Annotated in this window: 61 protein-coding genes, 4 tRNA genes, 1 other RNA gene and 1 riboswitch (2 of these 67 running past the window's edge); of the genes, 37 read left to right on the top strand and 29 right to left on the bottom strand. The window is 44.2% G+C overall.

The window, feature by feature from the left end:
- From rnpB to coaD, 3 genes are all read right to left on the bottom strand, one after another.
- An RNA gene (gene rnpB / locus FTU72_RS00590) (RNase P RNA component class A) lies at positions 1-306 on the bottom strand; it reaches 72 nt to the left of the window's first position.
- A 26-nt stretch (positions 307-332) separates the two neighbouring features.
- On the bottom strand, positions 333-596 hold the full coding sequence (locus FTU72_RS00585; protein WP_180052298.1) for a YfhL family 4Fe-4S dicluster ferredoxin: 264 nt from the start codon (positions 594-596) through the stop codon (positions 333-335).
- Position 597: 1 nt separating this feature from the next.
- Positions 598-1,089 (bottom strand): pantetheine-phosphate adenylyltransferase, encoded by a 492-nt coding sequence (coaD, locus tag FTU72_RS00580; RefSeq protein ID WP_099338491.1) that lies wholly within the window; start codon positions 1,087-1,089, stop codon positions 598-600.
- 138 nt (positions 1,090-1,227) lie between these two features.
- Between coaD and smpB the strand changes: the two genes are divergently transcribed.
- Positions 1,228-1,707, top strand: coding sequence for an SsrA-binding protein SmpB (smpB, locus tag FTU72_RS00575; RefSeq protein ID WP_180052299.1), 480 nt, complete (start codon positions 1,228-1,230; stop codon positions 1,705-1,707).
- A gap of 52 nt (positions 1,708-1,759) precedes the next feature.
- Here the strand turns inward: smpB and FTU72_RS00570 are convergent, their stop codons facing one another.
- The 3 genes from FTU72_RS00570 to rluD are packed head-to-tail and all read right to left on the bottom strand — an operon-like array spanning position 1,760 to position 4,195.
- A complete protein-coding gene (locus tag FTU72_RS00570) occupies positions 1,760-2,320 on the bottom strand; it encodes a flavodoxin family protein (RefSeq protein WP_180052300.1) in 561 nt (186 codons plus the stop codon).
- A 40-nt stretch (positions 2,321-2,360) separates the two neighbouring features.
- Positions 2,361-3,101 carry a peptidoglycan editing factor PgeF gene (gene pgeF / locus FTU72_RS00565; RefSeq protein ID WP_180052301.1) on the bottom strand — a complete coding sequence of 247 codons (741 nt, stop codon included), beginning with the start codon at positions 3,099-3,101 and terminating at the stop codon, positions 2,361-2,363.
- A 41-nt stretch (positions 3,102-3,142) separates the two neighbouring features.
- Positions 3,143-4,195, bottom strand: coding sequence for a 23S rRNA pseudouridine(1911/1915/1917) synthase RluD (rluD, locus tag FTU72_RS00560; RefSeq protein ID WP_004784827.1), 1,053 nt, complete (start codon positions 4,193-4,195; stop codon positions 3,143-3,145).
- A 71-nt stretch (positions 4,196-4,266) separates the two neighbouring features.
- Here rluD and FTU72_RS00555 point away from each other — a divergent pair, with 71 nt between their 5' ends.
- Positions 4,267-5,259: an outer membrane protein assembly factor BamD gene (locus FTU72_RS00555; protein ID WP_166137837.1), complete on the top strand. Its 993-nt coding sequence runs from the start codon at positions 4,267-4,269 to the stop codon at positions 5,257-5,259.
- Between the two features lie 196 nt (positions 5,260-5,455).
- On the top strand, positions 5,456-7,360 hold the full coding sequence (locus FTU72_RS00550) for a DNA primase (RefSeq protein WP_180010596.1): 1,905 nt from the start codon (positions 5,456-5,458) through the stop codon (positions 7,358-7,360).
- Positions 7,361-7,430: 70 nt separating this feature from the next.
- Here FTU72_RS00550 and hemA read toward each other — a convergent pair whose 3' ends face one another.
- Entirely contained in the window at positions 7,431-8,714 is a 1,284-nt protein-coding gene (gene hemA / locus FTU72_RS00545; RefSeq protein WP_180010594.1) for a glutamyl-tRNA reductase, read from the bottom strand.
- Positions 8,715-8,792: 78 nt separating this feature from the next.
- Between hemA and FTU72_RS00540 the strand changes: the two genes are divergently transcribed.
- The 11 genes from FTU72_RS00540 (at position 8,793) to panD (ending at position 14,890) form a co-directional block, all read left to right on the top strand.
- Positions 8,793-10,496, top strand: coding sequence for a tetratricopeptide repeat protein (locus FTU72_RS00540; protein WP_166137843.1), 1,704 nt, complete (start codon positions 8,793-8,795; stop codon positions 10,494-10,496).
- Positions 10,497-10,512: 16 nt separating this feature from the next.
- Positions 10,513-11,091: a lipoprotein insertase outer membrane protein LolB gene (lolB, locus tag FTU72_RS00535; RefSeq protein ID WP_166137845.1), complete on the top strand. Its 579-nt coding sequence runs from the start codon at positions 10,513-10,515 to the stop codon at positions 11,089-11,091.
- A 21-nt stretch (positions 11,092-11,112) separates the two neighbouring features.
- Positions 11,113-11,943: a 4-(cytidine 5'-diphospho)-2-C-methyl-D-erythritol kinase gene (gene ispE / locus FTU72_RS00530; RefSeq protein WP_180052302.1), complete on the top strand. Its 831-nt coding sequence runs from the start codon at positions 11,113-11,115 to the stop codon at positions 11,941-11,943.
- Positions 11,942-12,016 (top strand) — tRNA-Gln (locus tag FTU72_RS00525). The genes ispE and FTU72_RS00525 overlap by 2 nt, the downstream gene beginning before the upstream one ends.
- A 26-nt stretch (positions 12,017-12,042) precedes the next feature.
- Positions 12,043-12,117 (top strand) — tRNA-Gln (locus FTU72_RS00520).
- Positions 12,118-12,137: 20 nt separating this feature from the next.
- Positions 12,138-12,212 (top strand) — tRNA-Gln (locus FTU72_RS00515).
- 91 nt (positions 12,213-12,303) lie between these two features.
- Positions 12,304-12,378 (top strand) — tRNA-Gln (locus FTU72_RS00510).
- A 36-nt stretch (positions 12,379-12,414) separates the two neighbouring features.
- Positions 12,415-13,368, top strand: coding sequence for a ribose-phosphate pyrophosphokinase (locus FTU72_RS00505; protein WP_004784839.1), 954 nt, complete (start codon positions 12,415-12,417; stop codon positions 13,366-13,368).
- A gap of 100 nt (positions 13,369-13,468) precedes the next feature.
- A complete protein-coding gene (rplY, locus tag FTU72_RS00500) occupies positions 13,469-13,765 on the top strand; it encodes a 50S ribosomal protein L25 (protein WP_004784841.1) in 297 nt (98 codons plus the stop codon).
- 19 nt (positions 13,766-13,784) lie between these two features.
- On the top strand, positions 13,785-14,366 hold the full coding sequence (pth, locus tag FTU72_RS00495) for an aminoacyl-tRNA hydrolase (protein ID WP_180052303.1): 582 nt from the start codon (positions 13,785-13,787) through the stop codon (positions 14,364-14,366).
- A 143-nt stretch (positions 14,367-14,509) separates the two neighbouring features.
- Positions 14,510-14,890, top strand: coding sequence for an aspartate 1-decarboxylase (gene panD / locus FTU72_RS00490; protein WP_004784844.1), 381 nt, complete (start codon positions 14,510-14,512; stop codon positions 14,888-14,890).
- A 67-nt stretch (positions 14,891-14,957) separates the two neighbouring features.
- On the opposite strand, the gene FTU72_RS00485 is transcribed toward panD, so the two are convergent.
- Together FTU72_RS00485 and FTU72_RS00480 are read right to left on the bottom strand one after the other, a co-directional pair.
- Positions 14,958-15,521, bottom strand: a complete 564-nt coding sequence (locus FTU72_RS00485; protein ID WP_159123458.1) for a GDYXXLXY domain-containing protein — start codon at positions 15,519-15,521, stop codon at positions 14,958-14,960.
- A complete protein-coding gene (locus FTU72_RS00480; RefSeq protein ID WP_180052304.1) occupies positions 15,518-17,323 on the bottom strand; it encodes a DUF2157 domain-containing protein in 1,806 nt (601 codons plus the stop codon). The genes FTU72_RS00485 and FTU72_RS00480 overlap by 4 nt, the downstream gene beginning before the upstream one ends.
- 171 nt (positions 17,324-17,494) lie before the next feature.
- A riboswitch (FMN riboswitch) is annotated at positions 17,495-17,651 on the top strand.
- A gap of 106 nt (positions 17,652-17,757) precedes the next feature.
- Between FTU72_RS00480 and ribB the strand changes: the two genes are divergently transcribed.
- Complete coding sequence (gene ribB, locus FTU72_RS00475) at positions 17,758-18,417, top strand: 3,4-dihydroxy-2-butanone-4-phosphate synthase (protein WP_180052305.1); 660 nt, start codon at positions 17,758-17,760, stop codon at positions 18,415-18,417.
- 58 nt (positions 18,418-18,475) lie between these two features.
- Here the strand turns inward: ribB and FTU72_RS00470 are convergent, their stop codons facing one another.
- Genes FTU72_RS00470 through FTU72_RS16305 form a run of 3 tightly spaced genes read right to left on the bottom strand, consistent with a single transcriptional unit; the run spans position 18,476 to position 19,750 of the window.
- Complete coding sequence (locus tag FTU72_RS00470; RefSeq protein ID WP_166137851.1) at positions 18,476-19,087, bottom strand: LysE family translocator; 612 nt, start codon at positions 19,085-19,087, stop codon at positions 18,476-18,478.
- A 45-nt stretch (positions 19,088-19,132) separates the two neighbouring features.
- Positions 19,133-19,618, bottom strand: coding sequence for a DUF1289 domain-containing protein (locus FTU72_RS00465; RefSeq protein WP_179992824.1), 486 nt, complete (start codon positions 19,616-19,618; stop codon positions 19,133-19,135).
- 3 nt (positions 19,619-19,621) lie between these two features.
- Complete coding sequence (locus tag FTU72_RS16305) at positions 19,622-19,750, bottom strand: hypothetical protein (protein ID WP_257218376.1); 129 nt, start codon at positions 19,748-19,750, stop codon at positions 19,622-19,624.
- 56 nt (positions 19,751-19,806) lie between these two features.
- Between FTU72_RS16305 and FTU72_RS00460 the strand changes: the two genes are divergently transcribed.
- The 4 genes from FTU72_RS00460 to FTU72_RS00445 all read left to right on the top strand — a co-directional run bounded on the left by FTU72_RS00460 (position 19,807) and on the right by FTU72_RS00445 (position 22,388).
- Positions 19,807-20,739, top strand: a complete 933-nt coding sequence (locus tag FTU72_RS00460; protein WP_004784858.1) for a rhodanese-related sulfurtransferase — start codon at positions 19,807-19,809, stop codon at positions 20,737-20,739.
- Positions 20,740-20,945: 206 nt separating this feature from the next.
- Positions 20,946-21,224 (top strand): FUSC family protein, encoded by a 279-nt coding sequence (locus tag FTU72_RS00455; RefSeq protein WP_159123452.1) that lies wholly within the window; start codon positions 20,946-20,948, stop codon positions 21,222-21,224.
- A gap of 88 nt (positions 21,225-21,312) precedes the next feature.
- Positions 21,313-21,930, top strand: coding sequence for a DedA family protein (locus tag FTU72_RS00450; protein ID WP_180052306.1), 618 nt, complete (start codon positions 21,313-21,315; stop codon positions 21,928-21,930).
- 29 nt (positions 21,931-21,959) lie between these two features.
- Positions 21,960-22,388 carry an ABZJ_00895 family protein gene (locus FTU72_RS00445; protein WP_159123450.1) on the top strand — a complete coding sequence of 143 codons (429 nt, stop codon included), beginning with the start codon at positions 21,960-21,962 and terminating at the stop codon, positions 22,386-22,388.
- 87 nt (positions 22,389-22,475) lie between these two features.
- Here FTU72_RS00445 and FTU72_RS00440 read toward each other — a convergent pair whose 3' ends face one another.
- Complete coding sequence (locus FTU72_RS00440; RefSeq protein ID WP_004784868.1) at positions 22,476-23,000, bottom strand: YecA family protein; 525 nt, start codon at positions 22,998-23,000, stop codon at positions 22,476-22,478.
- A 71-nt stretch (positions 23,001-23,071) separates the two neighbouring features.
- The gene (locus FTU72_RS00435; RefSeq protein WP_004784869.1) at positions 23,072-23,278 is read right to left on the bottom strand and encodes a PA3496 family putative envelope integrity protein; all 207 of its coding nucleotides are present in this window, start codon (positions 23,276-23,278) and stop codon (positions 23,072-23,074) included.
- Between the two features lie 373 nt (positions 23,279-23,651).
- Here FTU72_RS00435 and rpoD point away from each other — a divergent pair, with 373 nt between their 5' ends.
- The 6 genes from rpoD (at position 23,652) to FTU72_RS00405 (ending at position 30,203) form a co-directional block, all read left to right on the top strand.
- Positions 23,652-25,538, top strand: a complete 1,887-nt coding sequence (rpoD, locus tag FTU72_RS00430) for an RNA polymerase sigma factor RpoD (protein ID WP_180002122.1) — start codon at positions 23,652-23,654, stop codon at positions 25,536-25,538.
- 107 nt (positions 25,539-25,645) lie between these two features.
- Entirely contained in the window at positions 25,646-25,933 is a 288-nt protein-coding gene (locus FTU72_RS00425; RefSeq protein ID WP_004784874.1) for a YbeD family protein, read from the top strand.
- A 163-nt stretch (positions 25,934-26,096) separates the two neighbouring features.
- Entirely contained in the window at positions 26,097-26,756 is a 660-nt protein-coding gene (gene lipB, locus FTU72_RS00420; RefSeq protein ID WP_180052307.1) for a lipoyl(octanoyl) transferase LipB, read from the top strand.
- 74 nt (positions 26,757-26,830) lie between these two features.
- Positions 26,831-27,364: a hypothetical protein gene (locus FTU72_RS00415; protein WP_159123447.1), complete on the top strand. Its 534-nt coding sequence runs from the start codon at positions 26,831-26,833 to the stop codon at positions 27,362-27,364.
- Between the two features lies 1 nt (position 27,365).
- Positions 27,366-28,550, top strand: a complete 1,185-nt coding sequence (locus FTU72_RS00410) for an iron-containing alcohol dehydrogenase (RefSeq protein ID WP_180052308.1) — start codon at positions 27,366-27,368, stop codon at positions 28,548-28,550.
- 264 nt (positions 28,551-28,814) lie between these two features.
- Positions 28,815-30,203, top strand: a complete 1,389-nt coding sequence (locus tag FTU72_RS00405; protein ID WP_004784881.1) for an APC family permease — start codon at positions 28,815-28,817, stop codon at positions 30,201-30,203.
- 69 nt (positions 30,204-30,272) lie between these two features.
- On the opposite strand, the gene FTU72_RS00400 is transcribed toward FTU72_RS00405, so the two are convergent.
- The 8 genes from FTU72_RS00400 to rplU all read right to left on the bottom strand — a co-directional run bounded on the left by FTU72_RS00400 (position 30,273) and on the right by rplU (position 36,626).
- Positions 30,273-30,662 (bottom strand): hypothetical protein, encoded by a 390-nt coding sequence (locus FTU72_RS00400; RefSeq protein ID WP_180052337.1) that lies wholly within the window; start codon positions 30,660-30,662, stop codon positions 30,273-30,275.
- A 183-nt stretch (positions 30,663-30,845) separates the two neighbouring features.
- Complete coding sequence (locus tag FTU72_RS00395) at positions 30,846-31,322, bottom strand: tRNA (cytidine(34)-2'-O)-methyltransferase (protein WP_159123408.1); 477 nt, start codon at positions 31,320-31,322, stop codon at positions 30,846-30,848.
- 34 nt (positions 31,323-31,356) lie between these two features.
- Entirely contained in the window at positions 31,357-32,730 is a 1,374-nt protein-coding gene (cysG, locus tag FTU72_RS00390; RefSeq protein WP_159123407.1) for a siroheme synthase CysG, read from the bottom strand.
- Positions 32,731-32,803: 73 nt separating this feature from the next.
- A complete protein-coding gene (gene serS / locus FTU72_RS00385) occupies positions 32,804-34,075 on the bottom strand; it encodes a serine--tRNA ligase (RefSeq protein WP_180052309.1) in 1,272 nt (423 codons plus the stop codon).
- Positions 34,076-34,175: 100 nt separating this feature from the next.
- Entirely contained in the window at positions 34,176-34,934 is a 759-nt protein-coding gene (locus FTU72_RS00380; RefSeq protein ID WP_159123406.1) for a DUF3298 domain-containing protein, read from the bottom strand.
- 166 nt (positions 34,935-35,100) lie between these two features.
- Complete coding sequence (lolA, locus tag FTU72_RS00375) at positions 35,101-35,793, bottom strand: outer membrane lipoprotein chaperone LolA (protein ID WP_004784895.1); 693 nt, start codon at positions 35,791-35,793, stop codon at positions 35,101-35,103.
- Between the two features lie 247 nt (positions 35,794-36,040).
- Complete coding sequence (gene rpmA / locus FTU72_RS00370) at positions 36,041-36,295, bottom strand: 50S ribosomal protein L27 (RefSeq protein WP_004784896.1); 255 nt, start codon at positions 36,293-36,295, stop codon at positions 36,041-36,043.
- Positions 36,296-36,314: 19 nt separating this feature from the next.
- The gene (gene rplU / locus FTU72_RS00365; RefSeq protein ID WP_004784898.1) at positions 36,315-36,626 is read right to left on the bottom strand and encodes a 50S ribosomal protein L21; all 312 of its coding nucleotides are present in this window, start codon (positions 36,624-36,626) and stop codon (positions 36,315-36,317) included.
- Positions 36,627-37,070: 444 nt separating this feature from the next.
- Between rplU and sdsA the strand changes: the two genes are divergently transcribed.
- The 9 genes from sdsA to FTU72_RS00320 all read left to right on the top strand — a co-directional run bounded on the left by sdsA (position 37,071) and on the right by FTU72_RS00320 (position 48,620).
- The gene (sdsA, locus tag FTU72_RS00360; RefSeq protein ID WP_004784900.1) at positions 37,071-38,048 is read left to right on the top strand and encodes an All-trans-nonaprenyl-diphosphate synthase; all 978 of its coding nucleotides are present in this window, start codon (positions 37,071-37,073) and stop codon (positions 38,046-38,048) included.
- A gap of 15 nt (positions 38,049-38,063) precedes the next feature.
- On the top strand, positions 38,064-40,106 hold the full coding sequence (locus FTU72_RS00355) for a site-specific recombinase (protein ID WP_180052310.1): 2,043 nt from the start codon (positions 38,064-38,066) through the stop codon (positions 40,104-40,106).
- Positions 40,107-40,265: 159 nt separating this feature from the next.
- Positions 40,266-40,868, top strand: a complete 603-nt coding sequence (locus tag FTU72_RS00350) for a phosphatase PAP2 family protein (RefSeq protein ID WP_180052311.1) — start codon at positions 40,266-40,268, stop codon at positions 40,866-40,868.
- Positions 40,869-40,903: 35 nt separating this feature from the next.
- Complete coding sequence (locus FTU72_RS00345) at positions 40,904-42,175, top strand: efflux RND transporter periplasmic adaptor subunit (RefSeq protein WP_166137622.1); 1,272 nt, start codon at positions 40,904-40,906, stop codon at positions 42,173-42,175.
- A 13-nt stretch (positions 42,176-42,188) separates the two neighbouring features.
- Complete coding sequence (locus tag FTU72_RS00340) at positions 42,189-45,359, top strand: efflux RND transporter permease subunit (RefSeq protein ID WP_159123402.1); 3,171 nt, start codon at positions 42,189-42,191, stop codon at positions 45,357-45,359.
- A gap of 5 nt (positions 45,360-45,364) precedes the next feature.
- Positions 45,365-46,819: a multidrug efflux RND transporter AdeIJK outer membrane channel subunit AdeK gene (gene adeK / locus FTU72_RS00335; RefSeq protein ID WP_180052312.1), complete on the top strand. Its 1,455-nt coding sequence runs from the start codon at positions 45,365-45,367 to the stop codon at positions 46,817-46,819.
- 148 nt (positions 46,820-46,967) lie between these two features.
- A complete protein-coding gene (locus tag FTU72_RS00330) occupies positions 46,968-47,765 on the top strand; it encodes an RsiV family protein (RefSeq protein ID WP_159123400.1) in 798 nt (265 codons plus the stop codon).
- Positions 47,766-47,822: 57 nt separating this feature from the next.
- Complete coding sequence (locus tag FTU72_RS00325; RefSeq protein WP_103799673.1) at positions 47,823-48,179, top strand: YbjQ family protein; 357 nt, start codon at positions 47,823-47,825, stop codon at positions 48,177-48,179.
- A gap of 3 nt (positions 48,180-48,182) precedes the next feature.
- Positions 48,183-48,620: a YbjQ family protein gene (locus FTU72_RS00320; RefSeq protein ID WP_180052313.1), complete on the top strand. Its 438-nt coding sequence runs from the start codon at positions 48,183-48,185 to the stop codon at positions 48,618-48,620.
- On the opposite strand, the gene def is transcribed toward FTU72_RS00320, so the two are convergent.
- Complete coding sequence (gene def / locus FTU72_RS00315) at positions 48,621-49,109, bottom strand: peptide deformylase (protein ID WP_180052314.1); 489 nt, start codon at positions 49,107-49,109, stop codon at positions 48,621-48,623.
- A gap of 317 nt (positions 49,110-49,426) precedes the next feature.
- Between def and FTU72_RS00310 the strand changes: the two genes are divergently transcribed.
- Entirely contained in the window at positions 49,427-50,704 is a 1,278-nt protein-coding gene (locus FTU72_RS00310) for an MFS transporter (protein ID WP_179992624.1), read from the top strand.
- 53 nt (positions 50,705-50,757) lie between these two features.
- On the opposite strand, the gene FTU72_RS00305 is transcribed toward FTU72_RS00310, so the two are convergent.
- Both FTU72_RS00305 and FTU72_RS00300 read right to left on the bottom strand, forming a co-directional pair.
- The gene (locus tag FTU72_RS00305; RefSeq protein WP_005236909.1) at positions 50,758-51,255 is read right to left on the bottom strand and encodes a DUF2505 family protein; all 498 of its coding nucleotides are present in this window, start codon (positions 51,253-51,255) and stop codon (positions 50,758-50,760) included.
- Between the two features lie 138 nt (positions 51,256-51,393).
- Positions 51,394-51,666, bottom strand: coding sequence for a hypothetical protein (locus FTU72_RS00300; RefSeq protein WP_004784921.1), 273 nt, complete (start codon positions 51,664-51,666; stop codon positions 51,394-51,396).
- A gap of 157 nt (positions 51,667-51,823) precedes the next feature.
- On the opposite strand from FTU72_RS00300, the gene FTU72_RS00295 reads away from it, so the two are divergent.
- The gene (locus tag FTU72_RS00295) at positions 51,824-52,705 is read left to right on the top strand and encodes an alpha/beta fold hydrolase (protein WP_180052315.1); all 882 of its coding nucleotides are present in this window, start codon (positions 51,824-51,826) and stop codon (positions 52,703-52,705) included.
- Between the two features lie 34 nt (positions 52,706-52,739).
- Here FTU72_RS00295 and FTU72_RS00290 read toward each other — a convergent pair whose 3' ends face one another.
- Positions 52,740-53,225 carry a hypothetical protein gene (locus tag FTU72_RS00290; RefSeq protein ID WP_180052338.1) on the bottom strand — a complete coding sequence of 162 codons (486 nt, stop codon included), beginning with the start codon at positions 53,223-53,225 and terminating at the stop codon, positions 52,740-52,742.
- 392 nt (positions 53,226-53,617) lie between these two features.
- Here FTU72_RS00290 and FTU72_RS00285 point away from each other — a divergent pair, with 392 nt between their 5' ends.
- Positions 53,618-54,064, top strand: coding sequence for a GNAT family N-acetyltransferase (locus FTU72_RS00285; RefSeq protein WP_180002160.1), 447 nt, complete (start codon positions 53,618-53,620; stop codon positions 54,062-54,064).
- Positions 54,065-54,077: 13 nt separating this feature from the next.
- Here the strand turns inward: FTU72_RS00285 and FTU72_RS00280 are convergent, their stop codons facing one another.
- The 3 genes from FTU72_RS00280 to FTU72_RS00270 all read right to left on the bottom strand — a co-directional run.
- Positions 54,078-55,865, bottom strand: coding sequence for a GGDEF domain-containing protein (locus tag FTU72_RS00280; protein ID WP_257220225.1), 1,788 nt, complete (start codon positions 55,863-55,865; stop codon positions 54,078-54,080).
- 231 nt (positions 55,866-56,096) lie between these two features.
- Complete coding sequence (locus FTU72_RS00275; protein ID WP_180052317.1) at positions 56,097-56,435, bottom strand: FKBP-type peptidyl-prolyl cis-trans isomerase; 339 nt, start codon at positions 56,433-56,435, stop codon at positions 56,097-56,099.
- 80 nt (positions 56,436-56,515) lie between these two features.
- Positions 56,516-56,946 carry the 3' portion of an MgtC/SapB family protein gene (locus tag FTU72_RS00270; protein WP_103799665.1) on the bottom strand. 193 nt of this gene lie beyond the right edge of the window, so 431 of the gene's 624 nt are visible here — the last part of the coding sequence; its start codon lies off the right edge, out of view; it ends in the stop codon at positions 56,516-56,518.

Raw genomic sequence — 56,946 nt, 5'->3', positions numbered from 1 at the left:
TCAAGCGACCTACCCGGATCCAGCATGGGCCATGCCTAAAGGATCCCTATTTGGTCTTGCTTCCGGTGGGGTTTACCATGCCATGAACTGTTACCAGTCATGCGGTGCGCTCTTACCGCACCCTTTCACCCTTACCTCCGATTCCGATTGCTCAGAACCATAATGAAGGCGGTCTACTCTCTGCTGCACTTTCCGTCGGCTCACGCCGCCCAGGCGTTACCTGGCACCTTGCCCTATGAAGCCCGGACTTTCCTCCCCTGCTTCAATCACGGAGATCTCCACAGCAGCGATCGTCTGGCTCACTTCGAGCCGCATAGTATCAAATATACGAACTATTTGCTTGATGTTTTTTGAGCAGTCAGTTTTTCATACTTGGCTTGCAGCTGTTCCTGGGTCTCGGCATGATTCGGATCAAGCGGGATACAGTCCACAGGACAGAACAACTGGCACTGCGGTTTGTCATGATGTCCCACACATTCTGTACACAGATTCGGGTTAATTTCATAGATAACTTCACCCATGAAAATCGCCTCATTCGGGCATACAGGTTCACAGACATCACAGTTGATGCATTCATCGGTGATATATAAAGACACTCTACCAACCTTGTTGAAGTTTACGCTCGAAGGCAGCAACCACGTTTGGCGGAACAAACTTGGTCACATCCCCTCGTAAGCGGGCAATTTCACGCACCAATGTGGATGAAATAAAGGAATACTGTTCTGAAGGCGTTAAAAACACCGCTTCAAATTGTGAATCCAGCTGGCGGTTCATATTCGCCAACTGAAATTCATACTCAAAATCTGACACGGCACGCAGACCACGCAGGACTGCAGTGGCTTTCTGCTCGCGGAAGAAGTTCACCAGCAGACCGTCAAATCCTACAAATTCAACATTGTTCAAATGGCTCAATGACGCTTGGGCCAGCTCAACTCGTTCTTCCAGACTAAATACCGGGTTCTTGTGATGACCGATCGCAATTGCAACCACAACTTCATCAAACATCTTTGCTGCACGACTCACCAGGTCAATATGACCATTGGTGATCGGATCAAAGGTCCCCGGATAAATTACACGAGTTTTAGTCATCCATTTGTACTCTGTTTATTGTGTAAGTTTCTATTTTAACAAAATCTTGATTTTTTGGCGAAGAAACTCCATCAATTTAAAAACTTCAACTCAATTAAAGTTGCGGTACAATAGCAGCAAGTTTGGAAGTATCAGATTATGGCGAAAGCAAGTATTGTAGTTAAAAAAAATAACGGCGGAACGATTGCGCTAAACAAACGTGCCCGTCACGATTATTTTATTGAAGAAAAATTTGAAGCTGGACTTTCATTACAAGGCTGGGAAGTAAAATCCTTGCGTGCGGGTCGTATGACCATTGTAGAAAGCTATATCACCTTTAAAAATGGCGAGGCTTTCCTGTTTGGTGCCCAGATTCAGCCACTCTTGAGCGCTTCTACCCATGTTGTGCCTGAAGCGACGCGTACCCGTAAACTATTGCTGAATCGCCGTGAAATTGAAAAACTTCTGGGAGCAATTAACCAGAAGGGCTATTCATGCGTACCATTGGCGTGTTACTGGAAAGGTCCAAATGCCAAGCTGGAAATTGCCTTGGTGAAAGGCAAACAGCTGCATGACAAGCGTGCCACTGAAAAAGACCGCGACTGGCAACGCGATAAAGCGCGTATTTTCCATAAATAATGCCAGCAATAAAAAAACCTCCAATTGATGGAGGTTTTTTTTATGGATCGAATTAGGCTTTCAGATTCAGACGGGCCAGTGTCAAGGCAATATATTCACCAAACCAGATCGCGGTTTGTAAATCCCCTTCCGGTGGTGTCACTTCAACAGGCGCATTATCAGATTGGGTCATGAGACCCAGAAAGCTCGACATACGATTCAGATCGGTAGTGGCACGACCTGTCGGCATTAACGGTAGACCTGACCACAACATGCCATGTTGCATCGCAAACAGATTAATCTGCTGCAATACCGCCAGCTTGTCGCCGCTGAGACCGCCGCCATTGGTAAAAGCTGCTGCCAGCTTGCCCTGCCATGCACGCGCCAGCCAGCGTTTCGAAGACTGTTCCATAAACAGCTTCATCGCCGAAGTCAGACTACCCATATAAGTTGGACAGCCAAAAATAATCGCATCTGCGGCGTCTAGCACCTCCCAGTCTATATGTTCGACATTCATCATATGCACCTGAACACCGGTTTCCCGTGCACCATCGGCAATAAAATTTGCCACTTTAGCCGTGTGTCCATAAGGACTGTGATAAACAATCGCAACAGATTGGGAAGATAGGGACATAATACTTAAAAACCAAGAATTTCAGTCAAGTTTAACATTTTCAAGCCATAAACACGAATGTTGCCATGCGTCCGGTCTTGGCTTCACGGCGATAAGAGAAGTATTCATCTGCCTGACGGTAAGAGCACTGATCACCCCCCAGCACGGTTTTGATACCATGTTGATTCAGGATATAACGGGCAATTGCATACAGATCGGCATAGTGCTTGCCTGCCTGCTCTCCTGCCTGAAATGCACTGTCCAGTTCAGGATATTTGGAACAGAAAGCTGCTTTTACTTCTGCGCCAATTTCAAAACACGGCTGACTAATCGCTGCACCGAGCCATGCCCAGGTCGGCTGAGTCTGCATGGCAGTAACTGTATTTTCCACAATCCCACCTGCCAGCCCGCGCCAGCCTGCATGTAAATTGGCAACTTCTGTGCCATCTGTATTTCCCAGTATCACAGGTAAACAGTCTGCGGTCATCATCATCAAGGCGTGCGCTTTGCGCTGCGTAACCAGACCATCACCGATCAGCGCCTCAAATGGCATCTGCTCATTGATGGTATGACAAATCGTGCTATGGGTTTGGGTCATCCAGGTGATTTTATCCACGCCAAAAGGCTGGAAGTCTTTTAGCAACTGGATGCGGTGTTTTTGCACACGCGCCGGATTGTCATTGACATGCAATGCCAGATTAAAGCCCGCCAGTTCTGGCTGGGCTGAAGGCTGTACCTGTTCATGATGAACACGGGTCTGACCCACATAAACGCCTTGAGGCAAACCTTGTACAAATTGCATGTCGCTTCCCTTTTTTTAATGACTGCTAATAGAATGAAAAATTAATAGGCCTTGTTTTCGCTACGCAGCACTTCAACCAGATTGGCGAAGTCTTCTGGCCACGGCGCATTAAAGGTCATTTCTTCTTTGGTACGTGGATGTTTCAGGCCTAGAGTCGCTGCATGCAGTGCCTGACGTTTAAAACCACGCAAGGTGTCATCCAGCAATTGCGAAGCACCGGCTGGCATACGCACACGTGGCATATAGACCTGATCACCCACCAGACCATAGCCCAGGTAGCTAAAGTGCACACGAATCTGGTGCGTACGACCGGTTTCCAGACGTGCCTGAATACGGGTGAAATGCTGGAAGCGTTCTTTCACATTGTAGTGCGTCACCGCTTCCTTACCGCCTGGCAGGACTGCCATTTTCACACGATCCACTGGATGACGTTTAATCGGTTCATCAATGGTACCGCCGGCAATGATGTTGCCATATACGATCAGGTCATACACACGGTAGACGGTCTTTTTCTCAAGCTGCTTGCTAAGCGCAAACTGCGCTTCCAGATTTTTAGCGACAACCAATAGACCACTAGTATCTTTATCGATCCGGTGCACTAAACCTGCACGCGCCAGTTCAGAAGATTTCGGATAATGATGCAGCAAGGCATTAACCAGCGTACCGGTCATATTGCCTGCACCCGGATGCACCACCATGCCCACTGGTTTGTTAATGACAATAATGTCATCATCTTCATAGACGATATCCAGTGGAATATCTTCAGGTAGGCTACGAGTTTGTGCCTCCAGTTCAACGTTTAAAGTCAGTGTTTCAAAACCGTCACTTTTAAATTTCGGCTTAACTGGTTGACCATTCACTAATAAATTGCCGTCTTTGATCCATTGTTTGAGCTTTTCTCGAGAAAAATCGCTCCAGACCATGGCCGCAATCTGGTCGATACGTTGCCCGATATAACTTTCATCCAATTGAAATTGCAACGATAAACGTGTTGCAGTTGCGTCTGAAGTATGGTTATCTGCATCCTCAGAATCTTCAAGTAAATTGAAATCAGTATCAGGGATATTAGAATTGGAAGATTGTGCTTGACTCATTTGCTCATTCAGACAAAAGTGGTTTAATAGTGCAATTGTAGCTCATTGCCCGTATTAACAGAGGAATTTTTATGTCGCTACCACATTATAAAATGACAATGCTTGCTGTGACGTTAGGCATTGCATCGGCAATGGTAGGCTGTAGCAGTAATCCAAAAAAAGAAGTCGTGGACAAAGGTCCAGAATCTAGCGAACAGGTTTATATCCAAAAAGCACAGAACGCGCTAGATCGCAAACAATATACTGATGCAGCAAAACAGCTCGAAGCACTGGAAACCTATTATCCAACCAGCCAGTATGCACCGCAGGCGCAACTGGAACTGCTGTATGTCAAATTCCAGCAAAAAGATTATGAAGGTGCAGTGGCACTGGCAGAACGCTTTATCCGTCTGAATCCGCAACATCCAAATGTCGACTATGCTTACTATGTCCGTGGCGTAGCGAATATGGAGCAGAACTATAATGGCCTGCTGCGTTATACCTCACTAAAACAGTCACACCGTGATGTGAGCTACCTGAAAGTAGCTTACCAGAATTTTGTCGATTTCATTCGTCGCTATCCATCAAGCCCCTATGCAGTAGACGCTGCACAACGTATGAAGTTTATCGGTCAGGAACTGGCAGAAAGCGAAATGAATGCGGCCCGTTTCAATATCAAGCGTAAAGCATATTTGGCTGCTGTTGAACGTGGTTTATGGGTAATTGAACACTATCCACAAACGCCACAGATTCCAGAAGCGCTGGCAACCGTTGCTTACGGCTATGACAAGCTAGGTGACAAAGCCACAGCACAGCAATATATCGAAGTACTGAAACTAAACTATCCAGGTCTAGTGAATGCCGACGGTACCGTGAACCTGCGTGCAGCACGTAGTGAAGGCAGCTTCTTCAATCGTGCGACTTTGGGTATTTTCGGTAAAGAAGCCAAAACCGTGACCGATACGTCTAGCCAATCATCTGAAGACCAAGCAGAAAAACGCAGTCTGACCAATCGCATGACTTTTGGTTTACTCGATCGTCCTAAAACCACTGAAACTGAGCTGCCTGAACCGACTGCTGAATAAGCCGACTGTTACAGGTGCATTTTTACAAAGGGCAAGTTATCATACTTGCCCTTTTGCATTTTCTGAGCCATGCTTGAACAAATTGTGCAAACAGGTTATACCAATTAATTCATTTATAGCGTTGGATGAATCATCCTACTCTTAATTTTCAATGATTTAACACCTAAATAACGCAGCACGAGAAGCTTAGCAAACCATGGCCATTCCTCAGCATACGATTGATCAGATTCTCGATCGCACCGATATTGTCGATGTGATTGGTCAATACGTGAAACTAAAAAAAACTGGCCGCACCTATTCGGGCTGTTGTCCTTTCCATCAGGAAAAATCACCTTCTTTTCACGTCTACCGTGACAAGCAGTATTTCCACTGCTTTGGCTGTCAGGCCAACGGCAATGCCATTCGTTTTTTAATGGATATTGGCAGCCGCAATTTCATTGAAGTGATGAAAGACCTGTCCAGCCAGACCGGAATTGAACTGCCTAAAGACAATAAAGATTCCAACCGCTTAAAATACAAACGCGAAGCCAAACCAAAACCGGTTGCTACGCCACCAGTAAAAACTGCGGATACATCTACAAATCCGACGCCTGAACAACCTGCTTATTTTGATCCATTTGCTGAAATTCAGGCACCTGAAGCTGAATTTTATACGGATGACCCTTTTGCTGCTTTTGAGCAAATGCCTGCAGCAGAAGCACAAGCAGATGGCAACTTATACGACCTGCTGGAAAATATCGCGCAGTTTTATGAGCGTCAACTACCCAACAGCCCAAGTGCCCAGCAATATTTTAAACAGCGTGGTCTGACCTCAGAAACGATTGCCTACTGGCGACTCGGTTATGCACCGGAAGACTGGCAACATCTGGAAAAAGCCTTTCCACAGGATATTGAAGGTCTCAAACTTTTAGGTCTGATTCGTACCAGCGACAGTGGTCGGGATTTTGACCTGCTCCGTGATCGGGTTATTTTTCCGATTCGGGATAGTAAAGGCCGTGTGGTCGGTTTTGGTGGTCGTGCACTAAATGACGAAATTAAACCGAAATACATCAACTCACCAGATTCAGAAGTTTTCCATAAAAACCAGTTATTGTATGGCCTGTATGAAGGTCGCAAGCAGAAAGCTCAAGACTGGCTGATGGTGGAAGGCTATATGGATGTCATTGCCTTGCAGCAATATGGCATTCATGGTGCAGTGGCTACTTTGGGAACAGCAAGTAATACTGATCACCTAAATATTCTGTTCAAGCAGAATAACCGGATTACCATTGCCTTTGATGGTGATGCGGCTGGACAAAAAGCGGCACGCCGTACTCTGGAAATTGCTCTACCCTTACTGAACGATGGGCGTGAGTTAAAATTCTTTGTCCTGCCGAATGACCATGACCCAGACTCCCTGATTCGTCGTGAAGGCATTGAAAATTTCCGCCGTCTGCTGGATCAGGCACCGCTGCTCTCTGACTTTGTCTTTGCCCATCTCACCCAGAATCACGACATTGCAACGCCTGAAGGTAAAAGTCAGGTGATGGGAGAGCTACGTCAGCTAACCGAATTATTGCCAAAAGCTGGCTCATTCCGTTATCTACTACAGCAGTTCTTTCGGGAAAAACTCGGTTTTAGCCGCAAATGGCAACCCAAAGTCAATAATGACGCCTCTCTAAGCTTTAGCACCAAAATTGATGCCGAAGAATATGTCATTGCGATTCTGTTGAATCATCCTTATCTGTATATTCATTTTGAACCACTACGTGCACTGGTCAGTGAAGATCAATTGCTATTCAAGATTCTGAATATATTTAATGTGATTTTTGATGAATTGCCGGATGATCCGGAATTGTCGACCTATTATGTACTCGGTGCCTGTGCTGCACATCATCATGAGTTACAGCATATCCTGCAACATGCCAATGTCAGCGATTACACCTCTTCTCCTGAGCAGGCAGACAAACTGGCGGCAGACTTCTCAATCAAGCTGCAATATCAATGCTTACAACACAAATTAAAATCGAAAAAGTTTAGTAGCATCGCGGAGATGAAAAATCTCAAGATGCGGATTTATGAAATTGATAAAAAACGTTCCATGACCTTACTCGAAGATTAAAAACCAAGAAATAAAAAAGGCGTTTATTTTAAACGCCTTTTAAATATCGGAAAGTTATTCCAACATCATTTTAATGTTTAACCTTACGGCGATGCTGAACCACGTCCTGCAAACTGTTCTGTAGCATTTCAAAATAGCTTGGATCTTCAGCTTTGGCAGCTTCACGCAGCATGATTGAGGTCGGATGCAGAAGTTTTTGGGTCAAACGATGCGAAAATTCGGCCAATACTGTTTCAGCACTTTCACCTTTGGCAATACGTTGCATAGCAGTTGCCAGTTCTTCCTGACGTAAGCTTTCCCCATAATCCCGGTAAGCATGAATCGTACTACCCGCCTCACTCACCTTCTGCTGGGTGATCAACTCAGTCGCCAGTTGATTGACCATCACTTCCGCTTCGACCGCTGCCTGACGACGCTGCGCCAGGTTTTCATCAATCACGCTTTGCAGATCGTCCACGCCATAGAGATAAACTCCATCCAGCTTTTCAACTTTTGGATCAATATCACGCGGTACAGCCAGATCGACCAACAGCATTTGCTGGTAACGGCGCTTCTTTAAAGCAGCTTTGACATCCGGATAGTGAATGACTTGATGCAAACTACCGGTACAACTGGAAATCACATCTGCACGATGCAAGTTTGCTGCCAACTGATCAAAATCAATAATCTCGACTTCTGCACGGTGGGCAATTTCCTGCGCCAGATTCTCTGCACGAGCACGAGTCCGGTTACAGATAATGATTTTTCTGACGCCCATTTCTGCCAGATGTTTGGCCACCAGACTGTTCATTTCCCCGGCTGCCACGACCATTACAGTTAACTGCTCAGGCCGGCTAAATACTTGCAATGCTAATTGTGCAACTGCATAGCCCATCGATACTGCATGACTGCCGACTGCTGTTTCCGAGCGCACACGCTTGGCCGCATAAAAGGCATATTCAAAGATACGATTCAGGTTTTGCGAAACGGTTTTAGATTCTTTGGCAAGAGAGAGTGCGGTTTTGACCTGTCCCAGAATCTGCGGTTCACCAAGCATCAGGGAGTCGAGACCACTGGCGACACGCATCAGATGAGTGACGGCTTGCGCATTCTCATAGCAATAAACATGATTCTGTAATTGCTTGGGATCAATACCATTGGTCTGGGCGAGCCAGTTTAGCACCATGTCGACATTGTCCGACATCGCGTAAACTTCGGTCCGGTTACATGTAGACACCACCACCATATCATTCAGTACAGGGTGCTGGCTTTGCTCGGCAAGTAAAATGCTTAACTTTTCAGGGTTAAAAGCAATCTTTTCGCGCAGCTCTACAGAGGCAGTTTGATGGTTGACACCCAATGCAAAGAAAGACATATCAGGTCATCATTTCACTAAATTTATGCTATTGTGCAACATCGGTGTCATAAAAAGCATTACTTGGATAAAGAAAAATTGCGTCTAACAACTAGCCGTATAAACGGCCCTACCATTAAGCAATATTCTACCACATTCTTGCTGGTGGTTAGCATGGCTTCAACTGCTCATCTTTATGCAGCAGAAGCAGTTTACCATGCAAATCAAAATTATGATGCGATAAAACAAAGTATGATAGCCGAGTTCGCACTCGCCTATCGCGATATTCCAAACGCTTTACACAACTATACTGTGCTGGCCATTAAAAGCAATTCCACCGCGGTTAAACAGCGCGCACTCAATATCGCCCTCGAACATGAAGACCTGAATGCAGCGCTGGATATTTCTACCCATTGGGTGGTTCAGGAACCGCAAGATGTTCCGGCGTTATTCTATCTGGCGCATATTGCCTTAAAAGCCCATGAGTATGAACTGGCGGCAGAAACGCTGGAAAAGATCCTGAAAATTGATGATAACGCCGATCTGGAAGAAATTCTGGCCGGGATTGCCCCGGATGAGCCGGATGACCGTGAATATTTAATTCAGGCTCTAAGTACCAGCAAAGCCAAAGACAATCCTTCGATTCTGGTGCTGGTCGCCGGTCTGGAAGCACAAAAAGGTCAGCTAGAACAGGCTCTCAATACCATCAACCGCGCCTTAAAAAAACGTCCAAAGTCGACTGGCTATATCCTGATGAAAGCCAATCTGTTGGCGGCATTGGGTGATGATGCGGAAACGCTGAAATGGTACGAGAAAGCCAGTCGCAAACATCGCAATAACATGGATATACGTCTGGCTGAGGTTAAATACCTGATCAAGCTAAATGAAGCTGAAAAGGCCTTACAGAAACTAGAAACGATCCTGAAAAAATCACCACAACACGAAGAAGCACTGTTTATTGCCGGTCTGACCAGTATTGACCTGCAGCAATATGAACGGGCCGAAAAATACCTGGTTGAGCTCCGTTATTCGGCTCAGTACCAGAATGAAGCCTATTACTATCTGGCAGTCAATGCAGAACGCAAACAGCATTATGAAACCGCCAAGGCGTATTACCGCCTGGTGGATGGCAGCCTGTATACGGTCTCACGACGCAATATCATTGCTATCTTTGCCGAGCAGGATAAACTGCATGATGCACTGCGCTTTCTGACTCAGGAACGGGTCAATTATCCGCAACATGCCAGTTTCCTGTATCTGGCTCAAGCGGATATTCTGAAACGCATGAACAATAAGAACGCAGCGATCCGAATTCTGGAAGAAGCCAGCAAAAACCTGCCGGATGATCCGGAACTGGTCTATGCTCAAGTTTTATTGCTAGATCCACATGAAGATCGTGATCAACTGGATCAGCTGTTAAAAACCCTGCTTAAAATCGAGCCGAATAGTCCAACCTATCTGAATGCTTATGCCTATACGCTGGCCCGTCAAAATCGCCGTCTGGATGAAGCACGGCGCTATGCTGAACAGGCACTGGAATACGCACCAGAACAGGCTTCTATTCTGGATACCTATGGCTATATCTGTTACTTGCAAAATGACTTTACCACGGCTGCCCAAGTCTTGCTTAAAGCCTATGAACTGAATCCAAGTGCAAAAATTGGCGTCCGTTATGCACGTTCGCTTTATATGAAAGGCGATCTACAACAATTCCATCAAGTGTTACAACAATTACAACAAAACCATCCAAATGACCCAGAATTAAACCAACTTAATTCGCTATTGTTAGCACCACAATCCTGAACGAGTCCATTCTTTTATGCGCAACATAAGTACTTTAGGCTGCTGTTTCATTGCTTCTACTGCCCTGTTCATGAGTGGTTGTCAGCAGATGGTGCAGCAAAAAGCGCCTGTCACGCCATCGGTACAGGCTGAAAACCAGTTCCAGCTGCAAGGTAAAATCGGGGTACGTACACCTCAGCAAAGCGGCAGTGCCTTTTTTACCTGGGTTCAGCAGCAAGAAGAATTTGATATTGAACTGACTGGTATCTTAGGTGCCGGAAAAACCCAGATTTCAGGTACTCCTGGCCAAGTGACTTTGAATAGTGCCAAAACCGGCCTGATCAAGGCAGCAACGGCAGAAGAACTATTGCAACGTGCAACCGGCTGGCAAGCCCCGATTAGTCATTTAGTTGATTGGGTACAGGCACGTCCCGCGACTCAATCTGCCCAGATCCAGAAAGACAGCTCACAGCGTATCAGCCAGATTATTGAACAAGGCTGGATGGTAGATCTGAGTTATAACCAGCAGGCAACTGTTCCAAACCGCTTGATTTTAAAGCAGTCGCTTGAGAATGGGGGTGAAAACCGTATTACAATGGTGATTCAAAACCGTTAACTGGTCTGATGCAAGCCTATGATGATTCGTGTTCCCTCACCTGCAAAACTGAATTTGTTTCTCCATATCACCGGTCGCCGTCCGGATGGTTATCACGAGCTGCAAAGTATCTTTCAGTTGATAGATTTGTGTGACTGGCTAGAGTTTGAGCAAACAGATGATCAGCAGATTCAGATTGAAGGTCTAGCCTCAGTCGATTTGGAACAGAATCTCATCTATCGTGCAGCGCAGATTTTGCAGCCTTATGCCAAAACGCCTTCTGGTCTGATCATTCGACTAGAGAAGAATATTCCCATGGGTGCAGGTCTTGGTGGTGGCTCATCCAATGCAGCAACGACCTTGATTGTGCTGAATCAGTTATGGCATTGTGGCTTAAATTCTGAGCAACTGGCAGAGCTCGGCGTCAAGCTGGGCGCGGATGTGCCTATTTTTGTTCATGGTCGCAATGCCTGGGCTGAAGGTATTGGTGAACACTTAACATTCATAGACTTAGATCAAAAACAGTTCATTGTGTTAAAACCTGACTGTTTTATCAGCACTCAACAGCTTTTTTCACAAAAAACGTTGACAAGAGACACGAAGCCCTCTAAATTTTGCGCCTATCAGATAAAGCCATCTGATTTCGGAAATAACTTTGAGCCAGTGGCACGAAGCCTATATCCAGAAGTCGATGAGGCGATGCAATATCTCGATCAATTCGGTGTTGCAAAGCTTACAGGTACAGGTGCTTGTGTTTTTATCGAAGTGACTGATGATATGAATGTGACCGACATTCTTGAGAATGCACCATGTAAATCTTACTTGGTGAACAGTCTGCAAGAATCGCCATTACGTCATTTCAAGGTTCAATAGGGGTATCGCCAAGTGGTAAGGCACCGGGTTTTGATCTCGGCATCCGTTGGTTCGAATCCAGCTACCCCTGCCATTATTCACCTGTAGATGTACTGTATTAGGGGTATCGCCAAGTGGTAAGGCACCGGGTTTTGATCCCGGCATCCGTTGGTTCGAATCCAGCTACCCCTGCCATCTTACAGTTCATCAAATCTAGGGGCGTCGCCAAGTGGTAAGGCACCGGGTTTTGATCTCGGCATCCGTTGGTTCGAATCCAGCCGCCCCTGCCATTTTCTCGAAAAAAGACAGAACATCATTTGCTGTAAGACTGTTAATTTACCTTGACACAATACTGCAAAAATATTAAAGTTCTGCCGCATTAGGGGTATCGCCAAGTGGTAAGGCACCGGGTTTTGATCCCGGCATTCGTTGGTTCGAATCCAGCTACCCCTGCCATCTACTTCCATACATACCAACCGCCAAGGGTGCTTCATGCCCAATCTTGTCGTTTTTAGTGGAACCGCGCATCCACAATTCGCTCAAAAAGTCGTAAGTCACTTACATATTCCTCTAGGCGCTGCCTCTGTAGGCCAGTTCTCTGATGGCGAAATCGCTGTTGAGATCACTGAAAATGTTCGTGGTAAAGACGTATTCATCGTACAACCTACTTGTGCACCGACCAACGATAACCTGATGGAAATCCTGGTTATGGCTGACGCGTTACGCCGTGCAAGTGCTGGTCGTATTACTGCCGTGATTCCTTACTTCGGTTATGCCCGTCAAGACCGTCGTCCCCGTTCAAGCCGTGTGCCGATTACTGCAAAAGTTGTTGCAGATATGCTGACCACTGTAGGTATTGACCGTGTGGTGATGATTGACCTTCACGCTGACCAGATCCAAGGTTTCTTCGATATTCCTGTAGACAACATCTACGGTACGCCAGCCCTGCTTGCTGATTTACGCCAACAACAGCATCATAACCTGATGGTTGTTTCTCCTGACGTAGGTGGTGTAGTTCGTGCTCGTGCTGTTGCGAAACAGATGGGTGATATCGACCTGGCGATCATCGATAAACGTCGTCAAAAAGCGAATGAATCACAAGTGATGCATTTGATTGGTGATGTGAAAGATCGTGACTGTGTGATCGTTGATGACATGGTGGATACTGCTGGTACGCTTTGTAAAGCTGCTGATGCGTTGAAAACTTTCGGTGCCCGCAAAGTAGTTGCTTACGCGACTCACCCAGTATTATCTGGTAAAGCACTTGAAAATCTGAAAAATTCTGTGATCGATGAGTTGGTAGTTACTGACACCATCCCTCTTTCAGAAGAAGCTTTAGCTCTTGGCAAGATTCGCCAGGTTTCAGTTGCAAGCATGGTTGCTGAAACAATTCGTCGTATCAACAACGAAGAATCTATTAGCGCAATGTTCGATTCTTATCTATAATAGTGCGCTGAATTTCCAAAGCCCTGCCATTTGGCGGGGCTTTCTATCACCGGATCGGTCGCAGGTCCGGTTCATTTAAAACTTAAATAGGATGTCTATCATGGCAAACTTCGTATTAAACGCAGAAGCACGTGAAGTAGCACAACAAGGGAAAGGTTCGAGCCGCCGCCTTCGTCATGCTGCTAAAGTTCCAGCGATCATCTATGGTGGCGAAGCTGCTCCTGTAGCTGTTTCTCTTGAACTTCGTCAGCTTGTTAAATTCTTAGAAAGCAACTCATTCTTCGAAGAAGTGATCGAAATTGATGTAAACGGTAAAGTTGAAAGCGTTAAAATCCAAGCGTTACAACGTCACCCAGCTAAAAACACTCCAATGCACGCTGACTTCAAACGTGCATAAGTGTTAATGGTGTAGATTAGTGTCAAATATTTCACTGATTGTAGGTTTGGGCAACCCAGGTTCTGAGTATGCTCAAACCCGCCATAATGCAGGCTTCTGGTTTGTAGAACGCCTTGCAGACCAATATGGCATTAGCCTTAAAAAAGACCCTAAATTCAATGGACTCAGCGGTCGTGGCAATATCGAAGGTCAAGACGTTCGTCTCCTTCTTCCTACAACATTCATGAACCTTTCCGGTAAAAGTGTTGTTCCTTTCGCCAAATTCTACAATATCGCACCCGAATCAATCCTGATTGCCCATGATGAACTGGATATGAATCCAGGCATTATTCGCCTGAAAACTGGCGGTGGTCATGGTGGACATAACGGTTTACGCGATATCGTGCCGCATATCGGTCCGAACTTTCATCGTCTACGCATTGGTATTGGTCACCCAGGTTCTAAAGACCGTGTTTCTGGTCATGTTCTGAGTAAAGCACCAAGCAATGAACAAGAGTTAATGGACGATGCAATTGCCCATGCACTTGCTCGCGCTAAAATGCTGGTGAACGGTGAAGTACAACAGGCAATGAATCAAATCAATGCTTATAAACCGAACTAAACATTCATAAATTGCTGGACAATTCCGCTTGCCTTGCTGGCCATTTAGGCGCAAAATGCGCAAGCCTACCCACTTATCCAGTGTCGTAGAAATTGATTCAACCATAAGATCAAAGTCTTAGGTCAACTAAGGGGACGCTAGCCATGCTATCTCGTTTATTAAAATGCAAAATTCATCGCGCTTTTGTTACACATGCAGAATTACACTATGAAGGTTCATGTGCAATTGATGGCGTTTTGATGGATCTAGCTGGCATTCGTGAATACGAAGAAATTCATGTTTGGAACGTGACCAATGGTAAGCGTTTTACTACTTATGCCATTCGTGGTGAAGATAATTCAGGGATTATTTCTGTGAATGGTGGTGCTGCGCACCAGGCTGATGTTGGTGATATCGTGATTATCGCAACATTTGGTGATTTCACTGAAGCCGAAGCCAATGCTCATAAACCACGTCTGGTTTATGCCAACCCGGATAACACTGTGAATCACACTGCAAATTGCATTCCGGTACAGGTTGCCTAAGCTGGTTCAACAAGATTCTCAAAAGCTCGCTTCTCGCGGGCTTTTTTATGGGCTGATTAAAATAAAACTAACGCCCCTGCCACCAGCTTTTTCGGTTCTCACAGTTTAAGGACTTAAGATTTTGATCTACCAGGTCAGCCAACAAAGTTTCTCCATTTTCTTTTAGCTTTAATTCGGCGAATTTAGCATTACGATAACAAGGCTCAAGTCCCTCAGCGAACATAAAACTGTTGGCAGCCGGATATAAGCCTTCAAAGGTATTCCGTGGATTTTTCAGGATTAGTCGCGCTGAGCGTGGCTGATCCAGCGCACTTCGATTAAAACTGGTTTTGACAACTCTTCTTTGCTCATCAAGCTGTACATAGCTTAGTACACGGGACTGGTTTTCAAAATCTTGAATACTGATTTTAGGTTCTGATTGTTCTGATCTATTCTCCGCTGCTAGTGCACTAAAATGCAGATCATAATTCAGCGCCATATAATCGCCTTGCAGAATTGATCGCGGATCTACTGGTGCCAGCTCCACATAAATACTTTGGCTATCTCGAAGATGCCATTCATGTTGCGCAATCAATCCACAAAATAAGGCAATACTGAAAATAGCCAGATGCAAAGGAAGAAACTTTTTCATCTTGCCTCTCCTTGCTCATGTTGTAGTTTTGACCCCTTTAAAATATAGGCCAGCAACAAGACCAGTATCCCTGAAGCAAAGATACTGATGCTTTTTAATAGGAAGCTTAAGCCCAGATTGTAATACAGCATCCATAGCCAGAAGATCAGCAATGAAATGGTAAGTGCCTGTATAAGTCGTTGCTGATAGACCACTGCCCACGCCATAAGCAGCATAATAATAAAAATCTCAAAATAGCCCAACAGAATGAGTAAGATGCCAAATACAGGAATCAGCCAGAGCAATTTTTCAGAAAATTGCTGCCAGTTTTGCCAGATAAAACCAAGCAACAATAAGCTCGGAAGAACATAAAACAGCAGAACGTGGTCAAGGCTGATCTGCCCGATGCCCTGCCAGTGCTCTAATCCAGTCACAGATTGAACCACGGCTGAACCTGTCAGCATAGCAATGATCCAGAGCAGAATACTTTTCTGATAAATTGAGGACTGCCAATATCTAGCGGTTAGAATTAGCCCGATAAAAATGACATAGTTCAAGCTTAGGGCAAGCGTGATTACGATATCATCATGTTTAAAGGAATTTTCTAAGGCGAGAACGACTATTGCTAAAGCATGTGTAATCAGCAGCTGTAAGGTCAGAATAAACCAGTGCATCCGTTTGATCACAGTCAGAGCCAGCATCATTAATTGCAACAACCATACTATAAACAGACTATCGGTGAGCAATTCCGTATGAATTAATACTGCAGCTTGCCCGCAAACCCAAAGACAATAGGCAAACTGACGTAAAAATATGGAATTCTTTTGACTTAATAATTTCCAAGCGATGCCAATAAAAATGAGACCTAAAACAATTGAAACTGCTTTCCAATAGGTCAGTAATAAGACTGCCAGAATAATTCCAGCTATCCATGCACCAAGTGCCAAAGGAATGACGGAGAATTTGGTTTGTGGAAAAATTTTCTTTAGGGCAAAACTGATCAGCGCAAACCAGCCAAAGATCAGCATTGCCAAGATAAATAAGCCCGCTGCTGAATTGGTAAGCTGATCGTCCACCAGTTCAAACAGCCATAGGCTCAAACTGGCAGCCAAGCCTGCAATCAGTAAAATGGTTTCTAGTGCCTGATGCTTACGATAAAAATAAAATGCAGCCCCTGCTGGTAGAACAACTGAAGAAGCCAGATAGATCAGCTGAAAATGATGGGTAAACTGCATCATACTGCTGATCGAAATCATGATAATGAATGCAATAAACAGATATCGCAGTAACGAATAATAACGTATGGCAAAGGCAAAGCTGATGGCCGTCAGTAGATTCAAAGTCAGTAGATATAATCCTTCTGCCCGTATCATCCAGAAACTTTGCTTAAAGTAAAAATACAATGCCAGCTGACTGACCACACAAAGCATGGCAAAAACCCCGATATTTAGTCGATATAGCCACGGCAACAGCAATACGGCCCAGAGCAGAAATAACTGATAACTATCCGCACCAGTCTGATAGATCTGCCCAATCACCACCAGACTTAAGCCCAGCATCAGGCCAGATACAGTATCCAGACTCTGTCTGATCCATTCCCGCTGATTAAAGTAAATGCTGGCTATTGCACTACAGAGTAAAACCAGCATTGGAATTGCTAACTGTACCTGATTCGGTAGCATCCACCAGTTCGCAGCCATTAAATACAGCAAACTGACTGCAATCAGCGCAACGCCCAAAATATTGAGATAACGCAAAACCTTTGCATCACAAAACAGCAAGGGAGAAAATGGATTATTATGGATCAGCTCGGTTTTCTTCATTGTCAGAATGATTGATCAATTTCTATTGTTAATAGCAACATAACATGTTTCCAGTTTTTTGCTAAAGGACTGTAGTAATTCAGATAATCTGTTTTGCTTATCTGAAATTCTGCAAATTCGTGACTGGCCAAACTATCCCATCTTTTAAAAATCAGGACTATAATGGCCCTACATCGCTTCAGGGCGGGGTGAGATTCCCCACCGGTGGTAATTTCAGGGTAGTAAATCTCTATTCCTAAATCAGCCCACGAGCGGTCAATTTCGATTGATCTGCAGATCTGGTGCAAATCCAGAGCCGACGGTATAGTCCGGATGAAAGAAGACGAAAGCAGTACACCCTGTTTTATGCCTGGCATGAAACTGTTTTGCTATAAGCCTATTTTCACTATGTCCTGAAATGTTCAATCGTACTTTTACTTTACGTGAGCGTTTCAATGTCAAGTTTGATTCAACCCGAAATTTTCTTTTCCGCTTTAGCTCCCGCTGAACAGCGCATCCAACAAGCACTTGAAGACATCCGCCAAGGCAGACCTGTTCTGGTGATGGATGACTTTGACCGCGAGAATGAAGTCGACCTCATCATTGCAGCAGAGACTTTGACTGTAGAAACCATGGCTCGTATGATTCGTGATGGTTCCGGTATTGTGTGCCTATGTCTGACTGATGAACTGGCCAATCATTTAGAACTGCCACCTATGGTGCAGGATAACTCTAGTCAGTTTAAAACTGCATTTACTGTCACCATTGAAGCTGCGGAAGGTGTGACGACTGGTGTATCTGCCAAAGACCGTACCACCACGATTAAAGCAGCCATTAAAGACGGCGCTGTCGCCAGTGACCTGAATCGCCCAGGGCATGTCTTCCCTTTACGTGCCCGTGAAGGCGGTGTGCTGACCCGTCGTGGTCATACCGAAGGTACAATTGACCTTGCTCGTCTGGCGGGTTTAAAACCTGCTGGCGTACTGTGTGAACTGACCAACCCAGATGGCACCATGGCTTCTGGCATTCAGGTATTGTCTTATGCACAGACTCATCAGCTGACCGTGATCACTATTGATGAACTGGTGCATTACCGCCAGCAGCACAATGTCTAAGATGTAAAGATAAAAAATCCCGACTTAAGACCGGGATTTTTATTTTATATAAATATTTTTAGATGAGTACAGACAATATTCCATAGACTGCGACTACCAATAAAATCAAACCGCACAAACCAAGCAAATAAGGATACAGCCTGGATTTAGCAAAGCGTTGAAAGCCTAAATAAACTAATGACAGAGTCAAAAAATCCAGCACAATCCAGCTGATCGTCAGAATCACTAAGCTGGAATCTAAGTTTGGAGTAATGCCGATAAACTGCGGGAAAAATGCAGCAAAGAAAATAATATCTTTGGGGTTGGAGATCCCCACCAGAAAACCGGTTCGAAATCCTCCCTGTACTGGCTGCAAGCCTTGTGAACTGGTTGAACCCTGCCCTTGCCAGACTTCCCGGAAAATCTGGATTCCCAGCCAGGCAATATATAAACAGCCAAGCAGCTTGATGCCATTCAGCCAGTTTTCATTAATGACCAATAAGCCTTTTAAGCTAAAAATAGATAAGGTGATCAATACCAGAGAAGCAAAATTCGTCCCGAAAATGGTCTGCAAAGCATGCTTATAGCCACCTTTCAGTCCAGCACTAGCGACCAGCAACATCACAGGCCCAGGTGTGGCAATCATGATAACGACGGCCAGACAATAGAGAATATATTCACTGATATTCATGCCATTTCCTCAGCTATCATGATTTTACTAAATAAAAAAGAGGACTTAGTCCTCTTCCTGCATATGAATCAGATGCTGGCTGATCCCATCTGCCCGTAAAAAAGCCAGGTCATAACTGGCTTTGGCGAGTGCCAGTACCCGACGTTCGAATTCATCCCAAAGCGGGCGCACCTGTTTGTAATGAATGCCTAAACCGCTTTCATCAGTAAAATGACGATTCTTTTCACAGAGTTTTAAGGCATGGTAAAGCTTACGACCTTTAGTCGCATCTTCACGTAGACGCACCCGTTTAGACAGGACAAATGTTTCCACTTTGGCCAGATTCGCCATCGGCAGCATCGGGACCAAAATCTGATCTAGCTGTGCATCCAGCCGCTGCCAGACCGCAGTATGTTGATCTGCGTTATAACTATTCCAGTGAATCACTTCATGATTAAAACGGCGGCAACCACGACAGACCGCATCACCAAATACGGTTGAGCAACGCCCTGCGCAAGGGGTCAAAGATGCAATACGACGATCCGAACTCAAAACTTACTCCAACTGTGCTGCAACTTCCAGCATCTGCATCATTGCATCAAAATCCTGGGTCGGCATGACTATACACGCTCTCCCTATCGATTTGAAGTCCGTTAAAACCCGGCCTTTTACTCGCTTATTCATTCAAATCACGTTAAAATATGCGCCTTTCAAATTATCATGCTACGTTGGAGTATTCCATGAACGCTACTGTAGAACAGCTTGCACCTGTAGAACAGCAAGCGACGACTGGTTGGGTTGTTGCCGCACTTTATCAATTCAAAGAAGTTCAAGATCCTGAGGGTCTGCAACAACGTCTTTTAGACTTGGTAAAAACCATCAACCTTTGCGGTACTCTAATTGTGGCAGGTGAAGGCATTAACGGGACTGTTGCGGGTAACCGTGAAGCCATCGACAAAGTACATCAGTTTCTGCTTGATGAAGGCTTCAACGAAATGGAATACAAAGAGTCGCATAGCTCTGACAAACCATTCCGTAAAATGAAGATCAAGCTGAAAAAAGAGATTGTGACTTTAGGTGTGCCGGTTAAGCCACGTGATCTGGTTGGCCATTATCTTGATCCTAAAGAATGGAACGAGCTGATTGCACGTGATGATGTGATTCTGGTTGATACCCGTAATGATTACGAATACAAAGCCGGTACCTTCAAAGGCGCAATCGATCCAAAAACTGAAACTTTCCGTGAATTCCCTGAATATGTGAAAAAGAACCTGGAACAGCACAAGGATAAGAAAATTGCCATGTTCTGTACCGGTGGTATTCGTTGTGAAAAATCAACTTCTTTATTGCTTCAGGAAGGCTTTAAAGAGGTGTATCACCTGAAAGGCGGTATTCTGAAATACCTAGAAGAAACTCCAGCTGAAGAAAGTCTTTGGGAAGGTGAATGTTTCGTATTTGATGGCCGTACTGCAGTTACACATGGTGTGGAAGAAGGTCAAAATACCAAATGTCATGCGTGTGGCTGGCCATTAACACCTGAAGAGGCAGCGCTGCCAAGTTATGAACACGGCGTATCTTGTGTGTACTGCATCGATAAAACTACCGAGAAACAAAAAGAAGGTTTCCGTATGCGTCAATCGCAAATTCTGGCTGCAAAACGTAAACGTCTCTAATTCCAGTTTTGTAACTAAAAATATCTAAGCCCTCTTCGGAGGGCTTTTTGTTTACATAAGCATTACATCTGCAATAAAAAACTTACCAATCCCTTACCAAGAACAGCATATTTTTACAGCTAAGCTTGATAGTCTTTATATCACATTACTTTGTTACCATAAGTCTTTCATTATTAATTAATTTTTTAAATGAAAAGGAAAACAAAATGGCCAATTCACTTGCTCGGGATCCAGATAATATTGTTAGATTCCAACCTAAAGAAAATACAAAACTGGAACGTATTACCCAACTGACAGATGAGCTAGAAGCAGAATCACATCTGTTTATTGTGATCTTGGGAACTATCATTGGTGCCATTCTTGCCCTGTTTATTGGCTACCATATTGAGGCTACAGCAGCACACTATTTACTGCTCAGTGCTCTGCCAGTTTGCCTGGCTTACAGCTTACGTAAAGTTTACATTTATACCTTAACCCATAGTTAATCCGCACTTGGCCATTTATATAACTTAACTTTACCCTCTTAAAGATACTGCTTAGGATACAAGCAGTATTTTTTATTTTGCCAATTTTATGAATCTGACTGAATGGATTATTTCTGTCATGGAACAGCTGGGCTACTGGGGCATTGCCTTGCTCATGTTTCTTGACAATGTCTTTCCCCCGATCCCCTCTGAAATTATTATGCCTTCTGCCGGCTATTCCGCTTCTCAGGGAGAATTGCTGCTGGTCGGTGTCATTATTGCAGGCAGTATCGGTTCGTTGTTAGCAGCGGCATTGCTCTATTGGATTGGCTACAAATTCAACCACGACAGTATTTTCAGATTTGTAGACAAATACGGAAAATTCCTGTTTATCAAATCTGAAGACGTGAAAAAATCTCTGGAATGGTTCGAGCAGTATGGACACCGGATTGTGTTCTTTGGCCGGATGGTTCCGGCAGTACGTTCCCTCATCAGTATCCCGGCTGGCATGAGCCATATGCCTTTCTGGAAATTCATGTTCTATAGTGGACTAGGTACTGTTATCTGGACCACTTTCCTGGCCTGTGTCGGTTTTTATTTTGGTGAAAATCAGGAATTGATGCACAAAATCTTCAGTCAGGTCAGTTATGTGATTATTGCGATTGTCGTGATCATCATGGGCTGGGTTTTATACCGTAGACATCAACGTAAAAATCGTCCATCCTGAAGAGACCTCAGCATAAGGAGGCTAAAACGATGTCGCACTATCTTAAATATTTTGCCACCGTTTATCTGACTCTGGTCTTAATAGTCGGCATACTCATCTACGTGTTCAATCTGGGCGCCATTCTGCTGATTCCTGCCCTGATTGCCTCCGCCTTTCTCAGCGCCCGGTACTTTGTAAAAAAAGAACTCCGACTACCCACCCAGGAAGAGAAAAGCAGACTGGTCTGGGGTTCCACGATTATTGCCATGACCTTCGGATTTATCTTTTTGTTTATAGTCATCTGGCTGCATCCGCAGACGGAGGAAATCTATAGAAGGATGGCCTATACAGGACGCGGGCCAAATTCGTTTCTGGTAGCTGCAAGTATTGCTTTACATGCCTTGCTGTTCCATATCGCCTACAATGGCTATGCGCGTTACAGCTTGAGCAAGCGTACCGGTGCTGATCATAAACCTTAGATTAAATCATCCACTAGTCCAAACGTTGTACAAAACACCTGAGCTAAAAAAAGCACCTGACGGTGCTTTTTCATGGCGGCGCATGACTTATTCTGGTGTGTGGTACATCAGATATAATTCATTCAAGTTTTCTGGAATCTCTTCTGCAAGCTCATCCATTAACTGGCCATTGCGACGGAAAGATTCCATTTGCGGATCTTCTTCATCGATGCCACTGAATACCATAATTGGCAGCGTTAAATCGACCAACTGTTCTTCAAATTCTTCTGTAAACCAGGCTTCTTCGTTCAGGAACATGGCATCTACAAAGCCCACGCTCCAGTCACCTAGACTTGATTCGGTATCTGCTTCTTCAATTTCAAATGGGAAAGTGATCCCTTCTTCATTGGCCAAGCTTTGACGGATTGACTCTAACCATGCTTTAACCTGATTGATGATTTCTGCAGGCACTTTTTTCTGGTTGCCTTCAAAAAGTTCATCCATCCATTTGTCAAATTGCGGGCCTACTGCGATAGCACATAAGAAACCATGAGTTGCCGCAAAATCCAGACCATACTCATTTTGGTCGCCATCCAGATATTCACTCAACAGGTCTAAATCTAAAGCACTCATTTAACATCCAAACTTAGAAAACCGAAAGGATTAGCATAGCATTTATTCAGGCTATGCTAAATCTGAATTCGTTAATCTTCGTCGTCAAAGTCGTCATCATCGTCGAAGTCATAATCAAAATCTTTGAGTTCGCGTTCCAGGCGGCGTTGCGAGAGCAGATCATCAATCAGACGACGTTTTTCCAACGACTCTTTCGCACTTAGCTTACTCGATGCCTCATCGAAATTAACATCATCATCACCGTAGCTATCATCTAGTTCAAAATCTGTCGAAGACACTAAAACTACCTCGTAGTGAAAAATGTAAATGGGTCTAGGCGCTATTTATCTTGCCTTTAAAAACTTGTCAAGTTTTATTTATATATTTTGTATGTTTATACTAGTTAGCTCTTGTTTTTCTACAGCATAATTGTGTATTTATTAGCTAGTTAGATTGTGAACGCTTTTTATCCCATGGATGAGGGACGTTTTTAAAATTAGATTGGGAAATACACTTGAAAAGATAAACTTAGACCCAATATCGATATTCAATTGTTATTCAAACATATTTATAAAATCATGCTTGACTGATCAATTCCAAAACTATTTCAGGTGAATTGTGCTATCATGCACGGTTTTTCACTGCCACAGATTCAACGAAGAGTAAGCAAAGATGAGCGATATGACTTCCCCTACTTCTCAAGTAGCGGCTCTGATTAGCCGAGGCAAAGAACAAGGTTACTTAACCTTCGCTGAGGTTAACGATCATCTCCCGGACTCCATCACAGAAAGCGAACAGATTGAAGACATCATTCAAATGCTGAATGATGTGGGTATTCCTGTCCATGATCGTGCGCCTGAATCTGATGATGCAATGTTCGAGGATACTGCAGAAGCTGCTGATGAAGTTGCAGAAGAAGAAGCTGCGGCTGTACTTGCATCTGTAGAAAACGAACCAGGTCGTACGACTGACCCTGTACGTATGTACATGCGTGAAATGGGTACCGTTGAACTTTTAACGCGTGAAGGCGAAATTAGCATTGCAAAACGCATTGAAGAAGGTATCCGAGACGTTCTTCACTCTATTGCTTACTGGCCGAATGCTGTAGAAGTTGTACTACAAGAATACAAAGATTATGAAGCTGGCGAACGCCGCCTTGCTGACATTCTGTCAGGTTATTTAGACCCTGAATCAGATGAAGAAATTCCAGAAGTCCTAGAAGAAGTCGCTGAAATCGAAGAAGACGAAGAAGCAACGACCAAGTCAACCAAAGATGTAAAACTGGATGATGACGAGGAAGATGAAGAGTCTGATAGCGATGACGATTCTGAAGGTGACTCAGGCCCAGATCCAGAAATTGCCAAAGTTCGTTTTGCCGAACTTTCCGATGCCTGGAAAAATACCAAAGCGGTACTGGAAAAACACGGCCGTAACAGCAAAGAAGCAGAAGAAGCACTTCAAGCGCTTGCTACTGTGTTCATGATGTTCAAGTTCACGCCGCGTCTGTTCGATATCATTTCTGAAATGATTCGTGGCACACATGACCAGATCCGTGGTGCAGAACGTGAAGTGATGCGTTATGCCGTCCGTCGTGGCCGTATGGACCGCACCCAGTTCCGTACAACCTTCCCGGGTCAGGAATCGAATCCAGCCTGGTTAGATGAGCAAATTGCGAAAGCACCTGCTGATCAGAAAGCTTATCTGGAAAAAGTACGTCCTGACGTATTGGCCTTCCAGCAAAAAATCGCAGATATCGAAAAAGACCTTGATCTTAAAGTTCGTGACATCAAAGACATTGCCAAACGTATGGCAGTCGGTGAAGCGAAAGCGCGTCGTGCCAAGAAAGAGATGGTTGAAGCAAACTTACGTCTGGTAATTTCGATTGCGAAAAAATACACCAACCGTGGCTTGCAGTTCCTGGATCTGATTCAGGAAGGTAACATCGGTCTGATGAAAGCCGTAGACAAGTTTGAATACCGTCGTGGTTACAAGTTCTCGACTTATGCCACCTGGTGGATTCGTCAGGCGATCACCCGTTCAATCGCGGATCAGGCACGTACCATTCGTATTCCAGTACACATGATTGAAACGATTAACAAGATCAACCGTGTATCTCGTCAATTGCTTCAGGAAATGGGTCGTGAACCGACTCCGGAAGAACTAGGCGAACGTCTGGAAATGGACGAAGTGAAGGTTCGTAAAGTACTGAAAATCGCTAAAGAACCGATTTCGATGGAAACACCGATCGGTGATGATGAAGATTCGCATTTGGGTGACTTCATTGAAGACAGCAACATCACCTCACCAGTGGATGCTGCTACTTCAGAAGGCCTGAAAGAAGCGACTCGCGAAGTCCTGGAAAACCTGACTGAACGTGAAGCGAAAGTCCTGAAAATGCGTTTCGGTATCGACATGCCAACGGATCATACTTTGGAAGAAGTCGGTAAACAGTTCGATGTAACCCGCGAACGTATCCGTCAGATCGAAGCCAAAGCACTGCGTAAGCTTCGTCACCCTTCCCGTTCTGAACACCTGCGTTCATTCCTGGAAAATGATTAAGATTTGATACAATTTTGGAGACTTGAAATTTCATCTCTCGTCTCCATTTTGTATTGCAATACACCCAAACGCCTGCGCTATGCAGGCGTTTCGAATAGGGGGACTACATGTTAGACCGTACACCATCTCGTGAACTCCGCGAAGATCTTTGGGTTTTTCCAATGGATTACCCAATCAAACTCATTGGCCTTGCAGGTGAAGAACTGCTGAATGCGGTCGTTGAGATTTTCACCAAACATTTTCCTGACTTTGATGGCGATAGCGTAAGCATCACTCCATCCCGTACTGGTAAATATCATTCGATCACTGCTCAGCTACGCTTCCTTGAACTGGAACAGGTGCATGCCGTATATGCTGATCTTGCAGCTTGCCCACTAATCAAGACTGCACTTTAAGATTATTCTGCTCCAACCTTGGCAAATTAAAAAACACGCTTTCGGGCGTGTTTTTTATGTGTGTGACTAGCTCACCAACAATTACTACGAATCTCTCCCCTATCTATTGCTGAAATCATTATAATTATTTGCAGTATGATTTAATTTTCTAAGGACGCACACTGTGACAGCTGCGGTTCAAAAACCCTCCCTGATTATCCGTCAATATAATAACCTGACTCCCTACGAAGACCGTTTTCTGGAAATGAAAAGCTTCACGGAAAACCGTGATGAAAATACGCCTGATGAGTTATGGATTTTGCAGCACCATGATGTACTGACCCAAGGTCAGGCCGGTAAACCGGAACATATCCTGATTCCAACTGATATTCCTGTCATTCAAACCGACCGTGGTGGTCAAGTCACTTGGCATGGTCCTGGTCAGCTCGTCGCATACTTTATGTTTGACCTGAACCGTCTGGGCTGGAATGTCCGTACATTGGTGTCTTATGCCGAAAACCTGATGATTGAACTACTTAAAAAGCATGAGATTGAAGCCTATGCCAAACCCGATGCTCCGGGCGTCTATGTGAATGAACGTAAAATTGGTTCTCTCGGCTTTAAAATCCGTAAAGGCCGTAGCTATCATGGCTTATCTTTAAATATTGATTGCGACCTGACTGGTTTCCATACCATCAACCCGTGCGGCTATGCAGGCCTGGAAATGGTGCGAATTAATGACCTCGTCAGCAACCCGCCAAAGTTTAATGACTTGTGTGTTGAAATTATTGAAACTTTAAACAGCAGCGGTTACTTTAAGCAGGTGAACGTCGAGCAAAGATAAAGCCTTTGCATTTTAATAATAAATAAATTAGAGTAATTACTCTAAACCAATAATATCAAGATAGGGATCATCACGTGATTGCGACAAAATCCGTAAAACCCGCTTTGCAGCTTGCCTATGTCAAACTGATGATGGATATCATTGGTCGTGGCTTGGTTATGGCAAGTCAGGTAGACCCAGAAATCAAACAGGAAGTTGCCCAGTTTCCCGCCAATTTTAGGCTTTCAATGAATGTTTTTCCACATGGCCCGGCCTTCGTTGCCCGGGTCACGGAACAACATCAGCTGGAACTGGTCAAAGAAAGCAATATCAAGCCAGACCTGACCATTACCTTTAAGCATCTGCATCATGCCTTTCTGGTGTTTTCCTTTCAGGAAAGCACGTCTCAGGCCTTTGCCAATGACCGCATGATTGCCGATGGTGATATTTCCTATGCGATCCGTCTGGTACGTTGCCTGAACAAAATGGAAGCGCTGATCTTGCCGAAAATGGTGGCGCAACTGGCAGTAAAAGAATACCCGAATAATCTGGGACTCAAAGATAAAATCATGGAAGCGAGCAGCATCTACTTAAAAGTCGCTCAATCTTATTTGAAACGGAGTGTATAACATGGCAAAACCTTATTATGAATTTTTCTGCCCAGTCAAAGTAATTGCTGGTCATGCCGCGTTAGAACACATTCCTTTTGAATTGGCCACTTTAGGTGCCAAACGTCCACTGATCATTACCGATAAAGGTGTACGTGCCAATAACCTGCTGGCGCCGATTGAAGCTGCTTTTGAATCGACCGATGCCAAAATTGCAGCGATTTTCGATGATGTCCCGCCAGATTCCAGTTTAGCTACAGTGCGCAGCGCAGCACAGCTTTATCGTGATCATGATTGCGATGCCATTATTGCTGTTGGCGGCGGTTCAGTGATTGATACCTCAAAAGCGACCAATATTTTGGTCTCTGAAGGTGGTGACGACTTACTCAAATATTCTGGTGCGCATAACCTGCCTAAACCGCTGAAGCCATTTTTCGTAATTCCTACGACTTCTGGTACTGGTTCTGAAGTGACCATGGTTGCTGTGGTATCGGATACCGAAAAGAATGTGAAAATGCCATTTGCATCTTATTATCTGATGCCGCATGCAGCGATTCTGGATCCACGTATGACTCAGACCCTGCCACCGCATCTGACTGCCATGACAGCCATGGATGCGATGACACATGCTGTAGAAGCCTACACCTGTATGGCAGCCAATCCAATTTCAGATGCCTATGCCACAGCTGCCGTGAAAAAGGTCAGTGCCAACCTGTTTAACGTACTCGACAACCCAACTGATGCCCAAGGTCGTCTGGAGCTGGCTCAGGCCTCTACCATGGCCGGAATTGCCTTCTCCAATTCAATGGTGGGTCTGGTGCACTCCCTTGGACATGCTCTAGGTGCAGTCGCGCATTTGCCGCATGGCCTATGTATGAATCTGTTCCTGCCTTATGTACTGGAATACAACAAGGAAGTGAATGGCGACAAGATTGCCGAGCTGCTGCTGCCATTGGCGGGTGCAGACATCTATGCACAAACACCAGCACACTTACGTGCAGACAAGACCATTGCTACAATTTTAACCATGCGTGATCGAATCTATAGCTTGACCAAATTACCGCGCACATTAAGTGAAACAGGTAAGATTTCTGAAGCACAGCTGGATGAAGTTGCTGAAAAAGCATTAAATGATGGTTCCATCATTTACAACCCAAAAGAAGCCAGTTTGGAAGATTTGAAATCTATCTTAAAAAAGGCTTGGTAATTACTGAAAAATAAGCCAATATAGCGAAAAATTTAAGCCTGATGTTTTTTTAGACATCGGGCTTTTATCTTGCAGGAAATCGCCGTTTTTTGCTTCGAATGGCACATTTCGTGCAGGCCTAAATTCAAAAAATAGCTAGTAAAAGCCGTAATTTTAAAGTAGATTGGCGCGCTTTTATAGAAAATTGTAGGGGGGATCGTTCGTCTCAAACGATCCTTATTAAATATGACTGATCCTTGATCAACGATTAAGAGGATAACGCCGTTGACAAATTTCTCTGGGACTCAATCGGCAGCTAAACTGCAAAAAACGCTAGGGCTCTGGCACATCATTATTATTGGTTTAGCTTACATTCAACCAATGACCTTATTTGATACTTTTGGTTTGGTATCTGAAGAAAGTCATTTGCATGTTCCTACTTCTTACATCATTGCCCTAATTGCAATTTTGTTTACATCGATCAGCTATGGTCACATGATTCGCCGCTACCCTTCTTCGGGTTCGGCCTATACCTATGCCCAAAAATCGATTCACCCGAATATTGGCTTCATGGTGGGCTGGTCTTCCTGGCTGGATTATCTGTTATCACCAATGGTGAACATCATCCTGGCAGTGATCTATCTTGAAGCACTGTTTCCTGATGTGAACCACTGGGTCTGGGTAATCGTGCTGACTGCCTTCATGACCGGGGTAAACCTGCGCGGTGCACGCTTCGTGGCAAACTTTAACAGTTTGATCGTACTGGTACAGTTACTGGTGATCGGTATCTTTACCTGGATGGTCTTTACCAAACTGCAGGCCGGTTTCAATGCTGATGGTCCGATTACAGCTGAACAGCGTTACCAGCTTTGGAGTCTTGAACCGTTCTGGAATGAACTGACTTCGGTAGGCGCCCTGATTACTGGTGCGACCTTACTGTGCTTCTCATTCACCGGTTTTGACTCTTTAAGCTCTCTGGCAGAAGAAACCAAAGATACTGAAAACACCTTGCCTAAAGCGATTTTCTTGACTGCTTTAATCGCTGGTGTGATTTTCATTATCAGCACTTATTTCATGCAGCTGTACTTCCCTTCTACACCGGGTTCTTACTTCAAGAATATTGCTGAAACTCAGCCAGAAATTCTGCTTCTTGTAGGCGGCTCACTGTTTCAGTCTTATGTTCTGACTTTTGCGATCATTACCGTAATGGCGTCTGGTATCTCTGCTCATGCAGGTGTATCTCGTCTGATGTATGTCATGGGCCGTGATGGCGTGATCAACAAGAAAATCTTTGGTCATATCAGTCCGAAAAGCTATACACCAAACTACAACATTCTGATTGTAGGTGCAGTGGCCTTAACTGCTGGCTTCATGGATCTGGATATCGTGATTTCAATGATTAGCTTCGGTGCCTTGACTGCGTTTACATTCGTGAACCTGTCAGTGATTTCCCGTTATGCACTGCGTGATGGTCGTACTAAAACTGCAAAAGATATTTTCAGCTTTGTGGTCATCCCGATGCTTGGTTTTATCAGCATCTTTGCGATGTGGCTGGAAATTGAAGAAACTGCACTGAAATACGGTTTATGGTGGGCGATGTTCGGTATTTTGTACCTGGGTTATAAAACCAAGGGCTTTAAGCACCCTGCTCCACAACATAACGAGTTTGAATAATCGATATTGTTCATACCTAAAAAAGGCGCTTTATGCGCCTTTTTTATTTTCTTGGATAATAGACTGAGCTTATTGCAGACGACAATCGAAGCCCATCTGGGTATTTACCCGGTTATTTTGAAAGCCCAATTTTTCAATACACTGATCACGATTGGATAATAGTTTCTGATCTTCCGGACTGAGCCGAGCCTTGTTTTTCACTGCCATTTGATACATTTCATTCACCACGCCCTGAAAAATATCGCAAACTTCCTGACGTTTGGCAGGTTTCATCTGACGTCCACGCCAAGTCCACTCGAAATCATCACGGCTAAGGGTTTTACCCCACTGCTCAATGCGGCTATTCAAGCGCTGTTGCATCGCTGCCAGCCCTTGGCGGATTTCTTCCTGAGTAATGGGCTGAACTGTATCTTGTAATGATACTAATTGCTGTGGCGCTTCTTGAGCCTGTGTCATCATGCTGGCCAGCAACAACGTACTACAGCCTGCTAAAAACCATCCTTTTTTCACATCTTGTTCCTTTTTTCTACATTCTCAAGAGCTTATCTACAAGATTACCTGAAAGACCTAATATGTACCCACATCTGTTACATAAAATAAAAAAGCTGCCCTTAGGCAGCTTTTTAAATTGGTACGATAAACTTAAAGCGGTTTAAAACCCTGCTGACGCCATGCTTCATAGACAATCACAGCAGTCGCATTAGACAAGTTCAAGCTACGTGAATTCTCTGCCATTGGCAGACGAATCCAATGCTCTTTCGGGAACATCATACGTACATGCTCTGGCAAGCCACGAGTTTCTGGTCCCATCAACAAGGCTACAGAACGATTTAGATCTGAGGTATGCGGGGTTTCAAAACCTTTGGTGGTCAGCGGATAAACTGCATCTACACCTACGCCCTTAGTAGCCAGATCGGCCAGACAGTCATCAATATTTTCCCAAATCTGCATATTGGCATATTCATGATAATCGAGACCGGCACGTCTTAGTTTTTTATCATCCAGTTCAAAGCCAAGTGGCTTGACCAAATGTAACTGTGCTCCCGTATTTGCGCATAGGCGAATAATATTACCTGTATTGGCAGGAATTTCAGGTTCATATAAAACAACATGGATCACAGCTTTTCTCTACTTTTGGGAGTCCAATGGCCGTTTAGGACCACTTCAATTTTTCACGTAAACGCACCACTTCACCAATAATGGTCAAGGTTGGTGCCTGAATATGGTGCTCATTCACTTTCGATGCAATATCTTGGAGCGTTCCCACCACGACTTTTTGCTCTGGTGTGGTGCCTTTTGAGACTAGGGCTACTGGCATATCTGGACGCTGACCATGCTCAATCAATTGGGCACAGATTTTTTCCAGTCCAACCAGTCCCATATACAGTACTAAGGTCTGGTTTTCATAGACCAGTTCATTCCAAGGCAGCTCTGGTGAACCTTCTTTTAAATGACCTGTCAGGAAGCGCACACTTTGCGCATAATCACGATGAGTGAGCGGAATACCAGCATAAGCTGAACAGCCTGAAGCTGCAGTAATGCCAGGCACGACCTGAAAGGCCACGCCAGCAGCAAACAGCTCTTCAATCTCTTCACCGCCACGACCAAAGATAAACGGATCACCGCCTTTTAGACGACAAACGCGCTTGCCTTCGCTGGCATATTTCACCAGTAAGGCATTAATTCCTTCTTGTGGCACTGCATGATTAGACCGCGCCTTACCGACATAGATCTTCTCTGCATCACGGCGACAGAGATCCATAATTGGTGCAGAGACCAAACGGTCATAGATCACCACATCGGCTTGTTGCATCAAACGTAAGGCTTTTAGCGTCAATAACTCTGGATCACCCGGTCCAGCACCGACCAGATAAACTTCACCTTTTGGCTTTTGCCATTCATTTAAGGCTTGTTCAATCAGACGGTCAGCTTCAGCCAGATTGTCATTAAATACCTGTTCTTTCAAAGGGCTGGCATATAAATCTTCCCAGAAGATACGGCGTTCATCGGGATTAGTGATCTTGGCTTTAACTGCACTACGCCATTTACCAGAGAACTCAGCCAGTTTACCCATACCATGCGGAATGGTAGCTTCGAGCTGAGTGCGGATCTGACGAGACAATACCGGTGAAGTACCGTTACTGGCTACTGAAATAATCAGTGGTGAACGGTCGATAATTGCTGGAACCATGAAACGGCAATGTGGTGGATCATCAACACTGTTGACCAGCACATTTTCAGCTTCACAGTCTTCAAACACCTGACGGTTGACTCCAGCATCATTGGTCGCTGCAATCACCAGACGGTAGGAACGTAGAGGAATTTCAGAATTGAAAGGTGCCTGAACATATTGACCGGCGGTCGCTTGAACAATCTCAAGCAGACTCGCTTCGATCTCAGGTGCAACCACCGAAATGACTGCCCCTGCTTTCTGTAGCAATACCGCTTTACGGTATGCAATATGTCCACCACCGACAATCAGACAAGGTTGCTGTTGCAACTTTAACGAGATTGGAAAGATATCCACAAAATGCCTCAAAAAGTTTTAAATCTGACTGTCTAAGCAATTTTCATGCACATTTTGGTGCATACACCGACATTTAGTTGATGTAAGTTGCACCACCCATATACGGACGCAGTACTTCAGGGATCTCAATTGAACCATCAGCACGTTGATAGTTTTCCATGACCGCCAGTAAAGTACGACCTACAGCCAAGCCTGAACCATTCAACGTATGCACGAATTCAGTTTTTTTCTGGTCAGCACGGTAACGCGCTTTCATACGGCGTGCCTGAAAGTCCCACATATTTGAGCAAGATGAAATTTCACGATACGTATTTTGACTTGGCACCCAGACTTCAAGGTCATAGGTTTTGCATGCACCAAAGCCCATATCACCGCCACACAGAATGATTTTACGGTATGGCAGACCTAATGCCTGCAAAATACCTTCTGCATGACCAGTCAACTCTTCCAGTGCCTGCATAGAGTCTTCAGGTTTCACGATCTGAACCATCTCAACTTTGTCGAACTGGTGCTGACGGATCAGACCACGGGTATCACGGCCATAAGAACCGGCTTCACTACGGAAACATGGAGTATGTGCTGCATATTTCAGTGGCAGACGGTCGGCATCGATGATTTCATCACGCACGAAGTTAGTTACAGGTACTTCAGCCGTTGGAATTAAATAGAATTCTTTCTCGCCTTGCAACTTGAACAGGTCTTCTTCAAATTTCGGTAACTGACCAGTACCGCGTAGAGAGTCTGCATTCACCAAATAAGGAACATACGCTTCGGTATAGCCATTTTTAGTGGTATGCGTATCCAGCATGAACTGAGTGATGGCACGTTGTAGACGCGCTAAAGGACCTTTCAGAACACTAAAACGTGAACCGGTCAGTTTGGTCGCAGTTTCAAATTCCAGACCGCCCATCATTTCGCCCAGGTCAGTATGGTCTTTGATTTCAAAATCAAATTCGCGTGGTGTACCCCATTTCAGGACTTCCACGTTGTCATTTTCATCTTTACCTTCAGGTACAGATTCATCTGGAAGGTTTGGAATAGACAGTGATTTTTCTTCTAGTTCAGCTTGCAGTTCAGCCAGAGCAGCTTCAGCAGCCTTAATTTCATCACCAATCGCAGACATGCGTGCCATAATTTCAGAGGCATCGCCACCTGCTTTTTTGATCTGACCCACTTGCTTGGCACCGGCATTACGCTCAGCTTGCAAGGATTCAGTTTTGGATTGAATCTCTTTACGTCGAGCTTCTAATGATGCCCACTCCTCAACATTCAGTTGAACACCACGTTTTGCCAAGGCTAAATTTACAGCCTCAATATTATTTCTAAGTAATTTCGGGTCGATCATAGCCAATCTTTGGATAAGAAAAAAACTGGCTATAGTGTAAGCTCTTAACGTCAAAAAATACAGTGACTGACCTACCGGCTGGAGTTTATTAGCGCAATATTTAAAGGCTTGTTTGAGGCAAAAGCGATAAATATTCAGGCCGGATGATCTCGCTTAATGCTGTATAAGGTACTTTTAATTCTGCCATGTCACTGATTGGCTTACTCAACTCACCTGCCGGATAAACCAGTACCAAGCCCTGACCGTCAAAATAATAATTGTCGCTCAATGCTAATTTCTGCTGGGTGATTTGATAGCGATCTAGCCAGTCTTTATTTGCTTGATATAGAGCCTGTTTCAGTTTTTCATCTGTATTACCGCGCACAACCTGATGAAGAGCTAGACGTTTCTTCTGTTTTATATCTAGATTGACATATTCACTATGAGATTGTGACTGGGCACGTTCAGGCTGATGAGTAGTTTTGAAGATAAAAGTAGCTAGATGAGCATGCTGATTCAGGTAACTCACCTGAATGGAACGCTGATCAATAAATTTCGGCTCATCCTTTGCTTTAATTTTATTACTGGTCACTTTGCTAAAAGCGACCGGCTCAGTACGCTGGATCCGCTCCATAAAATACTGATCAATCCAGCTGATATTGGTATCTACAGTCTGCAAATCAAAACGCACACAACCTTCGATTTCACACACGACCTGATTAGCATCTTTAACCGGAATTGTTTTGGACTGAATTTGCCCCGTGTCTTCTGATTGCGCGGATGTAGTGACTGAAGAGGTTTGAGGCTGACAGGCAAATAGCCCAAGATTCAGACATAAGATACAACCGATCCAGCCTATTTTACATGAAGTCATTTTCATCCTGAGCTCCTAAAATTTTGCAATTTCATTGACTCAACTTTTGTTTATTCTAAAACGCCCGAACTTCCAGATATACGCCAACCTTGTAATGACTCCAAATCCATCCCGATCAGGAACAAAAAAAAGCAACCCGAAGGTTGCTTTTTTATTTAGGGTGTATTGATGCTTACTGATCAATAATGTCTGTGCCCTTTGGCGGAGTAAAGTTAAACGTAGATGCCGGAATCGTGGTATTCAGTTTGACATTACTAAATTTAATATTCGTAGTCTGGCCTAAGGAATCTTGCAAAATCATCAAGCTAGGCGCTTTGTTCGCACCAAAACTAATAGTCAGGCTTTCAAACACCCCATCGGTATTTTTCGGATAAAGCGTGTAATAGGTTTTAGCTTTATTCGGCTGAGTTACGCGATAAGATTGCATAATCTGGCTGGTATTGCCGGACAATAATAACGCCGGTGTATTTGCCACCTGGTCGTCTAGACTCTGACGCACTGCTTGCTGCAAGTCTGGATCATAGATCCATACGGTTTTACCTGTAGTAGCAATAGTCTGTTTCGACGGGCTAGAAGTTTCCCAGTAGAATTTACCCGGACGTGCCACTTTCATCACACCTTTAAAGGTCTGGTTCATGTGCTGCGCGGTCAAGCCTTTTTTCTGGGTCGCTTTCGGATTCGTGACTTTAGTCGTTTGTTCAAAATTTGCAGTTAAGCTACGGATATTGCTGAGCTGTTTCACCAGATTCGCAGTAGCTTGCTGCTCCGTCGCTGCAGTTGCGGCAAATACAGTCGTGCTCATGACAGGTGCCAGTGTCGCCGTACCGATTGTTATGGCACATACAGTTTTACGAAGCATACTCATAATCTCACCTTTTTGTATTTGCATATTGCTATTTATCTAATGGCTCATATTAAACCAATTTCTCGAACTAAGATGATAGAAAATAAGAAGTTTTGTATTGTTATTAATGCAGAATTCCTGTTTTTATTCATCATGATGAAGATTCAATAGTGATATTTACATTCGCTGTCACAGCTTTATAAGCCGATAAATCTTCATGCATAAAAAAACCCACAGAAACTGTGGGTCTTTTTTCTATTTCAGCAAATTATGCTTCAACAGATACGTAGCGACGGCCAAATTGACCTTTCACTTCGAATTTTACTACGCCATCAGCAGTAGCAAATAATGTATGGTCACGGCCCATACCTACGTTTTGACCAGCGTGGAATTCAGTACCACGTTGACGAACGATGATGTTACCTGCAGTTACAGTTTGGCCACCGTAAACTTTAACACCTAACATCTTAGGATTCGAATCACGACCGTTCTTAGTCGAACCACCGGCTTTTTTAGTTGCCATGTCTATTTACTCCTAGTAATTAGCCTGAGATACCAGTAATTTTCAACTCAGTGAACCATTGACGGTGACCTTGTTGTTTACGGTAGTGCTTACGACGACGCATTTTGATGATGCGGATTTTGTCGTGACGACCATGGCTAACTACTTCTGCAGTTACTTTAGCGCCAGCTACAACTGGAGCACCGATTTGAATGCTATCACCGTTTACAAGCATAAGTACGTCATCAAACGTAATTGTTGAACCAGTTTCAGCTTTCAATAATTCAACTTTAAGGGTTTCACCCTCAACTACACGGTGCTGTTTACCACCGCTTTGGATTACTGCGTACATAATGTACTCCAAACATGCCCGTGTCGACGTGCCGATAAAGGAATATATCGATCTTAAAACGCGCGCCACTGGGGGTTATACAAGGGCAAAGATTTTAAGGGATATTATAAGAAACAACAAGCCATTTTAAGGAAATAATCATGAACTCCATTACAAAGCCTATAAATCATTAAATTATTCATTCAAAATCAAAGATTAATACCGGATATACTGACCAAAAAACGCTGCTCAATTCCGAGTTTTCCAGCTGCCTGAGAATGTTTAGAAAAAAACTTTAGCGGAAAGATATTGTTCATTTTTTAAATGTCAAAATTTAGGCTAAACTCAAAGAAGTGCTATAAAAAGCTGATTTTTAGTGGAGTTTGTGCTTTTCTTAGCTTTCACTCATGTTATAAATTGTTAAACTACCCACTGCGATTTACCAAACTAGAGGTTTTCTTTCACATGGCCATCGACTTTAAGCAAGATATTCTCGCTCCTGTTGCTAACGACTTTGCTGCGATGGACACATTCATTAACGAAGGAATTACCTCAAAAGTAGCGCTGGTGATGGCGGTCAGCAAGCATGTGGTTGAAGCTGGCGGCAAGCGTATGCGCCCAATCATGTGCCTGTTGGCAGCAAAAGCCTGTGGTGCCGTAGAACTGGAACAACATCGCAAACTGGCCGCCATTATCGAAATGTTGCATACGGCAACTCTAGTTCATGATGATGTTGTGGATGAGTCAGGCTTACGCCGTGGCCGTCCAACCGCTAATGCCACCTGGAACAATCAGACAGCTGTGCTAGTGGGTGATTTCCTAATTTCGCGTGCCTTTGATTTGTTGGTCGACCTTAACAATATGACCCTGCTCAAAGACTTCTCTACGGGTACCTGCGAAATTGCCGAAGGCGAAGTTCTGCAACTGCAATCGCAACATCAGCCAGAAACCTCAGAAGAAACCTATTTGAGCATTATTCATGGCAAGACTTCTCGCCTGTTTGAACTGGCGACCGAAGGTGCCGCTATTCTTTCCGACAAGACTGAGTTCCGTGAACCGTTACGTAAATTCGCCGGTCACTTCGGTAATGCTTTCCAGATTATTGATGACATTCTGGACTATACATCTGATGCTGAAACCCTAGGTAAAAACATCGGTGATGACCTGATGGAAGGCAAACCGACCCTGCCATTGATTGCTGCCATGAAGAATACTACAGGTGAATCACATGAAATTATTCGTCGCAGTATTGCAACGGGCGGAACAGATCATTTGGCAGAAGTCATCAAGATCGTAAATGATTCTGGCGCCTTGGATTATTGTCGCCAGCGTGCAACTGAAGAAACAGAAATTGCAATTCAAGCCTTGAATGCACTACCCGATTCAGAGTATCGTCAGGCCCTCGTTAATCTGGCCAAACTGGCTCTTCACCGGATTCAATAGCCGCTTACCTCGCCTATGCATATTAATTTTCTTGATATTTTTCAAAGCATGCAGCACCAGCTTGAACAACCACAGGCGGTGCTGGATGAGAATTTGCTCATCCAACTTGTAGAACGTATACGCCCAGAAGACAGCAGAAATACAGAAGAAATCGAAACAAAATTTAATGTATTTATCCGGGCCTTACTGCTCACTCCCAATGCAGTCTTAACCTTACAAAGTTTCACTTTAAGAGTTATCAATCGTTATAAACAAGCCAGCCTGTTTTCCGATACCGGAATTCTTTCTCTGGATGGTTTCTGGAATCAGCTGAATCAGCGGATCGGGGCGCATATCCTACCGGTGATTCCAGATCATCTACAACTTCAGGAATTGTTCCGCAAAATTTTCTATTTGCGTACCGATAAATACTGGCTGGATTATTTTGATGAAGCAGACTGGCAGCGACTTTTTGCTGTTGTAAATCAGGGTCATTCTAATCAGGTAGAAAAAACCCGAATCAAAGATCAGATCATTAAAGCACTAACGATTCTGTCCTACCGGGTGAGTGGGATCGGTCTGCATCCTGAATTTATTAATGCTCAGCCTGAGCTCATGGAATATGAATCACCTTTTCTGGTGCAAAACCGTGAGATCATTGAATTTATCCAGGAATATAAAAAACGCTATAACACGGTAGAACTGGTGGATGCGATTACGCCGCCAGATGCTTCCCAAGCTCTGGTCATGCTGGAGCAGTGTCACGATGTTGTCGCCAAAATTCGCCGCTCTACCAAACGGATTGGGGTCAGTGTCAGCCTGACCTATATGCTGGCCTTACTGGAACAGTGTCTGGAACGGATTGAAATCCTGCTGAATATGGTGCTGGATGATGATGACCTGCGTTATCAATCCATTGGCCTGTTTATCGCCGATATTACCGAAGCAATTTATAGTGAACGCAGTGTGCGTGCCTTACTGACTACCAATAGTGAACTCCTGGCTTTACAGGTGACTGAAAATGCCAGTAAAACCGGTGAACATTATGTAAGTACCGACAAGCAAGGCTTTCTGGCCATGTACAAATCGGCAGCCGGTGCCGGTGTCATCATTGCCTTTATGGCTTCGCTGAAAGTCTTAATGGCGCGTGTCACGATGGCACCTTTAATGCAGGCCTTTAGCTATAGCATGAACTATTCGCTCGGTTTTATGCTCATTCATGTGCTGCACTTCACCGTTGCAACCAAACAGCCGGCGATGACTGCAGCTGCACTCGCTTCTACCGTACAACAGCGTAAGGGTTCGAAAACCGCCCAGATTGCTGAACTGGCTGCACTGATTGTGAATATCATTCGGACCCAGTTTGTCGCAATTCTTGGGAATATTTCCATCGCAATTCCGGTTGCAGCACTGATTGCCCTGATGTGGGAATTTGCCCTACATGAGCCATTAATGACACATGCCAAAGCAGCCAAAACCTTATATGACCTGAATCCATTTACTTCTTTGGCGATTCCTCATGCAGCAGTGGCTGGAGTATGTTTGTTCCTGTCAGGCCTATTAGCCGGTTATTTCGATAATATGGCAGTGTATCGGAAGGTTGGTCCTCGTCTGAGAGCTCATGTGCGCCTGTCGCAACTGATGGGACAAGAACGTTTACATCGATTTGCCGATTATATTGAACGTAATCTGGGTGCACTGGCGGGTAATTTTATTTTTGGGGTTATGCTGGGCAGTATGGGTACCATCGGTTTCATTCTTGGCTTGCCTTTAGATATTCGTCATATTGCCTTTGCCTCTGCCAACTTTATCCAAGGACTGATCAATATTAATGGTCCAGATATTGGACTCATTATCATCTCTTTCCTGGGTGTTCTGCTGATTGGTCTGACTAACCTTTTTGTAAGTTTCAGCCTGACCATTATTGTGGCATTACGCGCACGACGGGTGCGTTTCGAACAGTGGAAACCGCTCGCCAAACTGGTCATGACCCATTTCCTGACTCGCCCAAGTGAGTTTTTCTGGCCGCCGAAGCAAACCATTGAAATTGACGAAAATCATACATCCACAAAACTGTAAAATTGCGAGAATATTTGGGCATTTAGGTACAAAATCCCATAAATAAAAAATGGAATTTGCATAAAATACGCACTCTTGAAAAAAAGTGTACTGGCAAGTACACTTTAGCGCAGACAGTTAACCGGTTGAATAACGGTTAAAAGGACAAGGATTTTTGGCATGCATTACTTGTTACTTATTGTCGGAATTTTATTTTTAATTTTCAGTGTGTTATTTCTTGATATTGCAACTTTAAGCCAGTTAGATGTGTTTGCAATAGAATGGATTAGCGGCTATCGCACAGAATTTTTAAATCAAATTAATCAGTCCTTATCAGTGATAGGTGGCATGCCATTTGTATTATTTTTATCCACACTATGGTGTATTTTTCTACTGTGGTATAAAAAGTATGCAAGCGTAATTTTTATATGTATCGGAATTATCGGAGGAATTCTCCTAGGCTGGCTTTTAAAATTCAGTATTGCCCGACCTCGACCAGCAGAGTCTTTTCATCTGGTTGAAAGCTATGGAAGCTCCTTCCCGAGTGCCCATAGCGTCTATGCAGCCTGTCTCGGCTGTCTGGCAATATTCATATATCGGCAACATCCCCGACATACCATCATCTGGATGGGTGCAGGTGCATGGATGCTGATTATGGGTATTTCAAGAGTTTACCTAGGCGTACATTTTCCTTCAGATGTCATATCCGGCTGGAGTATAAGTTTTATTTGGATTTCGTTGTGGTATATGGTCTGGATCAGATATTGCACGGCTCACAAATAAAAAAATTTAGATAAGAATCCAATTGAGGTGGAACAATGATGTCTGCAAAGCTTTGGGCACCCGCCCTGACTGCTTGCGCATTAGCAACAAGTCTTGCACTTGTTGGTTGTAGCAAAGATCCTAAAGAGGGCCAGCAAGCTGGTGCTCAGCAGCAAATGCCACCGACTGAAGTCGGTATTCTTGTTGCACAGCCACAAAGTGTCGAGCAGTCTGTAGAGCTCTCAGGTCGTACAACAGCATTTGAGATTTCTGAAGTACGTCCACAGGCCAGTGGTGTGGTGCTTAAACGCTTATTCACTGAAGGTAGCTATGTCCGTGAAGGTCAGGCACTGTATGAAATCGATTCAAGCACTAATCGCACTACTGTCGATAATGCTCGTGCTGCGATTGCCCGTGCTGAAGCGAATCTAGGTGTATTGCGTGTTAAAGAAGGCCGTTACCGTCAACTGGTCGGTACCAATGCCATTTCTAAACAGGAATACGATGACATCGCAGCACAGGTCAAACTGGCTGAAGCTGATTTGAATGCCAACCGTGCAACTTTACGTAATGCTGAAATCAACCTGGGCTATTCAACCGTACGTGCACCGATTTCTGGTCAAACTAACCGTTCTTCGATTACGGCGGGTGCGTTAGTGACTGCAAATCAGACAGAACCACTGGTTACGATTCAGCGCCTAGATCCAATCTATGTAGATATCAACCAATCCAGTGCTGAACTGCTGCGCCTGCGTCAACAGCTAAGCAAAGGCAACCTCAACAGCTCAAACAACACCAAAGTGAAGTTAAAGCTTGAAGATGGCAGCATCTACCCTGTCGAAGGCCGTCTTGCATTCTCGGATGCCAGCGTGAACCCTGAAACAGGTACTGTGACTTTACGTGCAGTATTCCCGAACAAAAACCATTTACTTCTGCCAGGTATGTTTGCCACAGCGCAAATCGTACAAGGCGAAATTCCAAATGCCTTCCTGATTCCACAAGCAGCGTTAACCCGTACACCTACGGGTCAGGCTATGGCGATGCTGGTGGGTGCTGATAATAAAGTGACTCCACGTCCAGTAACGACAGTCGGGACTCAAGGCAGCAACTGGATCGTAACCGAAGGTTTGAATCCGGGTGATAAAGTGATTGTTGACGGTATTGCTAAGGTAAAACCTGAACAGCAAGTGGTGCCTAAACCTTATCAACCTCAAGCGGCTGCCCCACAAGGTGCTGCTCAACCAGCTGCACAGCAACCTGCAGCAGATGCAAAAAAGGCAGATGATGCAAAGAAACAACCTGAACAAAAACCTGCTGCAAATGCATAAGGAGTAATGGTTCATGGCTCAATTCTTTATCCATCGCCCGATTTTTGCATGGGTGATTGCATTGGTAATTATGCTGGCGGGTATTTTGACCATCAGCAAAATGCCAATTGCTCAATATCCGACGATCGCGCCACCGACAGTCACCATTTCTGCGACTTATCCGGGTGCATCTGCAGCGACTGTAGAAAATACAGTAACACAGATCATCGAGCAGCAGATGAACGGTCTGGATGGCTTGCGTTATATTTCTTCAAACAGTGCCGGTAACGGTCAGGCATCCATCGCCTTAAACTTTGAACAAGGTGTCGATCCTGATATCGCACAGGTACAGGTACAAAACAAGTTACAGTCTGCGACTGCACTTTTACCTGATGATGTACAACGTCAGGGTGTACGTGTTACCAAATCTGGTGCCAGCTTCCTTCAGGTATTAGCCTTCTATTCTCCTGATGGCAGCCTGACTGCAGATGACATTAAAGACTATGTGAACTCAAACATTTCTGAACCTTTAAGCCGTGTGGCCGGGGTTGGTGAAGTTCAGGTCTTTGGTGGTTCTTATGCAATGCGTATCTGGCTGGATCCTGCCAAAATGGCCAGCCTGCAAGTGACTCCAAGTGATGTGGCTCAGGCAATCCGTACCCAGAACGCTCAGGTGGCTGTCGGTCAATTAGGTGGTGCGCCACAGATTGAAGGGCAGGTACTGAATGCGACGGTGAATGCGCAAAGTCTGCTGCAAACACCTGAACAGTTCGAAAACATCTTCCTGAAAAATACTACTTCAGGTGCACAAGTCCGTCTGGGCGATGTCGCACGTGTAGAACTTGGTGCAGACAACTACCAGTTTGATTCTAAATTCAACGGTAAACCGGCTGGCGGTGTTGCGATTAAACTTGCAACCGGTGCCAATGCGCTGGATACCGCTGAAGCAGTTGAAGAGCGTTTAAAACAGTTACGTCCGAACTATCCTCAAGGGATGGTAGATACCCTGGCATTTGATACCACACCATTTATTCAGTTATCGATTGAATCGGTGGTTCATACCCTAATCGAAGCGGTCATTCTGGTCTTCATCGTGATGTTCCTGTTCTTGCAGAACTGGCGTGCAACGATTATTCCAACCATGGCCGTTCCAGTGGTTGTATTAGGTACTTTTGCAATCATTAATATCTTCGGCTTCTCGATCAACACCTTGACCATGTTTGCGATGGTTCTTGCGATTGGTCTGCTGGTCGATGATGCGATCGTTGTGGTCGAAAACGTTGAACGTGTCATGGCTGAAGAGCATCTTGATCCTGTGAGCGCGACTGCAAAGTCGATGAAACAGATCTCTGGTGCGCTGATCGGTATTACCTCTGTACTGTCTGCAGTATTCGTACCAATGGCATTCTTTGGTGGTTCTACAGGGGTTATCTATCGCCAGTTCTCAATCACGCTGGTCACAGCAATGGTTCTGTCTCTGGTGGTGGCCTTAACCTTTACCCCTGCCCTGTGTGCGACCATTCTGAAACAGCATGATCCGAACAAGCCGCAAAGCAACAACCCGGCTGCGCGTTTCTTCCGCTGGTTTAACCATAGCTTTGACCGTGTTTCTGTGAAATATCAGGGCGGTGTCAATCGTATGACCCACCACAAGATTTTCTCCGGTATCATCTATGCGGTGGTGATCGGGATTATTGTGCTGATCTTCCAGAAACTGCCTTCTTCATTCTTACCTGATGAGGACCAAGGTGTCGTGATGACGCTGGTACAGTTGCCACCAAATGCAACCTTGGAACGTACCGATAAAGTCATCAATACCATGACAGGCTACTTCCTGGAAAATGAAAAAGATCATGTCCAATCTGTCTTCAGTGTGGCTGGTTTCTCATTCACAGGTGTAGGTCAAAACGCTGGTCTGGCATTTATCAAACTGAAAGACTGGTCTGAACGTACCACACCAGAATCACAGGTCGGTGCAATTATCCAGCGTGGTATGGCACTGAACATGATTGTGAAAGATGCGTCTTACATCATGCCATTACAATTGCCAGCGATGCCTGAACTGGGTGTGTCTGCCGGCTTTAACATGCAGTTAAAAGCAGCAAGTGGTCAAAGCCATGAGCAACTTTTAGCAGCGCGTAATACTGTTCTGGGTCTGGCTGCACAAGACAAACGTCTTGCAGGTGTTCGTCCAAATGGTCAGGAAGATAACCCGCAGTACCGTGTGATTGTCGATCATGCACAAGCCGGTGCTTTAGGTGTCAGCATTTCTGAAATTAACAGCACCATGAGCATGGCGTGGGGTGGTTCGTACATTAACGACTTCCTTGACCGTGGTCGTGTGAAAAAAGTGTACGTTCAGGGTGAAGCCAGCTCTCGTATGATGCCGGAAGACCTGAACCAGTGGTATGTTCGTAACAACCGTGGCGAAATGGTTCCGTTCTCGGCATTCGCAACCGGCGAATGGACCTATGGTTCGCCTCGTCTGGAACGCTATAACGGCGTATCTGCGATGAACATTCAGGGTACACCAGCACCGGGTGTGAGCTCAGGTGATGCAATGCGCGCAATGGAAGAAATCATTGCCAAGCTTCCTGAAATGGGCATGCAAGGTTTCGACTATGAATGGACTGGTCTGTCTCTGGAAGAACGTGAGTCTGGCGCACAAGCACCATTCTTGTACGCGCTTTCACTGTTGATCGTGTTCCTGTGTCTGGCTGCATTGTATGAAAGCTGGTCAATTCCATTCTCGGTTCTTCTGGTTGTACCGCTAGGTATTGTGGGTGCATTGTTATTGACCTTTGGCGGTATGATTCTGTTTAAAGACCCGAACCTGTCGAATAACATCTACTTCCAGGTAGCGATTATTGCCGTAATTGGTCTTTCTGCGAAAAACGCAATCTTGATTGTGGAATTCGCCAAAGAGCTGCAGGAACAGGGCGAAGAGTTGTTTGATGCAACCTTGCATGCGGCAAAAATGCGTTTACGTCCAATTATCATGACCACCCTTGCCTTCGGTTTTGGTGTACTTCCACTAGCACTTGCTTCAGGTGCCGGTGCGGGTAGCCAGCACTCTGTCGGTTACGGTGTCCTCGGTGGTGTAATCAGTTCGACGCTTTTAGGTATCTTCTTTATTCCTGTATTCTACGTGTGGATTCGAAGTATCTTTAAATACAAACCAAAACAACAAAATCAGGAGTACTAGTCGTAATGCAAAATATATGGTCTATTACAGGTCGTAGCATTGCGGTATCTGCCCTCGCGCTTGCTTTGACTGCATGTCAAAGCATGCGTGGCCCAGAGCCCGTTGCAGAGGCGAATATCCCAAGCAGTTATACCAATGCTTCAGGTACTTCTGTAGCAGAACAGGGTTATAAAGAATTCTTTGCTGACCAGCGCCTGTTACAGGTACTGGACTTGGCATTGACCAATAACCGTGATTTGCGTACTGCCGCATTAAACATTCAGCGTGCCCAACAGGCTTATCAGATTTCTGAAAATGACCGTCTGCCAACCATTGGTGCGAGCGGCAGCGTGTTACGTCAGGATACTGGCAGTAACAACCCGCAAAGCCGTGGCGCTGTGACGACTTATAATGTCGGTCTAGGCGTAACTGCATTTGAGCTAGATTTCTGGGGTCGTGTGCGTAGCTTGCGTGACAATGCTTTAGATACTTATCTGGCGACTCAAAGTGCGCGTGATGCGACTCAGATTTCTCTGATCGGTCAGGTGGCCCAAGCATGGCTGAGTTACTCATTTGCCAATGCCAATCTGGCGCTGGCTGAGCAAACGCTGAAAGCCCAGCTTGAATCTTACAACCTGAACAAGAAACGTTTTGATGTGGGGATCGATAGCGAACTTCCAGTACGTCAGGCGCAAATTTCTGTTGAAACTGCGCGTAATGATGTTGCCAACTATCGCACCCAGGTGGCTCAGGCACAAAACCTGCTAAATCTGCTTGTAGGTCAACCTGTACCGGCCAACCTGTTACCGGCACAACGTGTTACCCGCATTACCTCTAATGCGGCACTAGGTGCAGGTTTACCAAGTGATCTGCTGATTAACCGTCCGGATGTACGTGCAGCTGAATATCGTCTGTCTGCGGCAGGTGCCAATATTGGTGCTGCCCGTGCGCGTCTGTACCCAACCATCAGCCTGACGGGTTCTGCAGGTTTTGCATCTGCGGATCTGGGTGATCTGTTCAAATCTGGCAGTTTTGCGTGGTCTATAGGCCCAAGTCTGGATATTCCAATTTTCGATTGGGGTACACGTCAGGCCAATATTCGTATTTCTGAAACAGATCAGCAAATTGCGCTGTCAGATTATGAAAAATCCATTCAGACTGCATTCCGTGAAGTGAATGATGCCCTGGCGGTACGTCAGAATATTGGTGACCGTATTGCTGCTCAACGCCGTCTGGTTGATGCGACTAACACGACTTACCGCCTGTCTCTAGCACGTTTCCGTGCCGGTATTGACAGCTATCTGACTGTACTGGATGCACAACGTGCTTCATATGCAGCAGAACAAGGTTTGTTATTACTTGAACAGGCGAATCTGAACAGCCAGGTTGAGCTGTACAAGAGTCTTGGTGGTGGTTTGAAAGTTAACACTTCAGACACCGTACCGTATCGCCCGTCTGTGACCGAACAGCGTCGTGCCTAACAGGCAAAATAAGCTTAATCTCTTTTTCAGAAAAGCTCACTTCGGTGGGCTTTTTTATACGTTGGTCCAATAGCCGATATATTTTATTGAATCAAGAAATCTGTATACTCAATTGGATCAGACTTAACACTTTATAAAATGTAAATCGATGAAAAAAATATTGTTATCTGCCTTGGTAAGTTCAATTTTCTTAACCGCATGCCAACAAAAAAATACAGTAGATTCAAAACCTGAACCAACAGCGGAAACCGTCGCTGAAAAAGAAAGCTTACCGTTGATTAAGGCTAAAACTGAACGTGTACAGCTCAGTAAAAATGAAGTATGCCATCCAGCCAGTGAGGATGAGTTTGCCAGTTGCACTAAATATCATCTGCAAACAGTGAAAACGAATGTAAATTGGTTAAACCAATATTTTTTGGAGCGTTTACAAAAAGACCATGCTGAAGCTTTCGACAAATCACCTGCTGTAGAGGTCACTCTTGATCCTGAAATGCCATCAACCAACTACAGTACCACTGCTGTACGTTATATCGGTCAGCATTACAATATCGCAAACTTTACATACTTTTCCGAATATTACCCAGCAGGCGCTGCACATGGTATGCATCATAGTGACTACGTTATTTTTGATCTCAATACCAAGCAGCGTTTAAGCCTGAATGATATTTTGGCACCTGCAAGCAAAGAAAAACTCAAAACTGAACTTTACGAACATAATCGTGAGTGGCTTGAACAACATCATATTGAGCAAAATGCATTTGAAGTAAGTGATAATTTCTATTTCAATGCCAATGGAATTGTATTTGTCTATCCATTGTATGAATTGGCTTCTTATGCAGAAGGTATTACTGAACTTGAACTTCCCTATTGGTCAGCTCAAGGGGTGATCCAAACAAAGTATTTACCCCAGCTGCCTGAGTCATCTGAAGAAATTTATAATGACTAAACTATCTATTTTAAGTGTAATAATAATCAAAGTATTTTTTCTAATTTAGGGATATGAATGTTACTCAGCAATCTGGAATCTGTACCGGGACATACCATTCGCCAGCAAATCGATGTGGTCTATGGCAGTACTGTGCGCAGTAAGCATGTTGGACGTGATTTGCTGGCCGGCCTGAAAAATATTGTCGGTGGCGAGTTGACCGCTTATACCGAATTACTGGAAGAATCCCGTCAGGAAGCCATGAACCGAATGATTGAAAAAGCTCGCAGTATGGGTGCCAATGCGATTGTAGGTATCCGTTTTTCTACCTCAAATATTGCCCAAGGTGCTTCTGAACTGTTTGTTTATGGCACAGCAGTCATCGTTGATCCGGTCATGCCTAAACTGCCTGATCCATTTCCACAGGCGAACTAATGCATGGACGGATTGATTATACAGATTGTCATTTTCGCCATTCTGTTCAGCGTGGGTTTCGGTTTTGGTCGCTATAACGAGCGCAAGCATCTGCAATATCTGGATGAACAGGAACAACGTTTGGCTTATATCCGGGTCAATAATAGCCGTTTCATCGAATCTACATTCCCCGGCCATATGATCAGCAGCAATGTGGTGATTTCACATGATTACTTTAAATATGCGATTGCTAATGTGCAAAACATGTTAGGTGGCCGTTTGACCAGTTATGAGAGTGTCGTTGAACGGGCACGACGTGAAGCTATAGTACGATTAAAACTGGAAGCAGAAAAAATGGGTGCTGACCAGATTATGGGAATCCGTCTCAGTACGACTGAACTTGGCATGCAAGGTGGTATGGTTGAAGTCTTCGCTTATGGCACCGCAATTCAAGCCAAGTAATTATGCTTCTGCAAGCTTCTCTACAAATAGAATTCCATTCAAGTGATCAATTTCGTGCTGTACAATTCGTGCCGGAAAGCCTTTGAACACTTGAACCATTTCATTTCCCTCTAAGGTAAAATAACGTACCTGAATCTCTTCTGCTCGAGCTACTCTCCCTCTTTGTTCGGGCACACTTAAACAGCCTTCCTCACCCAATACTTGCGTAGCTGAAGCACTGATAATCTCCGGATTGATCATGGTCACAGCTTCCATATACGGCGCGTCTGGATAACGTAAATTGGGCCGTGATGCGACAATAATAATGCGTTTAGAGACATAAACCTGCGGTGCTGCAATGCCCACACCCTGACGTTGCTGCATGGTTTCCATCAAGGCACTATTAAATTGCCGCAACCAGTCATTGTCAAATTCAGCTTGTGTGACCGGACTGGCAATTAAGGTTAAAATGGCCTCACCTTGCTGTGCCACCGCCAAGGTATTTGTCATCGCGCTATCCTGTATTTTTTTCATTTAACTCTATCTTAGAGGGAAAATTACAGAATGAACATCATACTAAAATGAATAAATACGTCTAAAAAAGATAAGCTGTGTTTTAAGTAGTATGTCGAAATCCAGCTTATGGTTGCCTTAAAAACTTCACTTAACAGGAAAATAATTAATCAAAATATTCCAAATAATTTCGTTCGTTCAAATTTTAATAACTTTTAGTTTAGATTAAACAAAGAAAGATTGATTATTCAAGAAAATAACCCTTCTTTAAAATCAGCATTCAAGTCATGGATATTAAATAATGGAACGACCACATGAATGCACAACCCTATCTGAGCCGTGCTGATAAACGCACCCTCGGACTATCGTCCCTAGGTGGCGCACTGGAATTCTATGATTTTGTCATTTATGTGTTCTACGCCAAACTAATTTCCGAACTGTTCTTTCCAAGTACCCTGAGTCCATTTTGGGCCATGCTGAATACCTATGGCATCTTTGCCGCAGGCTATTTCTTCCGCCCACTAGGTGGTGTGGTGATGGCACATTTTGGGGATCTGATCGGTCGTAAACGTCTATTCAGTCTATCCATCTTGCTGATGGCGCTACCGACCCTCATGATCGGGATCATGCCAACCTTTGAAAGTATTGGTTATGCTGCACCATTACTGCTGCTATTGATGCGTGTTATTCAAGGTATTGCGATTGGCGGTGAAATTCCGGCTGCCTGGACCTTTGTGTCAGAGCATGTGCCAGAACGCCGAATTGGGATTGCCAATGGTTTGCTGACTGCCGGCCTATCGCTCGGGATTCTACTTGGTGCCCTAATGTCGCTATTTATTTCACTTCAGTTCACTGAAGCGGAAATCAAAGACTGGGCTTGGCGCGTTCCTTTCATTCTGGGTGGGATTTTCGGTTTTGTGGCACTGTACCTGCGCAGTTATTTGAAAGAAACTCCAGTCTTTAAAGCCATGCAGGCGAAAAAAGAACTGGCGAAAGAATTACCAGTCAAACAGGTACTATTAAGCCACAAAACTGCTGTAGGCATTGGGATGTTATTTACCTGGTTCCTGACCGGCTGTGTAGTAGTGTTAATTCTGGCGATGCCGAATCTGCTGGTGGCCAGTTTTGGCTTCGAACGTGCTGATGCATTCAAAATGCAAAGTGCTGCGATCCTGATGCAAATGCTCGGTTGCATTATTGCGGGTGTGCTGGCTGACCGTTTCGGTGCAGGTAAAGTGATTTTGCTTGGCTCTATTTTTGTCGCGGCAATGGCCGGGATTTTTTATCACAGTCTGGGTCATGTTGAAGCGTCAACGGTGTTCATGCTTTACATGTTGCTCGGTCTAAGCTCAGGAACCGTGGGCATGGTGTCCTATAGCATGGTGAAAATGTTCCCGGCACAAATCCGTTTCAGCGGAATTTCATTTTCCTATAATCTGGCCTATGCGATTGCAGGTGGAATCACCTTGCCACTGGTACAATGGTTGAGCCTATATAGCAATATTGGTGCCCTGTACTATATCTGGACTGTGTGTCTAGTGACCCTATTCACTGCCCTGCTTTACCGCAGCAAATTTGAAAAAACAGCCTAAAATAAAAAAGAGCCTGACTCAAAGGCTCTTTTCCTAAGCGTAAAAATACGAGCTTAAGCCTTCAGATTCTTGCGTAGCTCATCTTCCACGATGCTGATCTCGATCTCACTGAATTTACGGATTTCACCTTCGGCATGTTTTTCCAGCATGCCACCGACCAAAGGCACTTTCACATTCACCGTCCAGTTTAACTGGAACTGGATCTGCTGTTCATCACCTGTAACGGCACGCTGACATTTGGCTTCAATTGGCAGATTGGCACCTAGTTCCACAACAGAAGTCATTTCTTCTAAATTGCTGACATCGGTACGTTGCAAGCGAAATGCATCTTTTAGCAGTTTTTTGGCAATATCTGGGATTTTGACATCCAGATTGTAGGCACGTTTCAGGGTATACAGGTGTCCCTGCTTTTCTGAAACCAGAATTTCCATATTTTGAGCAGGGATCCGATGACAAACCGCTTCATGCAAACTGATGTCATTTGCCAGACGTTTAAACTCATCAATCGAAACACCGCGAATAATTGCATTTACGGTAAACTGGTGGGCCATATCTATTTTCCTTATTTTTATTAGGGGTTATGGACTCAAATTAAGTCAAATGAATCATCTGACAGAGAAGATAAGCTATTTAAGTCAATTTTACATCGGCTGTCATTATTTTTTTATTGAGAAAAATTGGCATTGAGGTCAATGTTTCCAGGCAATTTTTGCAGATATACAGGGTCCACAGCTGAGTAAAAGCTGAACTTCACGATACTCAATGACCGCATGAAATTCTTCTGCCCCATCATCTAGGCCGGAAGCATACCAGACCGTACCCGCAGGAAATTTCTTTAACCAGCTGGCCTTATAAAAATCAGAAACGGAATCAAACTGTAAATAGTGTTCCGGTTCAGCTTCAACCTGAGTCGCTAAAGCCATAAATTTCTGTAATTGTGCCTGATGAAAATCAATCAGCATGAGGCAGCCCTTCCTTTTGTATGAGGCGATTACATGCCATATAGGTAAGCATAGATGTCATTTACGACTCGTGAGTTTTGACATCATGGCTTAGATCAGATTAAAAATAATATAGATTCACCTCCCCTGATTCAATCCACGTATAAGGATATCCAGTATGCAACAAGGAAAAGTTCAGGTTGAAACCGTGCAGTTTCTGGCAGAAGATGGCTATACCTTAACCGGCAAGCTTTACCGCAGTGAATATGCCAAAGCCAATATTGTCATCGCCTGTGCGACAGGTGTTCCCCAAGCTTTTTACCGGCGCTTTGCCGATTATGCAGCACATGCAGGTTTTCAGGTACTGACTTTTGATTATCGCGGGGTGGCTGATTCTGCACCTAAACGGTTAAAGAATTTTAAGATGTCCTATCTGGACTGGGGACAATATGATCTCAGCGCTGCGATTGATTATCTCAGCCAAACCGGTCTGGATATTTATATGATTGGCCATTCCTATGGCGGACAGGCTTTGGGATTAAGCAAATATCATGATCGTATTGAAGCAATGTACTGCTTTGGCACTGGTGCTGGCTGGCATGGTTATATGCCTTTAACTGAAAGAATCAAGGTTCAGGTAATCTGGAATATTGTTTTTCCACCGATGGTGGCAGTGACAGGCTATTTGCCATGGAGCCGTTTAAATATGGGCGCTGACTTGCCACGTGATGTTTATCGTCAGTGGCGAAAATGGTGTAAAAATCCGACCTATTTCTTTGCCGATCCTGAATTGAAAGACCTGCATACCCATTATGCCGCGGTAAAAACACCTATTTATGCCGTAGCCGCGCTTGATGATGCCTGGGCCTTACCTGAATCCAGACAGGCTTTTATGCAACATTATCGTCAGGCTCCGTTGCATTATATCAATATTCAGGCAGCTGATTATGGAATCAAGCATATGGGACATATGGGTTATTTCCGTCAGCGCGCAGAACAGCTCTGGGATGAAGTGCTCGCCAAGTTCAGCGAATTGCATCAACTCAAATATGCAGCTTGATCTCAGTCTCTAGAGTATTTAAGCATTTAGCTGCTTAAGCATAACGTGCCTGTTGAATATCGGTTCTGATTTCCTGACGGTGTTCCTCGCTGAAACGGTCGACATGGGCATAAAATACCCCATAACGGCCGACATAATATTCCAGTGACTGGTCATAAAAATTCCAGAAAATTGACCATTCGCCTAAATCCATCTGACGGATTTGTGTACCGGTATGCATCGGCATCTTACGGAGCAGTTCCTGCTGTAACTGCTCTGCTTCATTGCGGTCCTGAATCTGAACCTGATGCTGGAAAAATAATTGCGCCACGTCATCAAACAGTTCCAGCTCATAGGCATCGACCACATGCAATGTTTCCTGAGACTCAGATTGACTCTCTTCAGTACTGCTGGAAATCGGGTCCTTTTTTTCGACACGTTTACTCTTTACATAACGCTGGGTTTTATAGATTTTCATGCCGATAAACCAGGTCGCATAAATTATTAGGGCTAGACATGAAAAAATCAGGAATTTAAGAATCATTGATCATCTCGTGTGGTTAATTTTATTTTTATCACGGTCTGCCAATTCTTGATTTGGCGATCTTCTTTCAACTTAACACAAGTCTATTTTTTGTACAGCAAACATGAGGGTTTTTTTTTAGATCTTTTCGGATTTTTTCTTCGGTTGAGTCTTATTTCCCAGTATTTAATTTGAAATGAAAATCTAGAATCTTGTTAAAAATTAGAATTAAACCAGAAGGCCAATATTGATCAAGATAAATAAATCAGACAAATCACTACAGAATCGATCATCAACTCTCGGTTCTTTAGCAAATGCACTCAAAAAGCTACACGATTGGTATTTGTTTTTCTGAGCATTTTCCTTCAAATAAAAGGTCCCTCTTTATGGTCGAGTAAATGAATAAAATTATGATTCGTGAAGGGAAGATTCAAGATATACCTCAAATAATTCAGGTCATCCACGATAGTATTCAATCCTGTATTTTGGATCATCAACGTGAAGACAGCGTGATCCAGCGCTGGCTGGAGCAGTTTAATCACGCCCAGCTGATTGTGGAAATGCTTTATAACGACTGCTGGGTGTATATTTTAAATGATCAGATTGTCGGCTTTTTGCTGGTCAGTGACACTGGAGAAATCCTGATGCACTATGTGGCTGCACGTTTCCAGCGACTCGGATTTGGCACCCAGCTTTTTGATCAGATGCACAAATCCTTGGTGCGTAAAAATATTCATAAAATTAAAGTCCAATCGACTCAAACAGCTTTAAGTTATTATCAAAAAAATGGATTTTTCTCACCGAATCCTCAATCGGAAAATGAAGAAAATTATCATTTATATAAATACGCTTTTTAAAATTAAAACTTTTTTATGTCATTTTAAGTTGATCTCGCCCTGCCTGCTTAGCCGCATATAACTGTACATCTGCCGCTTTCATCAGTGCATGAATATCTGGATAGAGATGTGTTTGATCCATCCAGGAAATGCCCATACTGACCGTGACATAGGATTTATCATCTGTGCGATTTAAATGTTCAAATTGCTGTTCGCGAATCTTGATTAAGACTTTTTCCAGAGATTGAAATGCTGCCTGGACAGGTACATCAGTGAGTAGAATCGCAAATTCTTCTCCACCATAACGGGCTAAATACGCGGATTCGGGGAGTACCGTCTGAATGACCTTGACCAGATTCTGTAAAATTTCATCTCCTTTTAAGTGCCCATAATAATCATTGTAGTTTTTAAAATAGTCGACATCGAGCATGGCAAAAATCAGTGTACTGTGTGGATGTTGCTGACAGTATAAAAACTGCTGCTGGATTTGGTCATTTAAAGCACGGCGGTTAAAGGCACCCGTCAAAGCATCAATATTCACCTGATGTTCGAGTTTGGCATTCAGTTCACGTAATTGCTCGGTACGTGCTTTGACTTTCTGATCGAGTGAATTATTTAACTCTTTCAGATTCATATTCAACTGCTCTGTCGCATAGGTTTGATGGGCATAATTTTGCGACTGCTGAAACATAATGATCACGGCATACAGACTGGTCGAGATAAAAGACAGATGCACACTTTCAATCACATTGATCAGCAATAAATAGTCATTTATAAAGGTCAGGCATAGAAAAATGACCGCATAGAGAGTCAAGCGCGAATAATTGTCTTTATGATGTAAAGTCTGATAAAAGCCATAGATAAAATTGACCACCACGACTATCCCGAAAATCGCACTATACAAGGCCAGACGTTGAAAAGTTTCCGGATCGGTCAACAGGGTTACGACACAGTTCAGTAGTAAAAGTCCTGCGGCAACACTATAAATAAATCGATGCAAATAGCGCTGATTAAACAGGTACATATAACTGAGGAAAAATAGAATCGCCAGGAAAGTGAACAGATATTCCAGGCGTGTTCCCCATAGCCAACCGAGCTTAGTCACGATCGAATAGGCATACGGCGCTGCAAAAAAGTTATGCAGGGCCAGAAAAATAATGAACAAGCCAAAGATAAAAATACTTTTGCTATTGCGTTCTGTTGATCCCCTAAACATTGAAAAAAGAATCGTAAAAAAACCGACCCCCAGCACCAGTCCACAGACTATACTGATGCTCATCATAAGCTGCTGATACTGACGGTTAATAGTTCCGGCTGTTCCAATGCGTATAGGCTGTTCAATCCCGCCATGCAGATGGGTATAGTTTGAGGCCTGAATACTCATAGTGAAATATTCACTCTCAGGAACAAAATAACCGATTCGAGGAGCCCTTTCATTTCTCTGCTCTTCCGCTGTTTTCGCAATTTCCCCATGCCGCAGAATAAATTTTCCATCGATATAGATTCGATAGGCACCATATTCAGCCGGAATATGCACGGCGATCCGACGTCCGATAAATTCTGATGGAATTTTGAAATGTCCGATAAAGGTTCCATAGCCAATATTTGAACCGGTCAGGTCTTTAAATGAAGCGGGTAATTGAACCTCTTGCGGAGTAAGTACGGAACTTGGTTCAGTAATAAACTGGTTTGGATAAAACTGCCAATTTTGGGGCAATTGGCTACTATAATCTTCAGTAAAGTGAATTTCGGAAATATGCGGTTGACTGTGCTGCGTGACAGAGGAAGATTCAAGAGATGCCTGGGCGAAAACTGGAATCATCACTAATAGGACCCAGCTAATACTCCAAATCAATATTACAGAATAGACATTCCTTATCACGTTTTGCAAAGACAGTATTTTCCTGAAAAGTGCTTTATTCTTCTTATAATCTACGTCGAATAGCAGGGAGTGCAAAGCTTTTTTTGTAGTTCATCGGATGAAGTCCATCTAGCTATGACTTCACCCGATCAGCATTCATTCATGACAGTGAATGAAGCTTATTGCAGTGAATTAATCACGTGTTTTAACATCATACAGTTCGATTTCAAAAATCAGGTTTGAATTGGCCGGGATAATATTTCCAATTTTACGTTCACCATAAGCCAAATGAGCAGGCACAATTAGTTTACGCTTACCGCCCACTTTCATACCGATAATCCCTTGATCCCAGCCCTTGATCACACGGCCAGTGCCAATCACGGTTTCAAAATAGTTACCACGATCCAGTGATGAGTCAAACTTGGTGCCATCTTCTAGCCAGCCAGTATAGTGAGTCGTAATAAGCGCGCCCTTAACCGCTTCTTTACCTTCACCCACTTTCAAATCAATAATTTCTAGCTCTTTGGTCATGACCAATATCCTTTCTCTGGCAAATACGCATAGTATAAACGGGATTAGACAGAATTCCTTTAGCTTTGAGGCTTAAAGGATTAAAAGCTTAGTTCCTGGATATTTGAATCATTCAGTAAATAGTTAGTCAATTTTTTATGATTTTCGGCGGAGCCAATTAAAATCCAGCGTCCACTAATACGGTGTTCCGTTTTATGCTGCACACTGCGAACGACTTTCATATTATAAGTTTTAAATAATTCTTCGTATTGCTCTAAGGTTTTACGTTGATAAGGACAGATAATTCGGTAGGTTCGTGCCTGACTTAAAGTTTCTATTCCCTCTTGGACATAGATCAGAAAAATCAGCACGATTAATACAATAAAAGTAGCAAACAGACTCAGCCATTCATAACCCGCGCCAGCTGCCATGCCCAGTGCTGCTGTCATCCAGATGGTTGTCGCTGTCGTAATGCCTGAAATCCGGTTTTCATCTTTAAAGATAACTCCCGCACCAACAAAGCCCAAGCCAG

The organism is Acinetobacter sp. YH12137, assembly GCF_013418535.1.
In the GTDB taxonomy this organism is placed as follows: Bacteria; Pseudomonadota; Gammaproteobacteria; order Pseudomonadales; family Moraxellaceae; genus Acinetobacter.
This window is presented reverse-complemented; position numbering and strand designations above follow the sequence as displayed.

Coding starts and splice junctions, on each gene's coding strand:
- FTU72_RS00445 (WP_159123450.1), top strand. CDS start 21,960: ATGTCGCACTATCTTAAATATTTTGCCACCGTTTATCTGACTCTGGTC.
- FTU72_RS00285 (WP_180002160.1), top strand. CDS start 53,618: ATGATTCGTGAAGGGAAGATTCAAGATATACCTCAAATAATTCAGGTC.
- FTU72_RS00555 (WP_166137837.1), top strand. CDS start 4,267: ATGTCGCTACCACATTATAAAATGACAATGCTTGCTGTGACGTTAGGC.
- FTU72_RS00340 (WP_159123402.1), top strand. CDS start 42,189: ATGGCTCAATTCTTTATCCATCGCCCGATTTTTGCATGGGTGATTGCA.
- FTU72_RS00460 (WP_004784858.1), top strand. CDS start 19,807: ATGAACGCTACTGTAGAACAGCTTGCACCTGTAGAACAGCAAGCGACG.
- FTU72_RS00480 (WP_180052304.1), bottom strand. CDS start 17,323: ATGAAGAAAACCGAGCTGATCCATAATAATCCATTTTCTCCCTTGCTG.
- FTU72_RS00330 (WP_159123400.1), top strand. CDS start 46,968: ATGAAAAAAATATTGTTATCTGCCTTGGTAAGTTCAATTTTCTTAACC.
- pgeF (WP_180052301.1), bottom strand. CDS start 3,101: ATGCAATTTGTACAAGGTTTGCCTCAAGGCGTTTATGTGGGTCAGACC.
- ribB (WP_180052305.1), top strand. CDS start 17,758: ATGTCAAGTTTGATTCAACCCGAAATTTTCTTTTCCGCTTTAGCTCCC.
- FTU72_RS00505 (WP_004784839.1), top strand. CDS start 12,415: ATGCCCAATCTTGTCGTTTTTAGTGGAACCGCGCATCCACAATTCGCT.
- smpB (WP_180052299.1), top strand. CDS start 1,228: ATGGCGAAAGCAAGTATTGTAGTTAAAAAAAATAACGGCGGAACGATT.
- FTU72_RS00280 (WP_257220225.1), bottom strand. CDS start 55,865: ATGATTCCAGTTTTCGCCCAGGCATCTCTTGAATCTTCCTCTGTCACG.
- FTU72_RS00350 (WP_180052311.1), top strand. CDS start 40,266: ATGCATTACTTGTTACTTATTGTCGGAATTTTATTTTTAATTTTCAGT.
- FTU72_RS00310 (WP_179992624.1), top strand. CDS start 49,427: ATGAATGCACAACCCTATCTGAGCCGTGCTGATAAACGCACCCTCGGA.
- FTU72_RS00440 (WP_004784868.1), bottom strand. CDS start 23,000: ATGAGTGCTTTAGATTTAGACCTGTTGAGTGAATATCTGGATGGCGAC.
- rluD (WP_004784827.1), bottom strand. CDS start 4,195: ATGAGTCAAGCACAATCTTCCAATTCTAATATCCCTGATACTGATTTC.
- FTU72_RS00380 (WP_159123406.1), bottom strand. CDS start 34,934: ATGAAAATGACTTCATGTAAAATAGGCTGGATCGGTTGTATCTTATGT.
- FTU72_RS00550 (WP_180010596.1), top strand. CDS start 5,456: ATGGCCATTCCTCAGCATACGATTGATCAGATTCTCGATCGCACCGAT.
- FTU72_RS00355 (WP_180052310.1), top strand. CDS start 38,064: ATGCATATTAATTTTCTTGATATTTTTCAAAGCATGCAGCACCAGCTT.
- def (WP_180052314.1), bottom strand. CDS start 49,109: ATGACAAATACCTTGGCGGTGGCACAGCAAGGTGAGGCCATTTTAACC.
- lolB (WP_166137845.1), top strand. CDS start 10,513: ATGCGCAACATAAGTACTTTAGGCTGCTGTTTCATTGCTTCTACTGCC.
- FTU72_RS00400 (WP_180052337.1), bottom strand. CDS start 30,662: ATGATGACACAGGCTCAAGAAGCGCCACAGCAATTAGTATCATTACAA.
- adeK (WP_180052312.1), top strand. CDS start 45,365: ATGCAAAATATATGGTCTATTACAGGTCGTAGCATTGCGGTATCTGCC.
- FTU72_RS00450 (WP_180052306.1), top strand. CDS start 21,313: ATGAATCTGACTGAATGGATTATTTCTGTCATGGAACAGCTGGGCTAC.
- FTU72_RS00570 (WP_180052300.1), bottom strand. CDS start 2,320: ATGTCCCTATCTTCCCAATCTGTTGCGATTGTTTATCACAGTCCTTAT.
- FTU72_RS00470 (WP_166137851.1), bottom strand. CDS start 19,087: ATGAATATCAGTGAATATATTCTCTATTGTCTGGCCGTCGTTATCATG.
- FTU72_RS00410 (WP_180052308.1), top strand. CDS start 27,366: ATGGCAAAACCTTATTATGAATTTTTCTGCCCAGTCAAAGTAATTGCT.
- FTU72_RS00345 (WP_166137622.1), top strand. CDS start 40,904: ATGATGTCTGCAAAGCTTTGGGCACCCGCCCTGACTGCTTGCGCATTA.
- FTU72_RS00425 (WP_004784874.1), top strand. CDS start 25,646: ATGTTAGACCGTACACCATCTCGTGAACTCCGCGAAGATCTTTGGGTT.
- panD (WP_004784844.1), top strand. CDS start 14,510: ATGCTATCTCGTTTATTAAAATGCAAAATTCATCGCGCTTTTGTTACA.
- FTU72_RS16305 (WP_257218376.1), bottom strand. CDS start 19,750: ATGAATAAGCGAGTAAAAGGCCGGGTTTTAACGGACTTCAAATCGATA.
- hemA (WP_180010594.1), bottom strand. CDS start 8,714: ATGTCTTTCTTTGCATTGGGTGTCAACCATCAAACTGCCTCTGTAGAG.
- FTU72_RS00320 (WP_180052313.1), top strand. CDS start 48,183: ATGGACGGATTGATTATACAGATTGTCATTTTCGCCATTCTGTTCAGC.
- lolA (WP_004784895.1), bottom strand. CDS start 35,793: ATGAGTATGCTTCGTAAAACTGTATGTGCCATAACAATCGGTACGGCG.
- sdsA (WP_004784900.1), top strand. CDS start 37,071: ATGGCCATCGACTTTAAGCAAGATATTCTCGCTCCTGTTGCTAACGAC.
- FTU72_RS00455 (WP_159123452.1), top strand. CDS start 20,946: ATGGCCAATTCACTTGCTCGGGATCCAGATAATATTGTTAGATTCCAA.
- FTU72_RS00275 (WP_180052317.1), bottom strand. CDS start 56,435: ATGACCAAAGAGCTAGAAATTATTGATTTGAAAGTGGGTGAAGGTAAA.
- ispE (WP_180052302.1), top strand. CDS start 11,113: ATGATTCGTGTTCCCTCACCTGCAAAACTGAATTTGTTTCTCCATATC.
- rpmA (WP_004784896.1), bottom strand. CDS start 36,295: ATGGCAACTAAAAAAGCCGGTGGTTCGACTAAGAACGGTCGTGATTCG.
- rplU (WP_004784898.1), bottom strand. CDS start 36,626: ATGTACGCAGTAATCCAAAGCGGTGGTAAACAGCACCGTGTAGTTGAG.
- FTU72_RS00485 (WP_159123458.1), bottom strand. CDS start 15,521: ATGAAAAAGTTTCTTCCTTTGCATCTGGCTATTTTCAGTATTGCCTTA.
- FTU72_RS00325 (WP_103799673.1), top strand. CDS start 47,823: ATGTTACTCAGCAATCTGGAATCTGTACCGGGACATACCATTCGCCAG.
- FTU72_RS00305 (WP_005236909.1), bottom strand. CDS start 51,255: ATGGCCCACCAGTTTACCGTAAATGCAATTATTCGCGGTGTTTCGATT.
- rpoD (WP_180002122.1), top strand. CDS start 23,652: ATGAGCGATATGACTTCCCCTACTTCTCAAGTAGCGGCTCTGATTAGC.
- coaD (WP_099338491.1), bottom strand. CDS start 1,089: ATGACTAAAACTCGTGTAATTTATCCGGGGACCTTTGATCCGATCACC.
- FTU72_RS00295 (WP_180052315.1), top strand. CDS start 51,824: ATGCAACAAGGAAAAGTTCAGGTTGAAACCGTGCAGTTTCTGGCAGAA.
- FTU72_RS00300 (WP_004784921.1), bottom strand. CDS start 51,666: ATGCTGATTGATTTTCATCAGGCACAATTACAGAAATTTATGGCTTTA.
- rplY (WP_004784841.1), top strand. CDS start 13,469: ATGGCAAACTTCGTATTAAACGCAGAAGCACGTGAAGTAGCACAACAA.
- serS (WP_180052309.1), bottom strand. CDS start 34,075: ATGATCGACCCGAAATTACTTAGAAATAATATTGAGGCTGTAAATTTA.